General features: G+C 42.9%; 36 protein-coding genes, 1 tRNA gene and 1 riboswitch (1 of these 38 cut by a window edge). Of the genes, 31 read left to right on the forward strand and 6 right to left on the reverse strand.

All coding sequences use genetic code 11. The features are described from left to right. The 9 genes from Q7O90_RS05405 to Q7O90_RS05445 all read left to right on the forward strand — a co-directional run. Positions 1-647, forward strand: partial view of an SGNH/GDSL hydrolase family protein gene (locus Q7O90_RS05405; protein ID WP_304128413.1) — the 3' portion only. It extends 163 nt beyond the left edge of the window; the window shows 647 of its 810 coding nt (coding positions 164-810); its start codon lies beyond the left edge, outside the window; it ends in the stop codon at positions 645-647. Next, entirely contained in the window at positions 648-1,145 is a 498-nt protein-coding gene (locus tag Q7O90_RS05410) for a DUF4358 domain-containing protein (protein ID WP_304128415.1), read from the forward strand. Then, the gene (locus Q7O90_RS05415) at positions 1,135-2,538 is read left to right on the forward strand and encodes an MBOAT family O-acyltransferase (protein ID WP_304128417.1); all 1,404 of its coding nucleotides are present in this window, start codon (positions 1,135-1,137) and stop codon (positions 2,536-2,538) included. Before Q7O90_RS05410 ends, Q7O90_RS05415 begins: the two co-directional genes overlap by 11 nt. 16 nt (positions 2,539-2,554) lie before the next feature. Then, entirely contained in the window at positions 2,555-3,748 is a 1,194-nt protein-coding gene (locus tag Q7O90_RS05420) for a DHHW family protein (protein ID WP_304128419.1), read from the forward strand. Positions 3,749-3,948: 200 nt separating this feature from the next. Further along, positions 3,949-4,107, forward strand: a complete 159-nt coding sequence (locus tag Q7O90_RS05425; protein ID WP_304128421.1) for a hypothetical protein — start codon at positions 3,949-3,951, stop codon at positions 4,105-4,107. 114 nt (positions 4,108-4,221) lie between these two features. Next, entirely contained in the window at positions 4,222-4,371 is a 150-nt protein-coding gene (locus tag Q7O90_RS05430; RefSeq protein ID WP_273280360.1) for a hypothetical protein, read from the forward strand. A 1-nt stretch (position 4,372) separates the two neighbouring features. Then, a complete protein-coding gene (locus Q7O90_RS05435; protein ID WP_304128422.1) occupies positions 4,373-4,918 on the forward strand; it encodes a hypothetical protein in 546 nt (181 codons plus the stop codon). 19 nt (positions 4,919-4,937) lie between these two features. Further along, positions 4,938-5,486, forward strand: a complete 549-nt coding sequence (locus Q7O90_RS05440) for a hypothetical protein (protein ID WP_304128423.1) — start codon at positions 4,938-4,940, stop codon at positions 5,484-5,486. An 18-nt stretch (positions 5,487-5,504) separates the two neighbouring features. Next, positions 5,505-6,047: a hypothetical protein gene (locus Q7O90_RS05445; protein ID WP_304128425.1), complete on the forward strand. Its 543-nt coding sequence runs from the start codon at positions 5,505-5,507 to the stop codon at positions 6,045-6,047. Here the strand turns inward: Q7O90_RS05445 and Q7O90_RS05450 are convergent. Next, the gene (locus tag Q7O90_RS05450) at positions 6,044-6,730 is read right to left on the reverse strand and encodes a TIGR01906 family membrane protein (protein WP_304128427.1); all 687 of its coding nucleotides are present in this window, start codon (positions 6,728-6,730) and stop codon (positions 6,044-6,046) included. The genes Q7O90_RS05445 and Q7O90_RS05450 overlap by 4 nt on opposite strands. A 213-nt stretch (positions 6,731-6,943) precedes the next feature. On the opposite strand from Q7O90_RS05450, the gene rd reads away from it, so the two are divergent. The 3 genes from rd to hisC all read left to right on the forward strand — a co-directional run bounded on the left by rd (position 6,944) and on the right by hisC (position 8,693). Next, positions 6,944-7,108 carry a rubredoxin gene (gene rd, locus Q7O90_RS05455; RefSeq protein ID WP_304128429.1) on the forward strand — a complete coding sequence of 55 codons (165 nt, stop codon included), beginning with the start codon at positions 6,944-6,946 and terminating at the stop codon, positions 7,106-7,108. A 200-nt stretch (positions 7,109-7,308) separates the two neighbouring features. Beyond that, positions 7,309-7,623: a YerC/YecD family TrpR-related protein gene (locus Q7O90_RS05460; RefSeq protein ID WP_287299958.1), complete on the forward strand. Its 315-nt coding sequence runs from the start codon at positions 7,309-7,311 to the stop codon at positions 7,621-7,623. Between the two features lie 5 nt (positions 7,624-7,628). Continuing rightward, on the forward strand, positions 7,629-8,693 hold the full coding sequence (gene hisC, locus Q7O90_RS05465; RefSeq protein ID WP_304128431.1) for a histidinol-phosphate transaminase: 1,065 nt from the start codon (positions 7,629-7,631) through the stop codon (positions 8,691-8,693). Between the two features lie 107 nt (positions 8,694-8,800). On the opposite strand, the gene nadE is transcribed toward hisC, so the two are convergent. Together nadE and hydF are read right to left on the reverse strand one after the other, a co-directional pair. Continuing rightward, a complete protein-coding gene (gene nadE, locus Q7O90_RS05470) occupies positions 8,801-9,538 on the reverse strand; it encodes an NAD(+) synthase (protein WP_304128433.1) in 738 nt (245 codons plus the stop codon). 9 nt (positions 9,539-9,547) lie between these two features. Then, positions 9,548-10,762 (reverse strand): [FeFe] hydrogenase H-cluster maturation GTPase HydF, encoded by a 1,215-nt coding sequence (gene hydF, locus Q7O90_RS05475; RefSeq protein ID WP_304128434.1) that lies wholly within the window; start codon positions 10,760-10,762, stop codon positions 9,548-9,550. A 130-nt stretch (positions 10,763-10,892) separates the two neighbouring features. Between hydF and Q7O90_RS05480 the strand changes: the two genes are divergently transcribed. From Q7O90_RS05480 to Q7O90_RS05510, 7 genes are all read left to right on the forward strand, one after another. Further along, positions 10,893-11,852, forward strand: coding sequence for a 3'-5' exoribonuclease YhaM family protein (locus Q7O90_RS05480; protein WP_304128436.1), 960 nt, complete (start codon positions 10,893-10,895; stop codon positions 11,850-11,852). Between the two features lie 96 nt (positions 11,853-11,948). Beyond that, positions 11,949-14,171, forward strand: coding sequence for an SF1B family DNA helicase RecD2 (recD2, locus tag Q7O90_RS05485; RefSeq protein ID WP_304128437.1), 2,223 nt, complete (start codon positions 11,949-11,951; stop codon positions 14,169-14,171). Between the two features lie 137 nt (positions 14,172-14,308). Then, positions 14,309-14,761: a hypothetical protein gene (locus tag Q7O90_RS05490; RefSeq protein ID WP_106057469.1), complete on the forward strand. Its 453-nt coding sequence runs from the start codon at positions 14,309-14,311 to the stop codon at positions 14,759-14,761. 92 nt (positions 14,762-14,853) lie between these two features. After that, a complete protein-coding gene (locus Q7O90_RS05495; protein WP_304128440.1) occupies positions 14,854-15,597 on the forward strand; it encodes a ComF family protein in 744 nt (247 codons plus the stop codon). Positions 15,598-15,855: 258 nt separating this feature from the next. Beyond that, complete coding sequence (gene fumC / locus Q7O90_RS05500; RefSeq protein ID WP_304128442.1) at positions 15,856-17,229, forward strand: class II fumarate hydratase; 1,374 nt, start codon at positions 15,856-15,858, stop codon at positions 17,227-17,229. A gap of 90 nt (positions 17,230-17,319) precedes the next feature. Beyond that, positions 17,320-17,922 (forward strand): hypothetical protein, encoded by a 603-nt coding sequence (locus Q7O90_RS05505; protein ID WP_304128444.1) that lies wholly within the window; start codon positions 17,320-17,322, stop codon positions 17,920-17,922. A 95-nt stretch (positions 17,923-18,017) separates the two neighbouring features. Further along, positions 18,018-19,553 (forward strand): SMI1/KNR4 family protein, encoded by a 1,536-nt coding sequence (locus Q7O90_RS05510; RefSeq protein ID WP_304128446.1) that lies wholly within the window; start codon positions 18,018-18,020, stop codon positions 19,551-19,553. Between the two features lie 540 nt (positions 19,554-20,093). On the opposite strand, the gene Q7O90_RS05515 is transcribed toward Q7O90_RS05510, so the two are convergent. Beyond that, positions 20,094-20,167, reverse strand: a tRNA-Gly gene (locus tag Q7O90_RS05515). A gap of 231 nt (positions 20,168-20,398) precedes the next feature. Between Q7O90_RS05515 and Q7O90_RS05520 the strand changes: the two genes are divergently transcribed. From Q7O90_RS05520 to Q7O90_RS05545, 6 genes are all read left to right on the forward strand, one after another. Further along, on the forward strand, positions 20,399-23,077 hold the full coding sequence (locus Q7O90_RS05520) for an ABC transporter ATP-binding protein/permease (protein WP_304128448.1): 2,679 nt from the start codon (positions 20,399-20,401) through the stop codon (positions 23,075-23,077). Positions 23,078-23,079: 2 nt separating this feature from the next. Beyond that, positions 23,080-25,533: an ABC transporter ATP-binding protein/permease gene (locus Q7O90_RS05525; RefSeq protein ID WP_304128450.1), complete on the forward strand. Its 2,454-nt coding sequence runs from the start codon at positions 23,080-23,082 to the stop codon at positions 25,531-25,533. Positions 25,534-25,719: 186 nt separating this feature from the next. Further along, positions 25,720-27,381 carry a glutamine--tRNA ligase/YqeY domain fusion protein gene (locus Q7O90_RS05530; protein WP_304128452.1) on the forward strand — a complete coding sequence of 554 codons (1,662 nt, stop codon included), beginning with the start codon at positions 25,720-25,722 and terminating at the stop codon, positions 27,379-27,381. Between the two features lie 152 nt (positions 27,382-27,533). Beyond that, the gene (locus tag Q7O90_RS05535; RefSeq protein WP_304128454.1) at positions 27,534-29,132 is read left to right on the forward strand and encodes an FtsW/RodA/SpoVE family cell cycle protein; all 1,599 of its coding nucleotides are present in this window, start codon (positions 27,534-27,536) and stop codon (positions 29,130-29,132) included. A gap of 28 nt (positions 29,133-29,160) precedes the next feature. Further along, positions 29,161-30,501, forward strand: a complete 1,341-nt coding sequence (locus tag Q7O90_RS05540) for a penicillin-binding transpeptidase domain-containing protein (RefSeq protein WP_304128456.1) — start codon at positions 29,161-29,163, stop codon at positions 30,499-30,501. 21 nt (positions 30,502-30,522) lie between these two features. Further along, positions 30,523-31,002: a hypothetical protein gene (locus tag Q7O90_RS05545; protein ID WP_304128458.1), complete on the forward strand. Its 480-nt coding sequence runs from the start codon at positions 30,523-30,525 to the stop codon at positions 31,000-31,002. 110 nt (positions 31,003-31,112) lie between these two features. On the opposite strand, the gene Q7O90_RS05550 is transcribed toward Q7O90_RS05545, so the two are convergent. Continuing rightward, positions 31,113-32,765, reverse strand: coding sequence for a Na+/H+ antiporter NhaC family protein (locus Q7O90_RS05550; protein WP_304128460.1), 1,653 nt, complete (start codon positions 32,763-32,765; stop codon positions 31,113-31,115). A 96-nt stretch (positions 32,766-32,861) separates the two neighbouring features. Continuing rightward, a riboswitch (Lysine riboswitch) is annotated at positions 32,862-33,034 on the reverse strand. A gap of 424 nt (positions 33,035-33,458) precedes the next feature. Here Q7O90_RS05550 and Q7O90_RS05555 point away from each other — a divergent pair. From Q7O90_RS05555 to pgeF, 5 genes are all read left to right on the forward strand, one after another. After that, positions 33,459-34,175, forward strand: coding sequence for a pentapeptide repeat-containing protein (locus tag Q7O90_RS05555; RefSeq protein WP_304128462.1), 717 nt, complete (start codon positions 33,459-33,461; stop codon positions 34,173-34,175). Between the two features lie 253 nt (positions 34,176-34,428). Then, on the forward strand, positions 34,429-36,207 hold the full coding sequence (iorA, locus tag Q7O90_RS05560; protein WP_304128464.1) for an indolepyruvate ferredoxin oxidoreductase subunit alpha: 1,779 nt from the start codon (positions 34,429-34,431) through the stop codon (positions 36,205-36,207). After that, positions 36,207-36,782: an indolepyruvate oxidoreductase subunit beta gene (locus Q7O90_RS05565; protein ID WP_297968229.1), complete on the forward strand. Its 576-nt coding sequence runs from the start codon at positions 36,207-36,209 to the stop codon at positions 36,780-36,782. The genes iorA and Q7O90_RS05565 overlap by 1 nt, the downstream gene beginning before the upstream one ends. Positions 36,783-37,027: 245 nt before the next feature. After that, on the forward strand, positions 37,028-37,930 hold the full coding sequence (locus Q7O90_RS05570; protein WP_273067388.1) for a phosphate acyltransferase: 903 nt from the start codon (positions 37,028-37,030) through the stop codon (positions 37,928-37,930). A 12-nt stretch (positions 37,931-37,942) separates the two neighbouring features. After that, positions 37,943-38,710, forward strand: a complete 768-nt coding sequence (gene pgeF / locus Q7O90_RS05575; RefSeq protein WP_304128467.1) for a peptidoglycan editing factor PgeF — start codon at positions 37,943-37,945, stop codon at positions 38,708-38,710. Between the two features lie 298 nt (positions 38,711-39,008). On the opposite strand, the gene sstT is transcribed toward pgeF, so the two are convergent. Then, positions 39,009-40,244 carry a serine/threonine transporter SstT gene (gene sstT / locus Q7O90_RS05580; protein WP_304128469.1) on the reverse strand — a complete coding sequence of 412 codons (1,236 nt, stop codon included), beginning with the start codon at positions 40,242-40,244 and terminating at the stop codon, positions 39,009-39,011. 222 nt (positions 40,245-40,466) lie between these two features. On the opposite strand from sstT, the gene Q7O90_RS05585 reads away from it, so the two are divergent. Further along, on the forward strand, positions 40,467-41,177 hold the full coding sequence (locus Q7O90_RS05585; protein WP_304128471.1) for a DUF308 domain-containing protein: 711 nt from the start codon (positions 40,467-40,469) through the stop codon (positions 41,175-41,177). Positions 41,178-41,721: the final 544 nt, after the last annotated feature.

The raw sequence follows: 41,721 nt of genomic DNA on the forward strand, positions 1-41,721 counted from the left end.
AGATTGAGAGGAATAAGAAGAGCGTTGAGGCTATACAGAAGAGCTCTGTAACTAGCGTTGAAGAAGCTGTTTCGGCACTCGGCGGAGAGGTGTCTGCAAATGGGCAGAGCAACAAGGCGAGATACATGAGCAAGTTCAAGGGCAGTATCGTTGTCGGTGACTCGGTTACTGAGGGGCTCAGTGTGTATGGCTGGCTGAGTGATGATCAGGTATTTAGCAAGATTGGTTCAAGCGTAATGACTGGAGATGATTTATTCTCGAGTGCAGCGGGAACTTATCCAAGCACCGCATTCTTTGCTTTTGGTATGAACGACATGGGCAATTACAGAGGCGATGAAAAGGCATTTATCAAGAAGTATGAAGCAAGGTTAAAGGCTTTCCACAAGGCTTCACCTAAGACGAAGATTTGTGTGTGTGGCATCTCGGCACCTACTGACTCAGCGATGGCTAAGAACAAGTCGATTAGTAATTATAAGAAATTTAACAGCGCTATCAAGAAGATGTGCGCTAAGAATAAGTACGTATATATTCCAACTGCGGATATTCTGCAGAAGCATCCAGAGCTATATGCAGGTGACGGTATTCACGCTCAGGCTACGTATTATCCGTACTGGCTGGATAGGATGATTGAGGAGGCAGAACTGTAGATGAATACTAAATCGCGTAGAGATGCTATAAGGTATGGAAGAATCCTAAAGTGTGTTCTCCTTATTATACTGCTTGCCTTCCTTGCTATAGTGTATAGCCGTGAAAATGCAAAGGATGTCTCGATGGACAAGATTGAGGCGCAGCTTATCAAGAAGACTAATATAGAGAAACTGCAGAAACAGAAACCTCGTGATCTCGTACAGTTCATAGGACTAGATGCTAATAATTATGAGGCTGTTCTGTATTACAAGAGCAAGGAAGCTCTTTCTGTTGACGAGGTTCTGGTCATCAAGGTCAAGAATAAGTCTGACGTTAAAGCTGTCAAAGATGCTGTAGAAAAGCGCATCACAAGCCAGATAGAGGCATTTGACAATTACGGACCTGAGCAGGTCAAGGAACTTAAGAACGCAATCGTGACTTCGAGGGGCAAGTACGTATTCTATGGAGTTGCCAAGGATCCAGATAAGTATGAGGAGGTGCTATTAAGTGTTATTTAGCAGTATTATCTTCATATTCTATTTCCTTCCGATAACGATGCTCGTGTACTATCTGATTCCTAAGGAGCAGACGGGAAAGCGCAACATTGTGCTGCTCGTTGCCAGCTTGTTCTTTTACAGCTGGGGAGAACCGGTATATCTATTCTTGATGCTATATAGTGCGTTCTTCAACTACTTCATGGCTATTCAGATTCATAATGAGCAGAAGTATGGAGGCACCGGTAGGAGGAATCTGCTGTTTACAGTGGTTGTAGACCTACTGATACTTGGTTTCTTCAAGTATTTCGGATTCCTAATGGATACGATAACCTCGATTACAGGATGGCATATTCATTACACGTCACTCGCACTGCCAATCGGAATTTCGTTCTACACCTTCCAGGCGATGTCATACGTATTTGACGTGTACAAGGGAAAGGTTGCACCGCAGTATAGCTTGCTCAAGTTCTCGTTATATCTGTCGTTCTTCCCTCAGCTCATCGCAGGACCAATCGTTAAGTATAGAGACGTTGAACTTCAGATAGATAATCGCGAAACCACACTCATTACATTTGGAGAGGGGTCATCGAGATTTATCCTTGGACTGGGCAAGAAGGTAATTCTTGCCAACGCGCTAGGTTCGCTCTATACAGAAATTTCGAGTCTGCCGCACGGTCAGATATCGGTGGTACTGTACTGGATCGGAATTGCGGCGTACACCTTACAAATTTACTTTGACTTTAGCGGATATTCCGACATGGCGATAGGTCTCGGTAAGATGTTCGGATTCGTGTTTGATGAGAACTTCAACTATCCGTATATTGCATCGACTATCACGGATTTCTGGCGCAGATGGCACATGTCGCTATCTACTTGGTTCCGTGAGTACGTGTACATTCCACTCGGAGGAAACAGAGTAAAGGTGCATAGACACATTTTAAACCTGCTAATAGTGTGGTCTCTGACTGGTCTATGGCACGGTGCGAGCTGGAACTTTGTGCTCTGGGGTGCATACTTCGGAGTGCTGCTGATACTCGAGAAGTATGTATATGGCAAATATCTAGAGAAGGCGCCAAATTGGTTTAGACACGCATATGCGATAGTCATAGTTATGGTGAGCTGGGTTTTCTTCAGCATCACAGATATCAGCAAGGCGCTTTCGTATCTCGCTGTCATGTTTGGACTCGGCAAGGTGTCGTTCATAAATGTTACAGCGATGTATTACATAAGAACGAATTTCATTATCCTTGCCGTTGGTTCGTGTGTGGCAACACCATATCCAATTGAGAAATTCAGAGAGCTATACAGGAAGAAACCGGCGGTAGGAACTGCGCTGGTGTTCGCAGTACTCATCGTTTCTGTCGCATATCTGGTATATGGTTCGTACAATCCGTTCCTGTACTTCAGATTCTAGCGTAGAGGAGTAAGTTTTGAAGAAGATTAACCGTTTTAGAAATGAAATAAAGGCCGAACTGAAGCAAAGTTCGGAGAACAAAATGGCAGCGTATACCGGTGTCATATTTGTATTTGTTCTTGCGGCTGTATTCCTTATAAATCTCATAGTTCCAGACAAGTCATTCTCGGCTTCTGAAAACCGCATGCTACAGGAATTCCCGAGCATATCTGTTTCGAACTATTTCGGCGGTAGGCTAGAATCCAAGATGGAGAGCTACGTGAACGATCAGTTCCTTATGCGTGGGTCTTTTATCAAGGTTAAGTCGGCTGTCGATGTGACTGAAGGAAAGCTCAAAGCTAACGGGGTGTATAGAGCTCGTGATGGATATCTGATCGAGGATATAGTGACTCCAGATCAAAAGACAATTAGCTCTGCTGAAACCGCGCTCAAGAATTTCAAGGCTAAGTATCCTAAGCTAAACATGACATTCCTCCTCGCTCCAAATGCAGGGAATATCATGTCCGACAAGCTGCCGCTAACTGTCAGTATGGCGGATCAGAACAAGAGCATTGATGCTTTTTACAAGAATATCAAGGCGTCGGGAATTAAGCCGATTGATGTGAGGAAGACTTTCAATAAGAAGAAAGAGGATGTACAGCTCTATTACAGGACTGACCACCACTGGACGAGCGACGGCGCTTACCTCGCATACAAGGCGATTGTGCCAGCACTGGGTGCAGGTATGCCGATGGAGTTTGAGAGTAAGGTTGTTAAGAACGACTTTGCGGGAACCATGTACTCGAAGAGCGGATTTACAGGCGGAAGATACGATAGTATCAAGATTAATCTGCCTAAGAATAAGAAAGCGGCCAAGCCTTCAGTCATCTACTATGGTGATACTAAGAAGAAGACTACTAAGTTCTATCAGCTTAAGAATCTAGATAAGAAGGATGCGTACACTGTATTCGGAGGCAGTAACCATCCGATGTACACGGTCAAGACTCCGACAGAGTCTAACAGGAGGCTGCTCCTGATTAAGGACTCGTATGCGAACAGTGTGATTCCAATGCTGGCGCAGCATTACCGCGAAATCGTGGTCGTGGATCCGAGATATTACTTTGATAATGTCGATGATTTGATTGCTTCAGAGGGGATAACTGATGTGCTGTTCCTTTATAATGCGAATACGTTCTTTGCGGATGATTCGCTTTCCATGATGTTCCAATAAAAAAGTGAAGCGTGAGCCTCTGCAAAGAGTCTCGTTTGCTTGACGAATTATATGAAAGCTGCGAAACTTGATTCGCTGAAACAATTCTCGCTTTCATTAATTCGTTACAGCGCAAACCTTGAACTTGCCGAAACCTCGCGCTTCACTTCTTTATTTCCACGACTCTTAGTTGTGATGCCTGGGTAAGCGGAAGTGAGCAGTTGGCAGCAGACTGCGTTTACTTGGCAGATTATACAAAGTCTGCGAGACTTGTAATGATAAAACAATTCCAGACTTTGTTAATCTGCTTCGGCGTAAACCGCGGATACTGCCAGAACCTCGCACTTTCTGCTATTTTATTCCAGGCGCTTGGGTTGTGATGACTACAGATGTAAATCGCAACATGTTTCATATACAGTACTTGCTAAAATATAATCATATATGATAAATTAATAAAAAATTTATATCTAATAAAAATTGGAGAAGTGTGTATCATGATAAAGAAGATTTCATCTATTGTTATTTTAGTCTGCATTATTTTATTTAATATCACACCGATCGTTATGGCAGCCGACTATGCCGAACTTGGTGATTCATCAGCGGCAAGCGGAAGCTTATCAGAAGAAACGGAACATCAAATTTAAAATGAAGAAGATAATAATAACATGCTTAATAACTTTACTTATAACTATAGGACTTGTACATCTATATGATAACTGGTATATCGACTACAACCTCAGAAAATACTCCGTTTACTATGCCCACAACATGGAGCATAAGGAGGGAACACACCCTGAGATGGCCATGGCATTAGAAAATATGGATGTTATCTATAAGCCTAACAAGAAGAATATACGGTATAGGGATGATGGCGGGTTTGCCATTTATAATAATTCTCCAGGTAGTGAACAATATATATTAAGTTGCGATCCAGGAGAAAACGAGCGTAAATATGTTTATTATAATTTTATGGAGGAAGACTACTATTTTAACGAGGCATTTAAACTAAATTATGGTTATAATGGCTCAACAGGATTATATAAAATAGACATCAAGACTGTAGATCAGAAAGCTCTTTACAAAGACATATACAAGAATTTCGGCTTCCTAGTCGAAGCCAACGTCAATCGCAAACCACAAATCAATCTGCAGAAAGATTTCAACAAGAAGTACTACAAGCGTTTCAACTAATGTCAAGGTGCGAATTTCGATGAAGAAGCTAAAAATTGCAACAATACTTATAATATTCATATCTTTCGGATGGTTTGCATATACAAATTTATATCCTGCTCAAAATCTCAGAAAATACTCAGTTTACTATGCTCACAACATGGTACATAAGAAGGGAACACACCCAGAAATGGCAATGGCATTAGAGAACATAAAGGTTATACGTACACCCGCGAGTAGAGGAATAAGTTATGACTATGATGGACTGGCGAAAGTGTATAACGATAGAAATAAAAAAAACGACATTGTGCCGTGGATTTGTGCAACTTATGCTCAGAAAAACACAGAATATCTTTACATAAGCTACGATAATAATAGGTATATTTTTAATGCTGATTTTACTCTAAAAATTGTTTATAATCGTGATTCAGCAAATCTGGATCCGGAGAAAAGTGATATCGACGAAGAAGAATTATATAAGGAGGTTTATAAAAACTTCGGCTTCCTAGTCGAAGCCAACGTCAATCGCAAACCACGAATCAACCTGCAGAAACAGTTCAACAAGAAATACTACAAGCGCTTCAACTAATGTAAGGTGTGAATTTCAATGAAGAAGAGAATTATAATTGGAACTGTGATAAGCATTTCTATGTGCTTTATATTCATAATTGCTAACCTATACATAGATTACAACCTCAGAAAATACTCCGTTTACTATGCCCACAACATGGAGCATAAGAAGGGAACACACCCAGAAATGGCAATGGCACTAGAAAATATGGACGTTATCTATAAGCCTAACAAGAAGAACATACGGTATAGGGACGATGGCGGTTTTATCATTTATAATACATTTTCAGATAGTGAGCGAGTTATCATAAAGTATGGTGTTTCAGAAGAAAAAAGTAGATATATATTTTATGACGTTGTGGATAAAGACTATTTTTTTGATGAAGCCTTCAGATTAGAATATGGATATGATAGCTCAACAGGGTTAGATGAAATAGATATCAAGACGGTAGATCAGGATGCTCTTTACAAAGACATATACAAGAACTTCGGCTTCATTGTCGAAGCCAATGTAAATCGCAAACCACGAATCAACCTACAGAAAGAATTCAACAAGAAATACTATAAGCGATTCAATTAGCTTCGAGGTCGCAACTTCAACGTCACAACCACAGCAATCGAAACCATGACAAAGTAGATTCCGCATATCACGAGTGCCGTATGCTCGAAGAACGACTGTGGTAGCAAGTTGATGAGGTCGCCCTCATTCGGGTTAAGCCTCCAGTAACTATTTGCAAATAGCACCTTATGAAATATCATAAATGCTTTATCGAAATTTACCGCCGCTATTCCGACTACCAGCAGGAAGGCGGCATTTGTAATTGTGCATGTATTGATGAATGTCTTGCAGATTGATGAACGGTAAGATGGTCTGCCTTTACAGTAAATAAAAATACAGATGAGAGAGATAAAGAATATTAGAGCGGCTATCAGCCTCACCAGATAAGCTTTGAGGAAGATGGCACGCACATCCTTAAGATGAGCCTTTTCGCGAGCAGTGTAAAACTCCTGCCGAGTACCATCGGCAGTTACCTCGATATTCAGATTAGAACGATTTCCGCGCAGATACTCCATCATCTCGCTAAACGCAGACATCACGTTGTCCATATCTATATTGCGGTTCAAGTCGCCGAGCACGTCTTTTTCTTCAAATTGGTGGCGATAATATCCTGGGATATGGTACATAGTTATATCTGCTGCAGTAAGCAGTGCAGCTACCATGAAGCTCAGTGCGCATATAATGGCAATGATTTTAATCTTCAATTCGAGGCTCCTTTCTACAGAGTCTAATGTATCATTGCTTTGTGATTCCTGCAAGCTCAGGGAACTATCGCGCCACAGAGGTGAAGCAAATAAACCGGAAAATGTTTTATATATAAAACACAAAATTACTTTACAATTAAATTAAATGTGATACAATCGATTTATAAACAATTGATTACAAAATTAGATTTAATTTTAGAGGAGGATATTGATATGCAGAAGTATGTATGTGACGTTTGTGGATACGTTTATGACCCAGCAGTTGGTGACCCAGATAACGGAATCGAGCCAGGAACTGCATTCGAGGATATACCAGATGATTGGGCTTGCCCTCTTTGCGACGTTAGCAAGGATATGTTTTCTGAGGCAGACGAATAATTAAATACTCAATATAAACATTTAACCACTAAAGTGCGATGAGTTATCTCGTCGCACTTTTTCTGTTCCGAAGATTTCGTGTCATGTGCTCGCACCGTACAAAATCGTTAACGGACTCTCAATTTCACTGTTTGAATTTAGCACGCTAAAGTGATAGTATAGATTCATATCTTATATTGAATTAAATCGAGGTATCGAACATGAATAAAGTTGAATCAAGATGGTTACAGAACTTTGTTGACGCGATTCTGTCGCTAGAGACTGAGGAGGAATGCATAAAGTTCTTCGAGGACATTTGTACGATTAAAGAATTTCAGGACTTAGCGCACAGACTTGAGGTAGCTAGACTTCTTACAGATGGCAAAGTCTTTAATGAGATCAGCAAACTTACCGGTGCAAGTTCCGCTACGATTACGAGGGTCAACAAATGCCTCATGTACGGAGAGGGCGGGTACAAAACTGTACTGGATAAAAATAATAATTTTAAAGAAAACGGAGATACAGAAGAACAGTAATAGTCATGAGCAGATTTATAAGAGAATTATACAAGGACTTCAAGTCATATACACCGGGCGAGCAGCCCAAGGATAGGAAATATCTCAAGCTCAACACCAACGAGTCGCCGTTCCCACCTGCACCTGCTGTGTACCAAGCGATGCGTGATGCTGACATGGAGCAGATGCGCCTTTATCCAGACCCGACAGGCAGGAAACTCAAGGTCAAGATGGCAGAGTTGTACGAAGTGCAGCCAGAGAATGTGTTCCTGTCAAATGGCTCAGATGATATTCTGAACTTCGCTTTCATGGCTTGGAACGGCACGAACGACAGTATTGTTATCCCCGATGTTACCTATAGCTTCTACGAGGTTGTGGCGCGTCTCCATGAGATAAATTATGAGATTAAGCCACTGCGTGATGACTTGACTCTTGATCTGGAAGGATACATAGGAATAGATAAGAATATAGTTTTACCTAATCCAAATGCTCCAACTGGAATCGCACTCACACGTACCCAGATAGAGGAGCTCGTTAGTTCAAATCCCGATAATGTAGTGATTATAGACGAGGCGTATGCAGGTTTCGGTGCTGAATCTGCTATTCCATTAACTCGCAAATACGACAACCTACTTGTCGTGCAGACTTTCTCGAAGTCGAGGAGCTTTGCAGGAGGAAGGCTTGGCTTTGCGGTAGGAGATGCTGCTCTAATCGAAGATCTGACCAAGATGCAGTATTCGACAAATCCTTATGCGGTTAACGCTATGTCACTTATTCTGGCAGAGGCGGCAGTTGATGCGGAGGACTACTACCAGGAGAACCTGCAGAGGATCATTGAGGCGAGGGACTATGCAGCGGATAAGCTGAAGAAACTAGGCTTTGATGTACTGCCATCTCAGGCAAATTTCCTTTACATGAAGCTGGACGGCTTCGGCGGCCGAGAGCTATACGAGAAGCTTAAGGATCGAGGGGTACTTGTGCGCCACTTTGCTAAACCTAGGATAGATGATTATATAAGAGTAACGATAGGAACCAAGGAGCAGATGGATGAGCTTGTAGAAGTTATAAAGGCGGTTTTGGGGGATAAGTAGCACGAGGAATTCCGATTAATAACAAGTTATAAGATAAGAAAGAGCTAGGTCTGATGACCTAGCTCCAGTATTTTTGCTTCGGTTATTATAGCTAAATGTGAACTGCACTACCACTCATACTTAAAACTATCCATATAGCGCAGCTTGAACAGATTGCGCTCGTGAAGCATGTCGATTCGCTCCTTAGTTTTAGGATTCTCGATTTCGCCAGTTCTGATATAGCGGTCGAGAACTTCGTAAGTGAAGCCGAGCTTATCCTCATCTGTCATTCCGCTAAGACCATCAGAAGGGACCTTCTCAATCAAGACTTCGGGTACTCCAAGCACGCGGCCCATTGCGCGGATTTCGGCAGTTGTAAAAGATGAAATCGGACTAAAGTCACCTGCCGCATCTCCGTATCTAGTTGAGTAGCCAACCCAGTCCTCGGAAAGGTTACAGGTGTTGGCAACCCTGCCATTTCTCGACTGACCGACAGCGTATAGAGTCGCCATTCTGAGGCGGGGAGCTAGATTGATAAGAGAATCCTTGCTTAGTTCGCCAATGGCACACTCTATATCCTTAACTGCACCATTGTAGGCCGCTTCTATATTGATGACATGGCTCTCTATACCGAGGTGGTTAATCAGGAGCAGTGCCATATCCATATCGCTCTGTTCGCCGTTAGGCATCATGATTCCGAGCACTCTCTCCTTGCCGAGGGCCTTAACCAGAAGGGCAGCAGTTATCGAGCTGTCCTTACCACCGCTGATACCTATTATTGCGTTGCAGCCGGGACCGTTCACCTTAAACCAATCTCTGATCCATTTTACGGTTGCATCGACAGCTTTTTTTGCATTAAAATCCATGATGTCCTCCTATATTCCAAACGGACAAATCGCCCTCTCAAGTATCCCGTTGCAGTATGCGATTACCATTCCGTAGTTCGCGATTGGGATGCCCTGTGTGTCTGCCTCACCGAGCCTATATTGCATCTCGCGCCTGTTTAGCATGCAAGCACCACAGTGAATTATAAGCTTATAACCGCTGAGGTCGCGTGGGTACTCGCCGCCTGAAGTCCAGTCGAATTCTACATCTGGCTGAATCATGCGGACCAGCTTAGGTATCTTGACGGTGCCGATATCGTTGCACTGGCGGTGGTGAGTACAGCCTTCGCTGATGAGAATTCTATCACCTGCCTCGAGTGCATAGAGTGCACGTGCGCCTTGAAGCTGCTGCGCTAGGTCGCCCTTCTGTCTTGCAAATATAATCGAAAAAGACGTAAGTGGCATATCAGATGGTATGTCGTTTGCCACTGACTTAAACGCCTGCGAGTCGGTGATTACTATATCTGGAGCCTTGCCGAGAGCAGTAATAGCAGCCTTGACTTCTGTCTCCTTGACCACAAGAGCCATTGCCCCCTTATCCAGGATATCTCGAATTACTTGCTGCTGAGGTAGAATCAATCTCCCCTTAGGTGCAGCAGAATCAATTGGAGTGACGAGTAGAACGACATCACCCTTATTGACGATTCCATCCGTTAAACCGATAGGAGAGTCATCCTGCTTTGCACATCTTATAATAGCCTGCTTAAGGTCTTCGATGCCTGAACCGCTGAGTGCATCTGTACAGACGATAGGGACGTCGGCAGGGATGTCAAAGCAATCTCTGTATGAAACATGACCTTCTATACTCTCGCATTTATTGACCACGACTATAGTAGGCATATTTCTCTTGCGAGACTCTCTAAGGAATTGTCCTGCCATCGCTGAGAATTTACCGTTTTGCCTGCTCGCATCGAGCACAAACAGCGCCAGGTCACACTTTCTGAGGGTTTCATATGACTTATTTACACGCTTTAGACCGAGCTCGCCTTCATCGTCAAGCCCTGCAGTATCTACGAACAAGACTGGTCCTATAGGTAGTAGCTCCATGCTCTTAGAGACGGGGTCTGTAGTAGTTCCCGCAACATCCGAGGTAAGCACTAAATCCTGCCCGAGAAGTTTATTTATAAGCGAAGATTTACCGACATTTCGCGGTCCGAATAATCCGATTGTATATCTATTTCCCGAAGGAGTATCATTTAATCCCATTTTCAAGCCCTCTCTTCATGATTTCTATAATTTTACCACATGTCCAAACTGCCCTCAATGGAGGGCGCGTGGTGTAGCGGCACCTAGAAAAGTGTTGTATAATCATAAGGTAAATTTAGGAGGTATACACATGAAAAATGTGAACGTAATAGATATAAAACCGAACACCAACATCACCGACTTCTTTATGATTAAAGCCACTTCGATTAAGGTTGGCTCGAACGGTAAGGAGTATCAGGATGTGGTGCTTACCGATGCGACAGGAGACCTCTCCGCCAAGAAGTGGGACGTGGATGAGAATAACATCGAATTCCTGAAGTCTCTCAAGGTCGGCGACCTCGTTAAGGTGAGAGGAGCTGTGACAGATTGGAAGGGACAGACTCAGCTGCGCATCAACCAGATCAGGCTTGCAACTGAAGAGGATGAGCTAGATATGAGTGATTTTGTGAAGTCTGCGCCTGAAAAGCCGATAGATATGTATGAATACATTATCGGTGAGATCAACGCTATGCAGGATGAGGATTTCAAGAAGCTATGTTTACATCTATATGAGGGCAATAAAGAGAAGCTCATGTACTATCCAGCGGCGATGTCCAACCATCACGCTGAGTATGGTGGTCTGCTCTATCACATCAAGCGCATGATGATGAGTGCTAACAAGCTGTGCGAGGTATACACGAATCTATCCAGAGACCTTCTGGTTGCTGGGGTTGCGATTCACGATATCGAGAAGCTTAATGAGATTCTGTCAGACAAGAACGGCATATCGCCAGGCTATTCGTTTAAGGGACAGATGCTCGGACATATTGTACAGGGAATTACTCTTGTAAATGACCTTTGCAAGGAACTCGGTATCAGCGAGGAAAAGGCGGTACTGCTCGAACACATGATACTCTCTCATCACTACGAACCCGAGTTTGGAAGCCCTAAGAAGCCGCTGTTCCCAGAGGCAGAGATGCTGCACTACCTGGACATTGTCGATGCGAGGATGTTCGATATGGAGGAAGGGCTCAAGGGAGTTTCAGATGGTGAGTTCGGTGACCGTGTGTGGCCACTCGATAATAGAAGGCTTTATAAGCGCACGTTTTAGGCAGTGTAATTAAAACGCGGCATTCGGGATAGGCGTCATAATTGCTTAGATGACTTGATTTAAAGAGCCCGATAGCTTGCGAATTAGGATGCGTTAATGGCAGTTACGGAAATCAAGATCGGTAAGATCACGCAAGTAATATACAATAATGAATCCAACGGCTTTGCGATATGCCTCTTCGAGACGGAAGATGAGCAGTTTAAAATCTCTGGGATGTTCCATGCGATAAATCCTGAGATAACGTACAAGCTGGAGGGGAGCTTCAAGATTCACCCGCGTTATGGTGAGCAGTTTAACGTGTCTGCGTATGAGGAACAGCTACCTGATGATGCGGAAGGGATAAGGGTATTTCTTGCATCTGGAGCTATCAGGGGAATAGGCCCTAATATGGCCAAGAGAATTGTCGATAAGTTCGGCAAAGACGCTCTTGATATAATCGAGGAAAATCCAGAGGCACTGCTATCCATAAATGGTCTAGGACCTAAGACAGTCGAGAAAATCGCAAAGTCATACAAGGAGTCGCGCGAATTTACCAAGATCTCACTCGGACTCGGAGAGTATGGAATTCAGCCGGCGCAGGCAGTTAAGATATACAAGCTATATGGAGATAAGTCGCTCGAGGTTGTAACAGAAAATCCCTACACACTAGTCGAAGACATATATGGTATCAGTTTTAATAAGGCGGATGAGATTGCGGATAGAATCGGAATAGAGGCGGAGAGCGAGTTCCGAATTCAGAGTGGTATCAAGTATGCGCTGTCGGTTTTTTCGAATAGCGGCAGCACTTATGTACCTAAGGATATTTTACTTGAGAGTGCAATAAAGCTACTCGACATCTCGAGTGAGTTAATCGAGGAAAACCTTACAACGCTTGCCTTTGCGGGAGAAATTGAGCTAGATTCGCTCGATGGTGTGCCTGTGGTGTACCAGCATTTCTTCTATCAAGCGGAGCAGAGCGTGACGTATCATATCAAGAGGATTATGAATGGCTATATGCCGCCACTTGCTGCTGACCCAGACAACCTTATCAACGCCGCAGAAGCGGATGAGAGGATTCAGCTATCCGGTGATCAGAGAAAGGCAATTCGTGCTGCTCTGACCAACAAGATTACTATTATTACAGGCGGACCTGGAACAGGTAAGACGACGATTATCAATCTCATAGTAAAGATTTTCAAGCTAATGGGCATTTCGGTAGCACTTGCTGCTCCGACAGGCCGTGCGGCCAAGCGTATAACCGAGACCTCTGGCGTGGAGGCGATGACTATACATAGGCTTCTTGAGTACGTGTACTCGGAGGATGAGAACGAGATGGAATTTGGCAGAAATGCAGAAAATCCACTCGAAGAGGATTCCTTCATAGTGGATGAGGCGTCGATGATTGACCTCATGCTGATGGATGGATTTCTGAGTGCTCTTGATGACGATAGTAGGCTTATAATAGTTGGAGATGCTGACCAGCTTCCTTCTGTTGGGGCAGGTAACGTGCTCTTAGATATGATTAATAGCGACTACGTTCCGACTATTAGGCTCGAGGAGATATTTAGACAGGCGAGTGAGAGCAGAATAGTTGTTAATGCCCACTCTATTAATAGTGGAGAATACCCTGAATCTGGAGGTAGAGATAGCGATTTCTTCTTTATGCACAGAAGAGGTGAAGAAGAAATCAGAGAGACGATTGAAGAACTTGTGACTGGAAGACTTGAAAGCTACTATGACTTCGTGAAGGGCAATGGTGATATTCAGGTGCTTACACCGACCAGAAAAGGTGGGCTTGGAACTGCGAGTCTTAACGAGATGTTGCAGAGCATAATCAATCCTGCTTCGGAAGAGCTAAATGAAAGGAAGTTTGGCTCCAAGGTTTTCCGTGAGGGTGACAAGGTCATGCAAATCAGAAACAACTACCAAATGGAATGGCAGCAGCTCGGAAGGCAGAGCGGACGCGGCATATTCAACGGTGACATGGGCGTAATCAATACTATAGATAATGATAATGCCAAGATGGTTGTGGATTTTGACGGCAGATTTGTGACCTACGATAGTGAGGAGCTCGATGAGCTTGAGCTTGCATATGCGGTAACTGTTCACAAAAGTCAGGGCTGTGAATTCCCTGTAGTAATTATGCCGATGTCAGGATTCCCACCGATGCTTGCGACGAGAAACCTACTATATACAGCGATTACTAGGGGTAAGAAGCTGGTGATCCTGGTTGGCTCAGAGGAGCGTATGCATAGGATGATTGATAACAACAGAATAGATGAACGCTATACTGGGCTTGAGGCGAGGCTCAGGGAAGTCGATATGGGCGGTCTTTTGTAAAAATTTAATATTATTTAATATAAAATAAGTATAGAAAATGGTATTTTATACTGTGCTATACTGTGCATAAATGTCATAAGTGCGTGCTTCACTTAAGTCGTTATATCCATCGAGTTACTTACAAGGAGACAAGGGATATGAATTACGATAGAAGAAATGAAGTTAATTTTTACAAAAAAATATCAATTATTTTAGGAACAATACTGGCTATTATAGTGGTGGGGTTGGGAGTGACATTCTATTTTGCTCAATGGAACCTGCATGGAGTTAGTAATATGCCACATTTTGACTGGACAAAGGACAGGTCTTTGGATTTGGTCGGAAAAGTTGAGGGAAAGAATGTTTACAAGTATGGAATTAGCGAAATGACATATTCAACATTTAGTGCTAATAAAATCACCGCTAAAAAGTATTATGAGAAAAGCTGGGTAACTGTTGATATGCTGACTGCCGGCGGATTAGAGACTTCAAGAGAGGGATATAGAACCTATCAGTATGATTGCTACTATATATTGCTTACAGATAAGGCTGTTGTATTTTGTAGCAATGATGTACCGATTAAAGAGGTTGTACAAGCCCTTGGAAAGTAAAACTCTGATTGCCACATATATAAATCTGTGCTGAAGGGAATTCCTTCTACGATATCATAGAATTAAAAGTGATATCGTAGGAGGTTTTTTTATTGATAGATACTTTGTTAGGACTCATATATCCGGACTCATTATATTGTATTTGCTGTGGGAGGCTAATCGACTCATCAGTCCCATACAGCCTGTGCAAGTCTTGTTCAGACAATATAAGCTGGGCGAATGTGCGAACCTGCGACAAATGTGGCAAGCTACTCGGGGACCACAATCCTCTCTCAATTTGTTACAACTGCAGGGAACACGGACACTCATTTGACAGAGGGTATACATGCACCGAGTACGGAATGTACGAGAAGGAGATTATATTCAACCTAAAGTATAAGCGCAAGACGTATATCGCACCGATAATAGCAGAGATTATGTATGACAGGCTTGAAGCTGCAGGTATAGAAGAGTATCCAGATATCATAGTCCCAGTTCCCATGTATGTGACTAAGGAACGAAAACGAGGTTTTAATCAAGCGGCACTTATCGCCAAGGAGCTGGCGAGGCTAATGGGGATAGAGTATAGAGCAGATGTTGTGATGCGGTGCAAAAGCACGGGGGTGATGAAGAGGCTTTCACCCGAGGAGCGCCTCAACAATGTGAGGTCTGCATTTGAGGTGTATGAAGGGATGAGGCGGAAAATTTTCGGGAAAAATATATTTATAGTCGATGATATTTACACGACTGGAGCAACTGTTGATTCAATCGCGAGGCTGCTCAAGGCGGCAGGGGTTAGTCGTGCTGACGTCATGACGTTTGCGGCGGGAGCAGACATGGTTAAGGCGGCAATATAAATGCTGTTTGTAAAGCGGTGTTTAAAATGGTATTCTAGCAAGTAGGATATGGCAAGGTCATGTTCGTGGTTGAAAGTCCAAGCCAGCTACGGGCAAAGGGATCCACGTAAGCTGCTGCGGAGACGGCAGTGATCATGGCGTAGCTTAGAAGTAAGTCCTCCGGGAAACTCGGGTCAAGGCAAGTGTGGGGTCAAAGACCAGGTCGAGTGGCATTGCCTATCCTCTATTTTGCAACTATTAATTCGAAAAGAGGCCTAAATGGAATACAGGATAGAACACGATACGATGGGCGAAGTAAAGGTGCCATCAGATAAACTGTGGGGCGCACAGACACAGCGCAGTTTAATGAACTTCAAGGTTGGTAAGCGTATGCCGATTGAGATTATCCGCGCATTTGCATATCTTAAAAATGCTGCTGCTTGTGCCAATATGGATCTCGGCAGGCTTGCGCCTGAGAAGGCTTCTTACATAATGATAGTATGCGACCAGATTCTGAACGGTGAGCTAGATGAGAACTTCCCGCTCGTCGTGTACCAGACTGGTAGTGGTACTCAGACAAATATGAATGTAAATGAGGTCATTGCAGGACGTGCAAAGGAGATGGCTGGCGTAGCGGTACTTCATCCAAATGATGATGTCAATATGTCTCAGAGCTCTAATGATACATTCCCAACTGCTATGAGTATCGCGTCAGTATTTGCACTCGAAGATAGAGTATTACCAGCGCTAAACACTATGATAGAGACGCTCAAATCACTCGAAGAGAAATACATGAAAGTCATCAAGACTGGAAGGACTCATCTACAGGATGCTGTTCCGATGACCTTTGGGCAGGAAATCAGCGGATGGCGTTCGATGCTTGAACATGACTACGATAACATCGAGAAGTCACTCGATGGATTAAGAGAGATCGCTCTCGGCGGAACGGCAGTGGGTACTGGGCTAAATGCACCAGATGGATTTGCTGAGCGAGCTGCCGAAGCGCTGACGAGCTTAACTAAGAAAGAATTTATCACAGCACCTAATAAGTTTCATTCTCTGAGCTCCAAGGATGCGTACGTATTTGCACACGGAGCACTGAAGGCCCTTGCTGCTGATGTGATGAAGCTGTCCAATGATATCAGATGGCTCTCAAGCGGACCTAGATGTGGGCTCGGAGAGATTCTAATTCCTGAGAACGAACCAGGAAGTTCAATCATGCCAGGCAAGGTAAACCCAACTCAGACAGAATCTGCGACGATGGTGGCTGTACGGGTAATGGGGAATGACACTGTAGTCGGACTGGCGGCCTCGCAGGGTAACTTTGAGCTCAACGTGTTCATGCCAGTGCTTATAGATGCATTTATAGAATCTGCGAATCTACTAGCTGATTCGCTAATTTCGCTCGAAGAAAAGTGCGTAAAAGGCATCACAGTGAATTCTGAAAAGATGGATGAAAACGTACACCGCTCGCTTATGGTAGCTGCCGCACTTAATCTACATATCGGTTATGAGAATGCTGCTAAGGTTGCAAAGAAGGCGCATGCAGATAATTCGACTCTTTGTGAAGCAGGGACTTCACTCGGACTGTTCACTGCTGAAGAATACGACACGTGGATAGATTTAATGGCGATGACAGGGGCGGAAAAGTAAGAATTTTAATTACTAAAAAGGCAAAAATATTTGAAAGCAGATACGTCGCCTGGTAAAGGCCACGCGGCTTATATGCATAGAAAGGTTAACATGGAAAACAACGAACGTGATATATATTATTGCCAGCTACCGATGGTAAAGATGCTCTGCAATAGATGGGCAGAAGCGCATCCTACACGAAGGAAGCAGAACAGCGCTGTAGGTGTGACTCTTATACTAGGGGCTGCAATAATTCTGGGAATGCTTTATTACACGATTAAGCATGCGAATGTTCCGCAGTGGTATCTACATGTGTCGATTTGGGTAGCAGCACTTATAATTTTCATGGCAGGAAGACAGCGCAACTTAATCAGCAATCCACCATTTAAGGGATTACTTAATGTTAGATATGAGATGAGCGATGAGGGAATTTATTACATCTATCAGGAAAAGCTTACGGTATACACCTTCTTCATCGCTGATGATGATATTGAGGAAATAATCTATGATGATGAGTTTCAGGTTCTACACATAATCGGAAAAGGCGAAGTGTCTGCTGAAACTCGTAAAGGTGTGACAGAGCCTACTCGTGTAAATGATTACTACTGCTTGCTTCCATATGATGAATTTGATATCGACGATATTCTTAATCCGTATGGAGATATGATAAAGAGAGTACACGGGGATCTGCGTAGAGATTTTCAGTCCAAGTAGATAATAATTCGTGCATAATAAATAAAAAACAGACGGGTGAACCGTCTGTCTAAAATGTAGACAAACTTGAATGGATAAAATTCTGAGGATGACATATGAAGGCGTTTGAAAACTTTGATTGGGATTCATTTTGGTATAACGATAGCAATAACGATAAGTTAACATACTTCAACGGTGGCGTGCTAAAAGAACAAGATGTAAAACGTGTTGAGGACGAATTTGGATATAAGCTTCCTGACTCATATATAGAATTGCTAAGTATCCAAAATGGAGGTGCACCTTTCTACTCTCTTTTCTACTATGAAGAAGATGAGGAGTTTGTACCTGTTTATCTCACCGCTATTTACGGTGTGGATTCCAAACTGGAGTATTCTATTTGCGGGGATAGTGGCGCAAAGATGATATGTAAGGAGTGGGGTTATCCGGACATTGGACTTCCTATTGCCTTAACCACAAGCGATTGTCATGAGGTGATATTCCTAGACTATAGCGAATGTGGAGCAAAGGGAGAGCCTAAGGTGGTTCTTATAGATCAGGTAAACGACTACAAGAAAACTTTGCTCGCAGAAAACTTTGAGAACTTTATAAAAGGACTTCGCAAATACATAACAATGGTAACGATTGATGAGTTTAAGAGCTTGGACGAAGATGAACAGGTTTTCTTCATAGATAGACTCAATGACGAATTCGAGATAAAACGTGTCATTGAATATCTTAATGCAGTGGGTATAGAGAATCTGAACAGCAGACTTCTTGGAGCCCTGGCACGTGCGTACAACAATGATAGAAAGTTTAAGAAAGCCATTGAAATCATGGATCTTATTCCGGAGTCAGATAGAGATGCAATTTGGTACTATAGATATGGATATACTTATACCTACAGGCGATTCCCAAACATTGAAAAATATATGCTAAAAGCACTTGAAATGTTTGATAAAGCAGTTGATATCACTAAGGATAAAAAAGTTGTAGATTGGTGTATAGAGCCTATAGAAAGTAGCGGTCTTGAAGGTTTTCTTATGGAACACAAAACCGAATTTCCTAGGATTTATAAGGAATACGTAAATTATAAAAAAACAAAGGTTGACAACTATGATGATTTTGATCCTGAGTACGAAAAAAGATGGCAGTATACAACCAGAGTGTCAAAGAAGCTCGCAGGCCACTACGATGTAAACTGGATATTTGATCAGCATAAATATTCTCGATATGCCTTTGCCGTGGAATTTGATGATGCCATGATAGAGAATTTCGGCGAAGACTGGCATGCCCAAGATGTTAATGCTCCTATAGATGCAGGGGAACTGCTTGTTGTATATAAGGCGTATATAAAGAGCACTAAGCAGCTTCATGAAAATGAAATTCTTTTTAATGATGCAGAGGTCTTAGAAGAAAAGCGAAATGATGGAATGTGGCAAGTAAAGATAATGGGATACCTTAAATCTGATGATGGAATATGTTTTAGTCTAGAGGAGTTAATGTTCAAAATTCATAACCTCATGGCGAATAAAGAACTTGGTGACCTTGTTAACTTTGAGGGATTTGACAATATAGGATTTTTTGATAAGCAGACAGGAAAAGAGGATAGAGATAATGGACTTCCAACTCTCTATGTGTGCTTAAAGAAGTAGAGTCTAAAAACGGTTCATGCGGCGAACCCGAAACCGCCCCCCTCTCCGATTATATGGCTTGCGTCTCGGGTTCAATTCCCACTTCGTTATATACAAAAAACAGACGGATGAACCGTCTGTTTTTGCATGGAGCAGGTGAAGGGAATATCCCGCTATCAAGGCCGCCTTCGGCGCCGCGCTGCGGGCTACGCACCTTGACAGTGGTTTTCTGGGTGTTTGCCTATGATAGGATACACCCAGATTCGCCCCCTCTCCGATTGTATAGCTTGCGTCTCGGGTTCAATTCCACACGAATAACAAAAAGGATGTGCATTTGCACCTCCTTTGCATGGAGCAGGTGAAGGGAATATCCCACTATCAAGGCCGCCTTCGGCGCCGCGCTGCGGGCTACGCACCTTGACAGCGGTTTTCTGGGTGTTTGCTTATGATAGGATACACCCAGATTCGCCCCCTCTCCGATTGTATGGCTTGCGTCTCGGGTTCAATTCCCACCTCATTATATGCAAAAAAACAGACGGATGAACCGTCTGCTATTTTGCATGGAGCAGGTGAAGGGAATTGAACCCTCGACGCAAGCTTGGGAAGCTCGAATTTTACCATTAAACTACACCTGCAGATGGATATTTGGTTGATGTATATGATTATACTGCGAATGGTAGAGTTGGTCAAATGAATGAATCATAATATTAACACAATACATATAATTAAGAATCGCATGCAATTATTAATAATCTATTAGCAATATATTAATGAATATGAATATTGTTGAAAACAATTACTTGCCCCATTAAAATCTGATTAAACAACAGGTGTTCTCTATTAAACCATGAGCACAGGAGGAACATATGTCACACATGATTGAGCTGCATAAGGTGTCCAAGTATTACACCAACAAGGATACTGTCAGTACAGGACTATCTAGAATAGATCTCAACCTTGACATGGGCGAGTTCGTTGCTATTACAGGGGAGAGTGGAAGCGGAAAATCCACTTTGCTTAACGTAATCTCTGGGCTAGACACTTACGAAGAAGGTGAAATGTTCGTTGGCGGACAGGACACAAGCGCCTTCAAGACGGAGGATTACGAGAGGTATAGGAAGACATTTATCGGTAATATTTTCCAGGATTTTAATCTTGTGAACAGTTATAGCGTGTATCAGAACATCGAACTATCGATGCTGATGTGCGGCATGAAGCACAGCGATTGCAAGGAACGTGTAAATGAACTTATCAAACTCGTAAATCTCGGTGAATACAGAAGGACTAAGGCGTCGAGACTTTCCGGCGGGCAGAAGCAGCGAGTGGCGATTGCGCGTGCGCTTGCCAAGGACGCACCTATCATAGTTGCGGACGAGCCAACAGGTAATCTAGATACGGCTTCAGCTGCAAAGGTTATTGAAACGCTTTACAGAATCTCCAAGGACAAGCTTGTAGTTATCGTAACTCATAACTACGAGCAGGTTGAAAAATTCGTCACCCGCAAAATAACAGTTCATGACGGAAAGATAATAGAGGATAAGAAGGTCAGAGAACGTCAAATAATAGAGTTTCATTCAGATAATGAGCAATTCCTCGATAACGAGCAACAGGGCTCCGGTGAACAGGCGGATACCAGGGTGCGACATAATCCAGAAATTAGTCAGAATACAGAGGCGAAAATCGATGCATTCGAACAAGAACTCATAATTCCAGGAGTCTCCGAAGGTGAGTTTGAAGCGGCAGATTCTGACGATTTTGAAGTGCCAGAAGATTCTAGATATTCCGATGTTGTAAATAGAATCACACGTGAAGAGATTGAGGACGATGAGATATCACCAGTCCCAATGCGTAGAGGTAGAGCAGCTAGAAATATGGAGAGAGAAGCTGAAGAAGTGGAGGCTTTAAAAAAGCAAGCCAAAGCAGAACGATCATATACTCCTGAGAGAGCTGAATCACGATCAGAAAGAGCTAAGCGTAATGCATCTAAATTGACTCGTCATGATGAGATGGGGCTTATGAACGAGTTAAGGCTTGGTGTCAGGAATACGTTCAATCTACCGACCAAGTTTATTCTATTGTTCATAATCTATATATTCGTTGCGACATCGGTGCTAGGACAGTATTCGTCCACGAAAGAGTCGCTGCACAGACAAGATATCAATAGCCTTGGCAATCAGTACTTTAGCAACACTAGTGCAGATCGGATAATCGTAAAGAAGTCAGATAACTCTGCGTTTACAGATGAGGATTATGCACAGATTGAAAAGCTAAAGCATGTCAAAAGCATCATCAAGGAAGATCCCGTTGTTGATGCGAGGATTACGCTCGATTCTAATATCTTTATGAATGGGCTTCTATATCCCGGGCAGAAGATAAAGACAAAGGATCTAACATACGGAAAGCTACCAGAGCAGGAAAATGACATAGTCGTTGTAACAGACAAGTCCACGATGACCTACGATGCGCTTAAGGGGAATAGAGATGAGCTCCTCGGCAAGGAATTTGACCTTATGGGAGACGAGGATGGAGAAACCCTTCAAGTTGGAAAGGTCAGAGTGACGGGTGTTATAGTTTATGATGATGCATTTAAATCTGGAATCAACCCAAGCACTGGAACCGTAAAGTACTACTGCAGCGATGCTCTTGCGAGAAAAGTAGTAATGAACACACTTAGCACAAAATCAAGTGCCGTAGTTGACTTCAGTGGTCAAAAGGTGAAAAAGGCCAATGCCAGGTCATTTATAGAATCGAATCCTAACGTACCAAAGGGTGAAGCATACATCTATGAAGATCAGACTAAGAACTACAAGGACGAAAAATGGCAGAATAAACCGCTTAACATCTCAATCTCAAATATATATTATTCCGCGGATATTGCACTCAAAACTACAAAGAGTGTGAGTAAGAGTAGCGCACAGAAGCTGCTCGGAATTTCGAAGGATGATTATGAGACAAAAAATGCGAGAGTATATATAAATCCTGAAGATTATGACACCTTATACAATCGAGGGAACTATCAGATAAGCGTATTTGCAGATAATGATCTCAATGCGAATGCTCTGGCTTCATCAATCGACAAGTTCGGCGTATACAAGACGTTTTCGATGAAGAAGATGATTACAAAGGATCCTTTACCACAGCTGTTCCTGGTAAAACTGGTTCAGGTTGTTTTCACGGCTATAGGATTTGTGGTGCTGTTCTTTATCGCCTATACGATAATAAGACTGATCATGAAATCGAGAAATTCGTACTATGCGACACTAAGAATTCTCGGTGGTACGAGGAAGAATACGAGTGCGATTCTGCGCATCGAATTGTTGATGATGATGGCAATTGCACTTGCGGTAGATTTCGTGGGCATTTATCTTGCCTCGAAGGGTCTGGTGAATGTAAAAGCGCTTAAAAATGCGCTATTATATCTAGAATTTAAGGATTACATCATTCTTACGGTAGCGCTTATGCTTATGTCGCTTCTGATAGCAAACAGATACTCGCGCAAAATTTTCAAGAAGTCGGCGATGAATATTTATAGAGAGGAGGACTAAAAATGATTAAGTTGCAACATGTAAATAAGTTTTTCAATAAGCGTAAAGCCAATGAAATACATGTAATTAACGACACCTCTCTGGAGTTACCGGAGACCGGCATTGTAGCGCTACTCGGACCATCTGGATGTGGCAAGACGACGCTTTTAAATGCTATCGGAGGACTTGATAAGGTTAATTCGGGCAAGATATTTATCGATGATGCGTGCATATCCAAGATGAGAGCATCGAAGGTAGACTCGATACGCAATGCTAAGATAGGGTACATTTTCCAGAACTTTAACCTGCTTGACAGGATGACGGTATTTGAAAATGTCGCAATTGCGCTTAGAATGATTGGGATCAAAGATAAGCATGTAATCAAAGAACGTGTTAATTACTGCCTAAAGTCAGTAGGAATCTATCAGTTTAGAAACAAGACGACTGATGCGCTCTCAGGAGGACAAAGACAGCGCGTCGCAATCGCGCGTGCCATTGTCAAGAATCCGCGCATCATCATAGCCGATGAGCCGACTGGAAACCTCGATAGTGCGAACACAATCGAGGTCATGAATATCATCAAGACTATTTCGAGGGACAGACTAGTTCTGCTCGTAACACACGAGAAGAAAATAGCGGAGTTCTATTCATCGAGAATCATAGACATGAAGGATGGAAAGGTCGTCGGCGATAGAGAAAACGATACTGATAACTATCTTGATTATCAACTAGAGAATAAGATATATCTCAAGGATATGCCTAAACATGATGCATATGGCAACCAAGATATTCAGGTTGATGTTTATAGCGATGGGCTTTCTGAGGCTGGTATAAAGCTAGTCCTTAGAGCTGGTAATCTGTACGTAGATACAGGTGGTAAATATAACGTTGTGGACGAGAATTCCAATATCGAACTAATCGATGACCATTACTCGGCGATGGATTCCAGTATATACGAGAATAATCGCTTCGAGTATGACAAGTATCTGCCTGAAGGATATAAGGCTAGGTACACCTCGCTGTACTCGCCAATCAAGATGTTTACTAACGGGTTCAAGACAGTTGCGAAGTTCAACAGACTCAAGAAACTGTTGCTCATAGGATTTATGTTCGCTTCGATATTCACATTTGTAGCTGTAAGCAATGTGCTCGGAGCTCTGGATATCAAAGAAAAAGACTTTCTCACCACTAATGCGAACTATATAACTGTTAATAACACCAAGAAGGACCCAACACTCGCCGAAACGCTTCGGAACACCAAGGGGGTGAGAGCCGCGTTTACAGGCAATACGCAGGTGATGCTGAGGATGCCATTTACCGAATATCTGCAGAGCTCAAATTACGAGATGCAGTTTGGCGCGTCGATAACACCGATGAGTGTGCTCAAGGAAGAAGAGCTGTATAAGGGCAAGCTTCCGACTGACGATAGAGGCATTGTCATAGATAAACTGCTTGTGGACAAGATGTTCAAGTCGAGAGTTGTTCAGGAAGTCGGTATAATCAAGACATCCGATCTAATTGGTCGAAAAATCAAAGTGAAAAACCTCGGAGAATTCACGATAACAGGGATTTCGAATTTAAATTCACCATCTGCTTTCTTTGCAGACAGCTACTGCCAGGATGTGCTCATGTATAGCCAGTCAACTTCGACACTCGATGCACCTTCTAGCATGCCAATAGAAAATGCGAATGAAGGATCCAATCAAGACAGCGATAATCCAATCACAGATTATGCTTATGCACCTTCGTCAATCAAGATCAAGAAGGGCAAGGCGCCAGCGAATGATTACGAGGTCGTAGTGCGAGATACTCATGAAGAGGATATGCCACTTAACAAAGAGATTTCCGCAAACATAAACAATCATAAGCTCAAGGTAGTCGGATACTACACGACAGATTCACAAGATGACGATGCGTACTACACGACTAATCACACAATCCTGCTAGGATATATATCAAAGCAGAGAGTTGTATCTGTGTACTCGGATGAACCAGGCTCGCTTGCTGACAAACTTACTGAGCAGGGTTATTCGGTGCAAATCAACTATGACCGTGATAAGGAGAAGTATAAACTTTCAGAAGCTCAGAACGTCAGAAGCACATTCACTGCAGCGGGGATTATCATCTTAGTTGCGCTAATAGAGCTCTTCTTGATGCTTAGGTCGTCATTCCTCTCTAGAATTAAGGAAGTTGGCACAATGAGAGCCATCGGGCTCAAGAAACGCGACATATATAAGATGTTCATAGGAGAGATTGCAGTAATCACGGCGATTACAGCTATTCCTGGTATAGCGGGCGCTTATTACGTGCTCAGCCATACAACCGCACTTCTAGGGGCGAAATTCTATATTGCTCCTTGGGTAGGCGTACTGTCATTCCTTGTTCTCATGCTGTTCAACCTAATAGTTGGATTGATGCCGGTCTTCCAGACGATGCGCAAGACGCCAGCAGCGATACTGGCAAGGGTGGATATCTAGACCACATAATCTACACAGTGTTTTTAGGGCTTATGAGTTGCTCCACCTTTTGAAAACTGCATGATTATGATATAATTTTAATAAAATTAACGCATTCGCCAAGTTGTGGACGCATCGGGTAACCGCGTGAAGGTTAGCGTTCGTGACTTGGCGAACATGCACTAAACTAAGCCGAGGAGGGCAATGATGGCTACCGATAAAGAGCATTCACCAGAAACTACGATGAGAAGCAATTTCATTCACAACATGATAGATGAGGATTTAGCGGAGGGTAAATACCAAGAGGTGTATACGAGATTTCCACCGGAACCTAATGGCTACCTGCATATTGGACACGCAAAATCCATTTGCCTTAACTTCGGAACTGCTAAGAAATACGGCGGAAAATGCAACCTCAGATACGACGATACCAATCCTGTAAAAGAGGATATGGAATACGTAAATTCAATCGAAGAGGATGTGCGTTGGCTCGGATTCGAGTGGGATGAGAAGAGGTGGGCTTCTGACTACTTCGACACTATGAATGATGCAGCGATTGAGCTCATCAAGAAGGGTAAGGCTTATGTCTGCGAGCTCACAGCTGAGCAGATGAAGGAGTACAGAGGTACGCTTACTGAGCCTGGTAAGGAAAGTCCATATAGAAATAGAACAGCTCAGGAGAACCTAGCTCTCTTTGAAGACATGAAAGCTGGAAAGTATGGTGATGGACAGGCGGTGCTTCGTGCCAAGATTGACATGAGTTCACCTAATATCAATATGAGGGATCCTATTATTTATAGAGTCGCACATGCCACTCATCACAACACCGGTGATAAATGGTGCATATACCCTATGTATGACTTCGCTCATCCGATTGAAGACGCGATTGAAGGGATTTCACATTCCATCTGTACGCTCGAGTTCGAGGACCACAGACCACTATACGATTGGGTACTTAATGAAGTTGGCTTTTGGAATCCACAACCAAGGCAGATTGAGTTCGCAAGGCTCAACATTACCAATATGCTTATGAGTAAGAGATATCTCAAGAAGCTCGTTGATGAAGGTGCTGTTTCAGGCTGGGATGATCCACGCATGCCTACAATTGCGGGCATTAGGAGACGTGGATATACACCTGAGGCAATCAGAAGCTTCTGCGATGATATCGGTGTAGCTAAGTCTAACTCGACAGTAGACTTTGCACAGCTCGAGACTAGCGTGCGTGATGACCTTCAGTTCAAGGTTGCTGCTCGTAATGTCGTAATGAATCCGATTAAGGTAGTGATTACAAACTATCCGGAAGGGCAGATTGAGACTTGCGAGGTTGAGAATAACAGAAATGTTCCAGAGCTTGGAGTAAGAGAAATTCCGTTTGGTCGTGAACTATGGATAGACGGAGAGGATTTCATGGAAGTGCCTGTCAAGAAGTATTTCAGGCTGTTCCCTGGCAACGAGGTTAGACTTAAGGGTGGTTATTTTATCACGTGTAACGAGGTTGTTAAGAACGAAGATGGCTCCATCAAGGAACTTCTATGCTCTTACGATCCAGAGACTAAGAGTGGAACCGAAGGTGGAAATCGCAAGGTGAAGGGGACAATTCACTTCGTAGAAGCTTCTACGGCAGTGAAGATTAAGATACGAGAGTATCAGACACTTATGATTGAAAATGAAGATGGCAATCTAGAGCTCAATCCAGATTCGCTACATGAGACCTGGGGCTATGCTGAGCCATCAGTTTCCGATGTCAAGGCTGGCGAGAGATTCCAATTCTTCCGCAAAGGATATTATATTGCGGATAGCGAGTTAACGACAGATGACGAGAAGGTGTTTAACAGCATCGTAAGCCTCAAGAGCTCCTGGAAGAAATAGAGATTACTGTAAATGGGGTGGTGACCATAGATAGTTTATTTACATCCGTACTTACTTTTGTCGAGAATAATCCTATTTTCGCTAAATACATAACGACGGCATCAAGGTGGATCTTCGTAATTTTGGCAGTTTACATTCTTATGAGGTCCATCATGTCATTACTCTCAACTAGAGTGACGCCAGAAGTCTGGGGCTACCTATCTGTTGAGGATGGTGTTACACTTCCAATCACGCATTGGGAGAACATTATCGGCAGATCGTCATCTGTTGACCTGCGTATTGAACTCGATACAATTTCTAATACGCAGGCACTTTTGATTCGCCGCAAAGACGGAAAATGGATGTTTAAGGACCTGAATTCCAAGAATGGGACCATTATCAATGGTATCCAGCTAATTCCGCGTAAGAAATACATAATTAATCCTGGTGACGAAATCACGATGGGCGGTGCAAAGTGCACGCTCGCTGCGATAAGTGTTGAAGAGGAAAAGAATAATGATGCTATGCGCTCGATGGATAAGAAACCTGTCTCGCCATGGCCTCTTATGGTTGCAATCACCGCATTTCAGTTTCTGACGATGATACAGCTGATAATTGGCATGGGGACGAATCTTACTCCAGGGGCGCTTCTTTCAATTCCGCTGCTTTCTGCTACTATGTGGATTTATGTGATTCTTTTTAGAGCCATGGGTAGCAAAGGTTTTGAGATGGAGATGATAGCTTTCTTCATGTCGACTATAGGACTAGCGGTCACGACCTCTGCCAACCCTGCGCTTACAATGAAGCAGTATATTGCAACGCTTGTCGGGATCTTTATCTTCATATTCATGTGCATGTATATGCGAGATCTGAGGAGGACGGAGAAGATTAAGCCAGTGCTCGCTGTGCTCGCTATAGGGCTACTGCTGTTCAATGTAATATTCGGAACGACTAAATTCGGAGCTGCTAACTGGGTTACTGTCGGTGGCATCTCAATTCAGCCTTCTGAAATTGTCAAGCTTGCATTCATATGCATCGGTGCAGCAACCATGGAGAATCTCTTCAACAGGAAAAATCTCTATGGTTTCATGCTATTCTCCTTGTTCTGCCTGGCTTGCCTTGCCAAGATGGGAGACTTCGGAGGTGCGCTTATCTTCTTCGTAACATATCTGGTAATTTCGTTCCTAAGAAGTGGTGATTTTTCGAGGCTTATACTCACGATAGGTGCAGCCGGAATTATGGGCATACTTGTGCTCAGGTTCAAACCATATATACTGAGCAGATTCAATGCCTGGGGACACGTGTGGGAGCCAGATTTTATCAATGGCATGGGATACCAGCAGACTAGAACCATGTCTTATGCATCTGGTGGAGGTCTTCTAGGCCTTGGTGCTGGAAATGGGTCTCTAAAGACTGTCGCAGCCTCTAACACAGACCTTGTGTTTGGGTTTGTAACTGAAGAATGGGGACTTATAATATCAATTCTGCTTGTCCTATGTATCATTACCCTTTCGCTGTTTGCGGTAAATTCAATTGTAGCAGGAAGGTCAGCGTTTTACACGATAGCAGCGTGCGGCGCTGCGACAATGATGATTTTTCAGACCATGCTAAATATATTTGGAGCGGTAGACCTGTTTCCTCTAACTGGAGTTACTTTCCCATTTGTATCTACGGGTGGTACGAGTGCAATGTGTTCATGGGCAATGCTGGCATACTTTAAGGCTGCGGATATGCGTAAGGATGCAAGCCTTGCTATTAAGAGGAGACCGTGATGGGTGCGAAGACAAAAGGAGGTAGCGTATGCGGAAACTAGAGCGTAGAGCGAACATCTGTCTGCTACTCGCCGCGGCGCTGTTCATAGGGATATTGATTTTTACGTGGCGATTCGTAACCAAGGGGCAAGATTGGGCGAGCTTCTATGGAAATAGGCAGATATATACTAATGGTGAAGTCAATCGTGGTACTATTTACGACCGAAACGGTGTTATGCTTCTTAACTGTACCAAGGAGGGACTCGTATATCCTTCTGATGCTTCACTTAGAAAAGCAACTGTTCATGCGGTTGGGGATCCAAAGGGCAATATTGCGACGGGCGCAATCAACGTGTTTAGACCGCAGCTCATAGGGTACGACCTGCTGAACGGGACCTATGATACCACTAAGGATGGAAGCAAAATCAATTTAACCATAGATGCAAAGGCTAATTTAGCTGCATATAAGGCGCTCGGTAACCGCCAAGGGATGGTCGGAGTATACAACTATAAAACTGGAGAGATAATGGCGATGGTATGTACGCCATCGGTTGATCCTAAGGGGACACTTCCAACAAGTTCTAGTTCATCTGAATATTTCAATACATTCCTCTCGGGAAGGCTCACTCCAGGCTCAACATTTAAGACGGTAACCGCTGCAGCGGCAATTGATAATGTAGATGATATAGATGATTTCAGCTTTAACTGTACTGGTGTTACGTATGTAAATGGGTCACCGATAAAGTGCACAGAGCGACATGGGCATGTTGACTTCGAGATGGCACTCGCAAAGTCTTGTAATGGCGCATTTGGAGAAATCACTCGTAAGGTTGGTGCAAGCACCATGAGGGATTACGTCAAGAAGATTGGACTTACCAACTCGCTCGATATAAACGGAATTAAGACAGCAAAGGGCACATTCGTTTTTCCAAAAGATGACCCAATTAAACTTAGTTGGGCGGGTATCGGGCAGGCTGATGACCTCGTAAATCCTGCCTCGATGATGGTCTATATGGGCGCTATTGCAAATGGTGGCAAAGCTATAAATCCTTATATAATAGGCTCATCTAATTTCCTTAAAAAGGTTACTGGCGGTGATTCATTAGGTAATTACCTGAGCAGTGGCACCGCAGGTAAGATGAAGAGCATGATGAAAAATGACGTTAAGGTTACATATGGAGAGAGTAATTTCCGAGGGCTCGACATCTATGCAAAGTCTGGAACAGCAGAGACTGGGAGCGGAACACCTGATGCGTGGTTCGTTGGATTTATAGATGATGCAGATCATCCATATGCATTCGTGGCATGGGTTAAAAACGGTGGCACCGGCTATAAGGTTGCAGGACCTGTGGCTTATAAAACATTGCTTGCGCTAGTGCAGAACAACTAGGATACTAATGGTGCGGATTAGATGATGTATTTTATAGCTCTTATAATGATGTTAATAGGCTGGATGCTTATATCTGCAGGACGACTATCTTTATGCAAGGAGAAGGATATTAATGATCTAGTGGTAGATGGCACAAATGTACTTGAAACGGAAGGCTTCCTAAAGGTAATCGAGATTAGAAGCACAAGATATAGCTTCGAGTGTGACTGTGAGATTGCCTTCAAGAGTCAAAGTGGTAAAAGCCTCAGATATAGCAAAACGTTCTTTGGCTCAGATAGCAAGGCCTCATTTTTGAGAAAATGTGAGCACAAGGATGATATTCCCATCACTATAATTTACGACAAACATTCGCCTACAAGATTTTATATAAAGGAGTTAAATCCACAAGATGTAATTAATAATAGCAAGAAGGCGTACTGCATTATCGGAAGCATGTTCATCTTGCTAGGATTATTTATCGTAGCGGCTGCACTACATATAATCCCGTTTATGCAGCTCTGATCGATAAATGCAGAAAGGGAGCTATCACCACAGTAGTGATAGCTCCCTTTTTAGTCTTTTCAGCAAGGATAAAATATATTTTTTTCAAGGATTCATAGATAGTGTACTTCTTAACCCTGGGCAGTTGCAGTCTCAATAGCCTGAGCTTCGTCAACTACATACGAACCCGCTCTTCTCTTGAAGAAGCGCAGAACCATGTATAGAAGTACGAGACCTACCGCGAGCGCAACCCATGGCGATTCCATGATGCCAGCAATTACATAACATATAGCCGATACAGCGAGAACAGTCATAGCATAAGGTAGCTGAGTCTCAACGTGGCTGAGGTGTCTAACAGCTGCACCTGCAGATGACATGATTGTCGTATCTGAGATTGGCGAGCAGTGGTCGCCGCAAACTCCACCAGCCATGCAGGAAGAGATGAGGACAATCATCATATCAGGTCTATTCGCAGTTACTGCAAGTGCTATAGGAATTAGTATTCCGAAAGTCCCCCACGATGTGCCAGACGCAAAACCTAGAGCGCAAGATACGAGGAAGAACATCGCAGGTATTATCATGATTAATCCGCCAGGAATCTTATCCATCATATTGGCAACGAATTGCGCTAGACCTAGAGAATCAGTCATGGTTTTTAGAGTCCATGCCATTGTCAGAACGAGAATTGGTGAAACCATTGATTTGAATCCCTCTGGAACACATTCCATAAGCTCCGAGAAAGGAACGACTCTTCTAATCATGTAGTAGACAACTGTAATAACAAGTGAAACAACACTTCCGAGCACTAGCGAAGTGGATGCATCGCAACCTGCAAATGCAGTTACAAATGATTTTCCGCTCCAGAATCCTCCAGTATATAGCATGCCAGTGATGCAAGAGATGATGAGAATTATTACTGGGAACATCAAATCCATTACTATTCCTTGATGCACTGTCTCGGCAGCACTGTCATTCTTCAATGCTGCAGTATCTTGCACTGTGAATAGGTCGCCGTTTTCTACGGCATTTTTCTCATAAACTGCCATTTTTCCATAGTCGAAGTTCATAGTTATAATCATGAACATCATGGCGATGGTGAGAAGTGCGTAGAAGTTATAAGGGATAGCCTGAATAAATATACTTAGACCATTTTTTCCCTCTACAAAACCGCTTACAGCTGCAGCCCAAGATGAAATAGGAGCTAAAATGCAGACTGGTGCTGCAGTTGCATCTATTAAATATGCGAGCTTAGCTCTCGATATGTTGTATTTGTCAGTAAGTGGCTTCATAACACTACCAACAGTTAGACAGTTGAAGTAGTCGTCTACGAAAATGAGAATTCCTAGAGTAACGGTCGAGTACTGTGCACCACGGCGAGTTTTTATCCTCTGAGCTGCCCAATTTCCGAAAGCAGCGGAACCGCCTGATAGATTCATCATAGCTACGAGCATACCGAGTATAACTAAGAAAACTAGGATCCCTACATTTCCCGCTGAAGACAGTGATGAAACGAATCCATCTATCATCACATGATTCATGAATTTAGGGAAATTCATTCCAGAATATATAAGTCCTCCTGCAAGAATTCCGATGAACAGCGAGCTGTATACTTCTTTTGTGATGAGGGCTAGTCCGATAGCGACGATAGGCGGTAGTACAGCCCATATCGTTGCATACATTGCAGGCTTACTGTCAGCAGCCATTGCTACAATCGGCACAGCCGCTATGAAGAGCGCGGTAAGCCCGAACACGTACATAATTCTACTTTTGTTAATGCGTATCATTTTAAAACCTCCGTATAAATAAAATAGCCATGAATAACGTCTGAAACGTATCCATGGTTCGTACGTAAGCAATGCAAAAATACGCATTAGCTTTATACCATTGATAGCGCTCCACATTTTACGATGTGACAGTTCGGCGCATATTCTGCACCGACCCAGAAAATATCATTGGGGTGATATTCTCTTCGGCGGATTTCCCTTTCCCTAGCAGCAGCTTCCCACGCTGTAGCTGTCAGGTACTCTTGAGCTCCGCGACCTCTATCGAGTCAGTCTTATTCAAAAGCTGGTTCTATATTAATACCAACTTTGGTCTAAAGTCAAGGAAAAATCCAAAAATGTTAAATTTCTTTGTGAAATCACACAACAATAGTAGGGAGAATAAATATATAAGTTTTATGATTTTGTATTTCGTATTATTGTGCACATTTCTATAGTACACCCCTTCACACCCCCTCTCGGTAGTTTAAAACACAGCGATAAGTGATATAATTCAGTTAGAGGGTAGCTTCATGATTTCTGTAATATCAATATTCTCCTGCATTTTAAATGTTTTAATGTATGTGTGATATATAAGTGGGCAATTGTCATGATACATGTGTATAGGAGTGTTAATCTGCCAACTTTGATAAAAAAGGCATAGAAATGCATGGTAAGAACTAGAAATATAACAAGAAACTGAGGAGAAGAAGGTTAATGAATAAAGCATTCACATCAGATGAGTTTAAAAATTTAATAATAGATAGAGATAAAGCCGATAGACTCATAGTGGAGGAAAGCATCATCAGTGATACAGATCTCGAAGGATTTGACATGACAAATATCACGTTTAAGCTCTGCAGCTTTGAGAACTGCAACCTCATAGGCGCAGACTTCAGCGGATCCAGCATATCGGGCACACTCTTTCGAGAGTGCCCGATGCACGGATGCAGGTTCGTAGGTTCCGATATGACCGAAGCCATCTTCCGCGATATCGACCTCTCGGACAGCGACCTAAGCGGAGCAAATCTGTATGCCGCAGTCCTCGAGGGCGCCAATCTCGATGGCATCATCGTAGATGAAAATACCAAATGGTACAGGATGGTGCCTCCGGAGGAAGGTGCATTTATAGCATGGAAATGCTGCTCCGAGCTCAGAGTAGTTCAGCTCCTAGTTCCAAGAGAGGCACGGCGAGTCTCGGCTACGCGGGAAACCTGCAGATGCGACAAGGCCAAGGTACTATCAATTAAGAGCATAGATGAGACTATCAGCTACGACTGGGCTCAGTCCACAGTCGATCCAGATTTCTACTATGAACGAGGGAAATGGGTAGAGCTAGCTAACGGATTCGAGCCAGATCGGTGGAAGGATTCATCACGAGGAATACATTTTTTTATGGAAAGAGAACAGTGCATAGCATATCAAACTGTATAATTTGTAAACGGATATTATTCGCTAAATTATTTTCAGCTAAAATGTAAAATTCTTACAAAAATATAATCATAGTCGCATAAATAAAGGCTAGACAAACAAAAACTGTAGTATGACCACATATAATTTTGTCAAAAAGCTACAAAATAGCAAAAAAATAGCAAAAAGACATTGTTTGACGAGCAATATATTCATTTGTATAATTCAATTATATTTATGACAAGTTTAATGCGGTTAAACTTAAGGAGGTAAGTAGATGAAAGTAATTATGTCGGGCAACGAAGCTATTGCTCGCGGCGCATATGAAGGCGGCTGCCAGTTTGCTTCGGCTTATCCCGGTACTCCAAGCACCGAGATCCTCGAGAACATGCCTCAGTACAAGGATGATGTGTACTCAGAGTGGGCTCCTAACGAGAAGGTAGCTGCAGAAGCTGCTATCGGTGCATCAATTGCAGGTGTTAGATCGTTCTGCGCTATGAAGCACGTAGGTGTTAACGTTGCAGCAGACCCTATCTTCACAATCGCATATACTGGAGTTACAGGTGGATTTGTTATCGTATCCGCTGACGATCCAGGTCAGCACAGCTCCCAGAACGAGCAGGACAACAGAAACTACGCAAAGGCAGCAAGACTGCTCATGCTAGAGCCAGCCAACTCGCAGGAGTGTAAGGATTACATGAAGATGGCGTTCGGTCTTTCCGAGAGATTCGATGCTCCAGTTCTTTTCCATGTAACAACTAGAGTCTGTCACTCAAAGGGAATCGTAGAACTCGGCGATAGAGAAGAGCATGAGTACGTTCCTTACAAGAAGCAGATTGAAAAGTATGTTTCCGCACCAGCTAATGCTAAGAAGATGAGAGTTAATCTCGAGACTAAGCTAGCTAACATGGAAGCTTATGCAAATGAAGCAGAGATTAACCAACCTGAGTGGCACTCGACTAAGATCGGTGTTGTTACATCTGGTATTTCTTATCAGTATGCTAAGGAAACATTTGGCGAGGATGCTTCATACCTCAAGCTAGGAATGACATTCCCTCTACCTACAGACCTAATCAAGGATTTCTGCAGCAAGGTAGATAAGGTATATGTAATCGAAGAGATGGACCCATATCTACAGGAGTTCCTCGAGATTCACGGAATTGAGTGCATTGGAAATCAGCAGATTCCAAAGTTTGACGAGCTCAACACAGATATCGTTAGAGAGGCGCTCACAGGAGTTAAGCCTGAATCTTATGATTCAGAACTTCAGTCTGTTGTACGTCCTCCAACGCTATGTGCAGGATGTCCTCACAGAGGATTCTTCCAGGCAATCAAGAAGAAGAAGGGGCTCATGATCAACGGAGACATCGGTTGCTATACACTCGGAGCTAACGCACCTCTAAGCGCACTTGATACAGCTATTTGTATGGGAGCTTCCCTTTCAATGGCTCACGGTGCTGCTCAGGCTTACAAGGTTGCAGGAGCAAAGACTAAAGCTGTAGGTGTGCTCGGAGACTCCACATTCTTCCACAGCGGTATCACAAGCTTGATGGATGCGGTATACAATCAGAGTGATAGTATCAGCGTTATCCTCGACAACAGAATTACTGGTATGACTGGTCACCAGGAGAACCCTGGAACAGGATTCACTCTGATGGGCAAACCAGCTCCAGAAGTTGATATTCCTGCTCTAGTTAAGGCAGTAGGAATCAAGGAAGAGAACATTTACACAGTAAATCCTCTACACCTTGACGAAGTTGATAAGGTTCTTGATGCTTGCATCGCTAGCGAGGAACCAACAGTTATCATTACAAGATGGCCATGCGTACTAAAGAAGTTCAGCCAGCAGGATCTTGATGAGTTCAAGGGACTACACCAGACTCAGTGTCACATCATTCAGGACAAGTGCAGAAACTGTAAGGCTTGCGTAAGAACAGGTTGCCCAGCTCTCATGTCTTCAAAGGATGATGTTGTTATCGATGTTAATAGCTGCGTAGGCTGTACAGTCTGCAAGCAGGTATGCCCATTTGATGCTATTGAGGAGGTGCAGAGATAATGAGTGATGTTAAGAATATTCTCCTCGTAGGAGTAGGTGGACAGGGAACAATCCTTGCAAGTAAGATTCTTACGAGCGGCCTAATGGAAGCTGGTTACGATGTTAAGATGAGTGAGATTCACGGAATGTCACAGCGTGGCGGAAGTGTAAGCACTCAGGTAAGATATGGTAAAGAAGTTCTTTCCCCAATCGTAGGAAAGGGATCTGCAGACGTAATCGTAGCATTTGAGAGAATGGAAGCCCTAAGATGGCTCGAGTACCTCAAGGTTGGCGGTAAGATGGTAGTTAACGACTTCAAAATCAACCCTGCTCCAGTAAACCTAGGTAAAGCAGAGTATCCAGATGATATCATTGAGGATTTAAAGTCAAAGTGCCAGGTAACTGCTGTTAAGGCTGGAGAAATCGCTACAGATCTTGGAAATGCTAAGGCTATGAACGTGGTACTCCTCGGAGCACTAGTTAAGGCTATAGGTTCTCTAGACGATGTAGATTGGGATGCTCAGATTGAGAAGAACGTAAAGCCTAAGTTCGTTGAACTAAACAAGAAAGCATTCAAGGCAGGATACGATCTATAAAGAATCCGTAGCTATCAGGACTAATTCCCATTAGTCGTGCTGATGGATGTTTAATAAGATGATTAAGGAGAGGGGTGACCTTCTCCTTTTTTATAAAGGTGCTAAAAACCGCATGGATTATAACGTTAATAGACATATAACTAATGTAATGAGCCGTCTTTATGCTATAATATAGGAGCTTAAGGAAATAACAAGTCCACGGCAGACATACAAAGTAATTGTTATGTTATTTAAGGAGGTAATGTATGTTAAAGAATTTTGCAGAAATGGCAGAAATGGTTAGAAGTAATCCTGTCAAGAAGAGAATTGTCCTAGCTTGCGCTCACGACGAGCACTCTCTTGAGGCTGTAAATGAGGCAGTTAAGGAAGGCATCGTTGAGGCAGTTCTCGTTGGTAAAGAGGATATGATTAGAGAGATTATTAAAGAACATGGTCTAGCTCTAGAAGATGCAACAATCTACAATGCAGATGACGACGTTGAAATCGCTAAGATTGCTGTAAGACTTATCAACGAAGGCAAGGGCGACTTCCTTATGAAGGGTAAGATGCAGACATCTGATCTTCTCAAGCAGGTTGTAAATAAAGAAACTGGTCTCAACATGGGCAAGGTAATGTCTCACGTAGGACTATTCGAAGTTCCTAACTACCACAAGCTAGTGGTTCTGACAGACGGAGGAATGCTCCTTCACCCAACACTAGAACAGAAGGCTCAGATTGTTGAGAATGCAGTTGGAGCTCTTAACAACATGGGATATGAGAACCCTAAGGTTGCAGCACTTTGTGCAGCTGAAAAGCTTAACGAGAAAGCGCCTGAGTCAGTAGACGCAGCAGCTCTCAAGGAAATGAACGAGAAGGGCGAAATAAAGGACTGCGTAATAGAGGGGCCAATCTCTTACGATATCGCACTAAGCAAGGAAATAGCTGACTTCAAGGGATTCGAGAGCCCAGTAGCAGGTGATGCGGACGTTCTACTCGTTCCAGATATGGCTGCAGGAAACTTCATCGGAAAGTCTTGGGTAATTCAGGGCGGTGGTAGAATGACAGGTCTTGTCGTTGGCGCAAAGGCTCCAATCGTACTCACTTCACGTGGTTCCGGTGCTGACGAGAAGTTCTATTCAATTGTATTCGCAGCTGCAGCATCAAAGTAAGGTTTTCATCAGATGTTCGAACAATTTAAGGACAAGTTAATATGCGACTATAGCACTCGAAATGGCGGGGTGAGCACGGGGTGTTACGACTCGATGAATCTGAGTCTAACGACAGATGATGCCATTGCAAATATCCTCGAAAATTACAAGCTATGGTGCGGTTCACTTGGAATTGACACGCGTCAGCTTGTCATGCTTCACCAGACGCATAGTAGCGAGGTAATCCGCGTAGATGAGGAAAACTGCGGTGAAGGACTGTATAAGCCAAGGCGGGCAGGTATAGATGGGATGGTGACAAATTCTAAGGGCGTTGCACTAATTACGTCGCATGCAGACTGTGCGCCAATCTATATCTATGATCCCGTTAACGAGGCTATAGGGCTGAGTCATGCTGGCTGGAGAGGAACAACCCTCGAGATTGCAAGGCGTACAGTGGGGAAGATGAAGGAAGAGTTCGATTCAAACCCTGCCGATTTATACGCTGCAATTGGTCCGTGCATTTCAATGAAATACTTCGAGTGCGGTGAAGATGTAATATCGGCGATTTCGGATATGAGCGTAAAGGATATTCCTGGCGCGTATACGTACAATCCAGATCGAGGCAAGTTCTATGTCTCGCTGCCGATAGTCAATAAGGCTGTTCTTATGAGTGCGGGCATCCCTGAATCACAGATAGAGATTGATGGTAGATGCACGTTTGCTGAGAGAGAAAAGTATTTCTCTCACAGAAGAGATGGACTCAAACGAGGTGGCCAGATGGCGGTGCTGATGCTTAAGTAGAATATCTGATGTATAGGCAATATAGCAAAACCGATTAAGGAAAAAAGCAAATATAACAGAAGTGCCTTGCGGCACATAAATAAAAAAGCTTGGGGCATCACCCCAAGCTTTTCGTTTCTATCTGTAGCTGCACAAAGCTTTTGTCTATATTAAATATATATAGTTAATATTCATCGAGAATATCAAAATAAATATCTCACTTAATATGGAAAACACCCTGCTAGATGCTTAATAAGTAAATGAAGATAATCATTCATAATTCAAGGTTTCAGTAGATATAGGCTTGAATCAATCAAAATTACTTAATGTTGAGAATCTTCTTTTCGCCTCTTTTTCTGTACTCATGAAGTTCAGCTGTTGCCGTTAGCAGAACATCTGTAGATGAGTTCAGTGCAGTCTCGCAAGAGTCCTGAATTACTCCGCAGATAAATCCAACACCAACAACCTGCATTGAAATGTCTGCAGGTAGCCCAAATAGTGAGCATGCTAGTGGAATTAGCAGCAGTGAGCCTCCTGCAACTCCGGAAGCGCCAGCTGCACTAATTGCAGTCAAGAATACCAGCAAGATCGCAGAAGGGATATCAACCTTTACACCCATAGTATTACAAGCTGCTAATGACATGACTGCGATGGTAACAGCTGCACCAGCCATGTTTATGGTTGCTCCTAGTGGAATTGAAATTGGATATGTGTTCACATCTAGACCGAGGTCTTCGCATAGCTCTAAATTAACTGGAATATTAGCAGCGGAGCTTCGCGTAAAGAATGCCGTTATACCGCTGTTACTTAGACACTTAAATACAAGTGGATAAGGGTTCTGGTGCGATGCCAAAAATACAATAAGCGGATTAATTACAAGAGCTATAAATACCATAGTTCCAACGAGGAGTAGAATAAGTGATGCGTATTTTGCAAGTGCTCCTATACCGCTAGTAGAAATGGAGTTAAATACTAGCCCCATTACACCGATAGGCGCAAACTGGATGATCCAACGAACACACTTAGTAATCGCATCAGATAGATCTGATAAAAGACCCTTAGTGGAGTCAGATGCCGACCTAAGAGCGACGCCGATTATGATCGCCCATGCTAGAACGCCGAGGAAGTTTGTGTTAACAATTGCGTTGATCGGGTTGTCAATGGCATTTAGAAGCACGGTCTTAAGGACTGATATGATATTGTCAGGTGCAGCAACCTTTTCAGCAGACTTCGCAAGAATAAGAGTCTGTGGGAATAAGAAGCTGGCAACGACAGCACAGAGTCCTGCGGAAAGTGTACCAACAATATATAGGACAATAACTGTAGACATATTAGTTTTCGTTCCGGATTTATGCTGGGCGATAGCAGCCATTACAAGGATAAAAACCATCAGAGGAGCAATCGCTTTGAGTGCACCAACGAATAGATCGCCGAATAGCGTTAAAAATGCGAGTTGCTTCGGTGCTATAACGGCAAGCGAAATGCCGATAACAAGACCGATGATAATTTGCACAATTAAGCTTAGTTTGTTCCAAGCTTTAAAAATGGATTTCATATAGAACCCCCTCAATTAAATAAAATATTTCGTACCGTTATTTATACTACAAATAGCAACGTGCTGCAATTAAAACAATTTTATGACAAATATTTTGTGATAAAAAACAGTCTTAAAAAGAGCTGGCTCGAAACCAAGTTATGCATGAATGCAAAGGTTCATTGCGGCAAAATACCGAGTGTGATAAACTTAATAAGTTAAGAAACGATTAGGAGGTGCTAGATGAGATTATTAGCTATGATTTCTAGTGCAATAATGGTAATAGTAGGTACGTTCTGCGTTGCCAATTCAACGGCAGCCTTTACTTCGGTTGCATTTGTTGTAGGTATCGCGCTGCTTATCATGGGAATATTAGAACTCGTCGTGTTCAGAAATGTTGGATATGAAGAGAACATGATAACTAAGACGTACGTTGTTCAGGCAGTAATCTCTGCATTTTTAGGGGTAATGTTCTTGTCTGGACAGGTGAGTGAGGACGTAGCTGTAACAGCAATCTTTGCTATGATGCTCATGACCAGCGGACTGGCAGCAGATTTTAGTATAAATATCGATATAAAGACAAATTCTTTAAGTGAAAAAAGGACTTTCGTTCTCGGCACAGCCATGACGTTGCTCGGTGCGTACATGTTCTTCAACAAGAGCGTGTTAAACCTACATGTTATGCTACTTATTGGAATTGCAGCCATTCTCATTGGAATAGATAGATTTAGAATCGGCATGAGTTTAGACTATAACAAGCCAGAGTTCTTAAGTAAAAATGAAGAAAAGCTTGAAAGAGCAAAAAGAGAAGAAAAGAGGAATACAAGAATAGCTATCGAAGCTACACGCCGATCGAGAGAGCAGCGCAACAAAATTAAGCAGCTTGAAGAGGAAATCTCGAAAGAAAGGTCAAGACGCGAGAGTATAGCTGGAGCAAGAAGAAATAAGAAGTAAAATTTATAGTGTTAAGTGCTAAGTGCTAAGTGCTAAGTGCTAAGTGCTAAGTGCTAAGTGCCAAGCGAGGCTGACGCAAATGATGAAAAAGAACAGGCAAATTTTGATGAAAATGCAAAGCTATACAGAAAAGGAATGTACATATAAGAATATGAAGAGAACTAGGGCGTGGAGAAAATCCTCGCCTTTCTACATTTTTAGCTAAAAAAAGAAAAAATACATATATATAGGTAAGTGCGTAAGTAAAGGCAGTATATATAGAATAAAATGTGCAGCACACATGAAAGCTATAATAATCAACAGTATATATATAGGTGAAATATAGATAAGTTATACATATATATAGATGTGAAGATACAAAATAGATAATAATAAAACATGTAGTAATTTAAAGTGCAAAAAGCTATTGACCAATAGTGTTATATTTCCTATAATAACAACACTCGTTGTTTTAATTATGTGACGAGTGAGCGAGCCAGGGCGTGGCAAGCAAGAAATCTTAAAAAAGATGAAAAAAGTGCTTGACGAGTCAAAAATGGTGCGC

Origin of the sequence: Mogibacterium diversum, assembly GCF_938028775.1 — a bacterium.
GTDB lineage: Bacteria > Bacillota > Clostridia > Peptostreptococcales > Anaerovoracaceae > Mogibacterium > Mogibacterium diversum_A.

What these genes read in the sequence shown, in the direction of transcription:
- Q7O90_RS05430 (WP_273280360.1), top strand. Translation starts at nt 4,222, where the DNA reads ATGATAAAGAAGATTTCATCTATTGTTATTTTAGTCTGCATTATTTTA.
- Q7O90_RS05410 (WP_304128415.1), top strand. Translation starts at nt 648, where the DNA reads ATGAATACTAAATCGCGTAGAGATGCTATAAGGTATGGAAGAATCCTA.
- recD2 (WP_304128437.1), top strand. Translation starts at nt 11,949, where the DNA reads ATGGCAGTTACGGAAATCAAGATCGGTAAGATCACGCAAGTAATATAC.
- Q7O90_RS05555 (WP_304128462.1), top strand. Translation starts at nt 33,459, where the DNA reads ATGAATAAAGCATTCACATCAGATGAGTTTAAAAATTTAATAATAGAT.
- sstT (WP_304128469.1), bottom strand. Translation starts at nt 40,244, where the DNA reads ATGAAATCCATTTTTAAAGCTTGGAACAAACTAAGCTTAATTGTGCAA.
- Q7O90_RS05540 (WP_304128456.1), top strand. Translation starts at nt 29,161, where the DNA reads ATGCGGAAACTAGAGCGTAGAGCGAACATCTGTCTGCTACTCGCCGCG.
- hisC (WP_304128431.1), top strand. Translation starts at nt 7,629, where the DNA reads ATGAGCAGATTTATAAGAGAATTATACAAGGACTTCAAGTCATATACA.
- Q7O90_RS05440 (WP_304128423.1), top strand. Translation starts at nt 4,938, where the DNA reads ATGAAGAAGCTAAAAATTGCAACAATACTTATAATATTCATATCTTTC.
- Q7O90_RS05505 (WP_304128444.1), top strand. Translation starts at nt 17,320, where the DNA reads ATGGAAAACAACGAACGTGATATATATTATTGCCAGCTACCGATGGTA.
- Q7O90_RS05530 (WP_304128452.1), top strand. Translation starts at nt 25,720, where the DNA reads ATGGCTACCGATAAAGAGCATTCACCAGAAACTACGATGAGAAGCAAT.
- Q7O90_RS05570 (WP_273067388.1), top strand. Translation starts at nt 37,028, where the DNA reads ATGTTAAAGAATTTTGCAGAAATGGCAGAAATGGTTAGAAGTAATCCT.
- nadE (WP_304128433.1), bottom strand. Translation starts at nt 9,538, where the DNA reads ATGGATTTTAATGCAAAAAAAGCTGTCGATGCAACCGTAAAATGGATC.
- Q7O90_RS05535 (WP_304128454.1), top strand. Translation starts at nt 27,534, where the DNA reads ATGTCATTACTCTCAACTAGAGTGACGCCAGAAGTCTGGGGCTACCTA.
- rd (WP_304128429.1), top strand. Translation starts at nt 6,944, where the DNA reads ATGCAGAAGTATGTATGTGACGTTTGTGGATACGTTTATGACCCAGCA.
- Q7O90_RS05550 (WP_304128460.1), bottom strand. Translation starts at nt 32,765, where the DNA reads ATGATACGCATTAACAAAAGTAGAATTATGTACGTGTTCGGGCTTACC.
- Q7O90_RS05460 (WP_287299958.1), top strand. Translation starts at nt 7,309, where the DNA reads ATGAATAAAGTTGAATCAAGATGGTTACAGAACTTTGTTGACGCGATT.
- iorA (WP_304128464.1), top strand. Translation starts at nt 34,429, where the DNA reads ATGAAAGTAATTATGTCGGGCAACGAAGCTATTGCTCGCGGCGCATAT.
- Q7O90_RS05520 (WP_304128448.1), top strand. Translation starts at nt 20,399, where the DNA reads ATGTCACACATGATTGAGCTGCATAAGGTGTCCAAGTATTACACCAAC.
- Q7O90_RS05565 (WP_297968229.1), top strand. Translation starts at nt 36,207, where the DNA reads ATGAGTGATGTTAAGAATATTCTCCTCGTAGGAGTAGGTGGACAGGGA.
- pgeF (WP_304128467.1), top strand. Translation starts at nt 37,943, where the DNA reads ATGTTCGAACAATTTAAGGACAAGTTAATATGCGACTATAGCACTCGA.
- Q7O90_RS05510 (WP_304128446.1), top strand. Translation starts at nt 18,018, where the DNA reads ATGAAGGCGTTTGAAAACTTTGATTGGGATTCATTTTGGTATAACGAT.
- Q7O90_RS05585 (WP_304128471.1), top strand. Translation starts at nt 40,467, where the DNA reads ATGAGATTATTAGCTATGATTTCTAGTGCAATAATGGTAATAGTAGGT.
- Q7O90_RS05545 (WP_304128458.1), top strand. Translation starts at nt 30,523, where the DNA reads ATGATGTATTTTATAGCTCTTATAATGATGTTAATAGGCTGGATGCTT.
- Q7O90_RS05435 (WP_304128422.1), top strand. Translation starts at nt 4,373, where the DNA reads ATGAAGAAGATAATAATAACATGCTTAATAACTTTACTTATAACTATA.
- hydF (WP_304128434.1), bottom strand. Translation starts at nt 10,762, where the DNA reads ATGGGATTAAATGATACTCCTTCGGGAAATAGATATACAATCGGATTA.
- Q7O90_RS05490 (WP_106057469.1), top strand. Translation starts at nt 14,309, where the DNA reads ATGAATTACGATAGAAGAAATGAAGTTAATTTTTACAAAAAAATATCA.
- Q7O90_RS05445 (WP_304128425.1), top strand. Translation starts at nt 5,505, where the DNA reads ATGAAGAAGAGAATTATAATTGGAACTGTGATAAGCATTTCTATGTGC.
- Q7O90_RS05480 (WP_304128436.1), top strand. Translation starts at nt 10,893, where the DNA reads ATGAAAAATGTGAACGTAATAGATATAAAACCGAACACCAACATCACC.
- Q7O90_RS05525 (WP_304128450.1), top strand. Translation starts at nt 23,080, where the DNA reads ATGATTAAGTTGCAACATGTAAATAAGTTTTTCAATAAGCGTAAAGCC.
- fumC (WP_304128442.1), top strand. Translation starts at nt 15,856, where the DNA reads ATGGAATACAGGATAGAACACGATACGATGGGCGAAGTAAAGGTGCCA.